Origin of the sequence: Demequina aurantiaca (genome assembly GCF_050598105.1) — a bacterium.
Lineage (GTDB): Bacteria > Actinomycetota > Actinomycetes > Actinomycetales > Demequinaceae > Demequina > Demequina aurantiaca_A.
The window spans coordinates 230,687-285,892 of sequence record NZ_CP192436.1 but is presented as its reverse complement, the minus strand read 5'-3'; the positions used below and the strand labels follow the sequence as shown (position 1 = coordinate 285,892).

Below are 55,206 nucleotides of genomic sequence, written 5' to 3'. Positions count from 1 at the left end.
AGACGGACGCCTTCCAGACTTCGCTGCAGAACAACACCACGACCCTTGGCGCAATCTTTGGCAAGGAAGCGGAGGCCAGCGCGGCGCTCACCGACGTTGCCGAGCAGTCAGCGGCCATCAACGCCGCTGCGGCCGATGCGGGCAAGGGCCTGGTCGTCATGACCTCCGCCGGAGAGGTGTCCGCCTACGGACCCGGCTCGCGTTTCGACTTCGTCTACAACCTGCTCGGCATCGAGCCGGCCGCAGACCAGGTCGCTATCGATGACCATGGAGATGCGATCTCGTTCGAGTTCATCGCGCAGACTGATCCCGACGTGCTGATCGTGCTCGACCGCGACGCAGCCATCGGCGAGGAGGGCGACAGCGCTCAGGCAGTGCTCGACAACGACCTAGTCAACGGCACCGCTGCGGTCACCAACGACAAGGTCGCCTACGTCGACACCGAAAAGTGGTACCTGAGCTTTGGCGGCCTGACCGCGCTGCAGGGGATCTTCGACGACATGAACACCGTCGTCAGCTAGATTGCCACCAGCCTCATTTCAATGACTCGAAGCCCCAAGATTGCGGCCGTCGCCCCCTGGGCGGCGGCCGCTCTCGTGCTCGTCCTAGCAGCGGCTTCGCTGTTCATCGGGGTCGTCGACATCTCTCTGCACGACGTACTCACCGACCCAGAAGCGCGCGCTGTCTTTGCCGTCAGCCGCGTGCCGCGGACCGTCGCGCTCTTGCTGGCGGGCGCGTCCATGGCCGTCGCCGGGCTGATCATGCAACACCTCGCGCGAAATCGGTTTGTGTCCCCCACCACCGCGGGCACCATCGACGCCGCCGCGCTGGGGCTCCTGACCGCAACCCTGCTCTTCGCCGGCGCATCGGTCATGGGCAAGATCATGATCGCGATGCTGTTCGCGCTAGCCGGGTCGCTGCTGTTCATCGTCCTCATCCAGCGCATTCAGTTCAAAGACCTGATCCTGGTGCCGCTCGTCGGACTCCTGCTGGGCGGGGTCTTCCGGGCGATCGCCGAGTTCTTCGCCTATCGCAACAACCTGACGCAGACACTCGACGTGTGGCTCAACGGCGACTTCTCCGGAGTCATCCAGGGCAGGTACGAGACCCTCTACTTTGCCGGCGTCGTGACAATCGCCGCGTACGTCTTCGCCAACTGGTTCACCGTGGCGGGCATGGGGCGGGACTTCGCCACGAACGTTGGGGTCAACTACCGCGTGGTGCTGGGCACCGGGCTCACCATCGCCGCTCTCGCCACGGCCACCGTCGTGGTGACCGTTGGCGCCATCCCGTTCCTGGGGCTGATCGTGCCCAACATCGTGACCCTCATGCTGGGGGACAACATGCGGCGCGTGCTGCCGACGACGGCACTCGCGGGAGCCGCCCTAGTGATCGCCTGCGACATGCTGGGCCGCGTGATCATCTTCCCCTACGAGATTGCCGTCGGCACCATCGTTGGGGTCGTCGGGTCCGCGGTCTTCCTGGTGCTCGTGCTGAAGAGGAACCGCTATGCGCAGGCCTAGCGTCCTCATTGCAGCGCTGACGCTGCTCGCCATTGGCGCCGCGGCGGTGTTCCTCACCTGGGGCGTCGACGGCCACTGGGACTTCGCGTTGCCGCGCCGAGCGCAGCAGGTCGCGGCGCTGGTGATAGTCGGCGCAGCGATCGCCGTGAGCACCGTCATCTTCCAAACCATCACGCGCAACCGCATCCTCACCCCGTCGATCATGGGATTCGATGCGCTCTACGTGCTGCTCGCGACGTCGTTGGTGTTCTTCCTGGGCTCCGCCACCGCCGCGTCAATTCCGCCGCTCACCATGTTCCTGATCCGAGCAGGCCTGCTCATGGTCTCGGCGACGCTGCTGTACCGGGCGGTGCTCGGCAACGGCAAGCGCGGGCTGTACACCCTGGTGCTGGTGGGAGTAATCGCGGGCACGCTTTTCAGCTCCCTCACGTCGTTCATGTTCCGGGTGATGGACCCCAACGCCTACGACGCCCTACTGGCCGATCTGTTCGCGAGTTTCAACGCCATCGACACCACCTTGCTGGGCATCAGTTCCGTGCTGCTGGCGGCGGGCATCGGCGCCGCGTACTGGCTGGGCCCGCAGCTGGACGTCCTGACCCTGGGCCGCGAGCGGGCCATCACCCTTGGGGTGAACTACCAGCGTGCGCTCACCCAGATCCTGCTTGTGATCGGCCTGCTGGTGTCCGTCTCAACCGCACTGATCGGACCAATCAGCTTCCTGGGGCTGCTGGTGGCAAACCTCGCGTACCAACTCACCCGCACCTACAAGCACGCGGTGAACCTCACCGTTGCCGCGCTCATCGCAATCGTCGCGCTGCTGGCCGGACAGGCGCTCCTGCAACACGTACTGCACTTCAACGGAACGCTCAGCTCCATCATCAATCTGGTGGGCGGCATCTACTTCATCCTCTTGCTCGTGAAGGAGTCGCAAAAATGATCAAAGTGACAGACCTGACCAAGGCCTACGACAAGACGGTGGTCGTCGACCAAGTCTCCGTCTCGATTCCCGATGCGGGAGTCACCTCGATCATCGGGGCGAACGGTGCGGGCAAGTCCACGCTGCTATCGATGGTCAGCCGCATCCTCGACGCGGACGCGGGATCGGTTGAGGTGGACGGGATTGACGTCTTCAACGCGCCCTCACGCGAGATCGCTACGCGGCTGTCGATCCTTCGCCAGGAGACCCACATGACCGCCCGCATTACCGTGAGGGAAGTGGTCGAGTTTGGCCGATACCCGCACTCGCGCGGTCGGCTCACTGCCGAGTGCAAGAGCAAGGTCGATGACGCGATCGAGTACTGCGACCTGGGCGAGTTCTCGAGCCGCGGCATTCACGAGCTCTCCGGCGGCCAGCGCCAGCGCGCGTTCATCGCGATGGTGCTCGCTCAGGACACACGGTACGTACTGCTGGACGAGCCCCTCAACAACCTGGACATGCCGCACGCGACCAGCGTGATGAAGCTGCTGCGAAAGCTGGCGGACGACCACGGCAAGTCCATCGTGCTGGTCCTGCACGACATCAACTACGCGAGCGTCTACTCGGATCGGATCGTGGCCATGAGGGACGGGGTGATCGTGGCCGATGGCGCACCGGAAGCCGTCATGAACCCCGGCACCCTGGAGAGCATCTACGGCATGCCCTTCTCCGTCCTCGACCTCGACGGCGACCTCATCGCCGCCTACTTCCGCTGACCCGCCGCGCTGCTGACCGTTCACTGCCACCCACCCTCAGGGAAAACCATGACCATCGCCATGGCGGGGTGCGCCTAGCGCGCCGGTCACGGTAGCGGCCTCAGCCGCGACGCAGAAAAGCGGTGCCGACCCGCATTGCGCGAGCCGACACCGCCGTCGGATTATTCTGCGAGACCGGCTTCGATCTCAGCAGCCGACCAGTATCCCGAGTCGACGAGCAACTCGTTGATGTTGTTCTGATAGACGATGTCCGACTCGAGTAGGTAGGCCGGAACAATCTTGGTGCCGTTGTCGTACGTCTCCGTGTCGTTGGGCACGGGGGTTTCGCCGGACAGGAACGCGACCGATGCCGTCACGGCCTCTGCGGCGAGCTTGCGAGTGTCCTTGAAGATGCTTGAGAACTGAACGTCATCCTGGATCAACTTCACCGACGCGATCTCCGCGTCCTGACCGGAGACGATGGGCATGCCATCGGCAATGGTCGGACCGTAGCCGGCGTTTGCAAGTGCGGTCAGGATTCCGCGTGCAACACCATCGTTCGGCGCCAGTACTCCGTCGAGCGAGTCGTCGGGGTAGTTCGCGGTGATCAGGTCTTCCATGCGCTTCTGAGCGGTTTCCTGGGCCCAGTTGCGAGTGGCGACCTGAGCGATGTCAACCTGTCCCGAGGGAACAACGAGCACACCGGAGTCAATGTACGGCTGCAGCGTGTCCAACCCGCCGCCGTAGAAGAAGTGGGCGTTGTTGTCGTCCAGCGAACCGGCGAACAACTCGATGTTGAATGGTCCAGTTTCGCCGGTCTCAGTGCCGTCCTCGTTGAGGATGCCGAGGCCCACGAGCAGCGAGGTAGCCTGCTGTACGCCCACCTGGTAGTTGTCGAACGTCACGTAGAAGTCGACGTTCTCGCTGTCACGAATCAGGCGGTCATACGAGATCACGGGGATGCCCGCCTCCGCAGCGGCCTCAAGCTGGCCGGACAGCGCCGTGCCGTCGATGGCCGCGATGATCAGCAGCTGGTCACCGTTGGTGATCATCCCGTCAATCTGCTGGGACTGGGTGGGGATGTCGTCGGCCGCGTACTGCAGGTCGACGGTGTAACCCTGCTCCTCGAGTCCGGCCTTGACTGCGTCGCCGTCAGCAATCCAGCGTTCGATGGTCTGGTTGGGCATCGCGACACCGATGGTGCCCTTTTCCATGGCCGCGCCACTTGTAGTCGCGTCTGGGGCTGCCGACGTCGAGCCGTCGTCTCCCGCTCCGCTTCCGCTGCACGCTGCGAGCGTGAATACCATTGCAGCTCCAGCTGCCGCGGCAAAGAACTTCTTACCCATTTCTTCTCCTCTTTGAGAACACCACCCGCCACTTTGCGAGCTTGAGTGCAAGCCACCGCACCCACCATTGGTTGTGGACGACAGCAAATCCGCTTGTATTCAAGACTCTAACTCAGGGTGGACGGAACACGCCCGGACAGCCTGTCTCGTTTCAGTAACGATGACAAATCTTTGGCGAGACAACATATTCGCTGGTTTTGAGCGTAAAAATGGCGTCAGTCCGCGGTCACCGCGCCGCCCTAAGCAGCCGGGCTCGCGCGGCGATCGGGCCGTCCCCTGCGGGCCACTCCGCCGTCGCTTTCTCTCGAGCGTGGGTTCAACTCTTGATATCTACCTCGCCCAAAGACGGCATCGGCTGAGCGGAGGCTGGTGCAGAGGCGAGCCCCTCGCGACGGCGCGCACACACGCAAATGGCCCGCCCCCTCGAGAGGGGACGGGCCAGAAGCTTGGCTGCGCTACCTATCTAGCGGGCACCTGCGCGGCGCTTGTTGTAGACGTCGAAGGCGACTGCGAGGAGCAGCACTAGGCCCTTGACGACAGCCTGGATCGACTGGTCGATGCCCATGAGCTGCATGCCGTTGGACATGACGGCCATGATCAAACCACCGACAATGGCGCCGGTCACGCGACCCACACCACCGGTCACTGCGGCACCACCGATGAAACAGGCGGCGATCGCGTCGAGCTCGAACATGTTTCCGGCCGCTGGTTGAGCGCCGTTAGAACGAGACGAGTAGACCACGCCGGCCACACCGGCAAGGAGGCCCATGTTGAGCATGATGCCGAAGTTGACCCAGCGCACCTTGACGCCGGACAGCATCGCTGCGGAGAGGTTTCCACCGATGGCGTAGACGTGGCGGCCGAACACCGAGCGGGTCGTGACCAAGGTGTAGACAATGATCAGGAACGCGAGGAGGATCAGCACGTTCGGCAGGCCGCGGGCCTGCGACAGCTGCCAACCGAACCACATGACGACAGCCGCAATAACGGCCAGGCGCAGGATGAACAGTGCGGTTGCCTCTACGGGCTGGTTGTAAGAGAGTCGGTTACGACGGCTGCGGTAAGCGGAGAAGGCGTATCCCACGACCGCGAAAGCGAAGATCACGAGGGTGAAGACGTCGAAGCCCTGCCCACCTAGCAAACCGTCCTGGAATCCAGCAGCGATTTCCGTGTATGCGGCGGGGAACGGCGAGAGCGAGATGTTGCCGAGCACCAAGAGCGTAAGCCCGCGGAACAGCAGCATGCCCGCCAGCGTGGTGATGAATGCCGGGATACCGACGAAAGCCACCCAGAAGCCCTGCCATGCGCCAACCAGAGCGCCGGTGATGAGGGCCGCGATCACGCCAACCCACCACGGCACTCCCTGCTTGATGACGAGGACTGCGGAGACCGCGCCGGTCAGGGCGACCACGGAGCCGACCGAGAGGTCGATGTGCCCCGCGATGATCACGATCACCATGCCGATCGCGAGGATCAGGATGTAGGAGTACTGCAGGATGATGTTCGTGACGTTCGTCGCGCTGAGCAGGGTGCCACCCGTTAAGAATGCGAACAGAGCGACGATGAGGACGAATGCGATGTAGATGCCGCTCGTGCGGATGTTGCGAGTTGCGAGCTCGCGAAGGTTCGCGGTACCGGCCATCATGACAGGACCTCCTTGTCCTCGGTCATCTTGGTTTGCTCCCTTTCTTGCGTCATAAGTTCCATGAGGCGCTCAGGTGTCGCTTCCGCGACGGGCATCTCTCCGGTCATCCGCCCAAAGGCGAGTGTGTAAATGCGATCACACGTGCCGAGCAGTTCTGGAAGCTCGGACGAGATGATGACGACGGCTTTACCCGCAGCCACCAAGCGGTTGATGATCGTGTAAATCTCGTACTTCGCCCCGACGTCGATTCCACGGGTGGGTTCATCGAGGATCAGCACATCGGCATCGGAGTAGATCCACTTGCTGAGCACAACCTTCTGCTGGTTACCACCAGAGAGGTTGCCCACGACCTGCATGACCGACGGTGACTTGATGTTCATGCTTTCGCGGTACTCTTCCGCGATCTTCATCTCTTCGTTGCCGTTAACCCAGCCGTTCGACGACAGCTTGCCGAGCGCTGCGGAAGAGATGTTGGTACGGATGTCCTGAATCAGGTTGAGCCCGTACTTCTTGCGGTCTTCGGTGGCGTAAGCGAGTCCGTTGTCGATGGCCTCGGCGACGTCGCGAATGCGAATGAGCTCGCCGCGCTTGTAGATCTCGCCCGAGATGTCACTTCCGTAACTGCGTCCGAACACGCTCATCGCGAGCTCGGTGCGACCCGCACCCATGACGCCAGCGATTCCGACGACCTCGCCCGCGTGAACATTGAAGTTCGCGCGGTCGACGACGATGCGGCCGGACTGGGTGGGGTGATGCACCGTCCAGTTCTCCACACGGAGCATCTCTTCGCCAACCTCGTGCGCACGCGAGGGGTAGCGGTTTTCGAGCTCGCGTCCCACCATGCCCTTGATGATGCGGTCCTGAGTGGACTCGGGCTCGCTCATATCGATGGTCTCGATGGTGAGCCCGTCGCGCAGGATGGTCGTGCGGTCGGCGATCTCGACGATCTCGTTGAGCTTGTGAGAAATCATGATCGAGCCGATGCCGCGCTCCTGAAGCTTGCGCAGGAGTCCCAGCAGGTGCTCGGAGTCGGAATCGTTGAGTGCGGACGTGGGCTCGTCCAGGATGAGAAGCTGCACTTCCTTTGAAAGCGCCTTCGCGATCTCGATGAGCTGCTGCTTTCCCACACCGAGCTGGCCCACCGGGGTCAGCGGGTTCTCGTCGAGTCCAACCTCAGCCATGAGAGCCATTGCCTCGTGGTTGGTGCGGTTCCAGTCGATCAGTCCGCTACTGCCGCGACGCTCGTTGCCAAGAAAGATGTTCTCGGCCACGGAGAGGTAGGGCACCAGAGCAAGCTCCTGGTGGATGATGACGATGCCTTTTGCTTCACTGTCGTTAATGCTGTGAAACTCGACGGTCTCGCCCTTGAAAACTATGTCGCCCGTATAGGAGCCGTGGGGATAAACACCGGACAGCACCTTCATGAGCGTTGACTTGCCTGCACCGTTCTCGCCGCAGATGGCGTGTATCTCGCCATCGACTACGTCGAGCTCGACGTCCTCCAGGGCCTTGACCCCGGGAAAAGTCTTGGTGATCTTACGCATCTCAAGGATGTTCTTGGACATGACTCACCTCCATTGGTGAAAGATCGGACGAGAGTGGTGTCGGCCCGCGCAAGGCGGGCCGACACCACCGTCTGATTACTCGGCTACGCCGGACTCGATCTCTGCAGCGGTCCAGTACTCGGACTGGACGAGGAGCTCGTCGATGTTGTCCTTGTAGACGATGTCCGACTCGAGGAGGTAGGACGGAACAACAAACACACCGTTGTCGTACGTGGTGGTGTCGTTGGCGACAGGCTCGCCACCCGAGAGGAACGCGTCGGCTGCGGTCACTGCTTCTGCAGCGAGCTTACGAGTGTCCTTGAAGATGGTCGCGAACTGAATGTCGTCGGCGATGAGCTTGACCGACGCGATTTCTGCGTCCTGACCGGTGACGATGGGCATGCCATCGGCGATGGTCGGGCCGTAGCCAGCGTTAGCAAGTGCGGTCAAGATGCCGCGCGAGATGCCGTCGTACGGTGACAGCACGCCGTCAAGCGAGCCGTCGGGGTAGTTGGCGGTGATCAGGTCTTCCATACGCTTCTGAGCGGTTTCCTGTGCCCAGCGAAGCGTCGCGACCTGCTCGATCTCGGTCTGACCCGACGGGACAACCAGCACACCGGAGTCGATGTAAGGCTGCAGCGTGTCAGCAGCGCCACCGAAGAAGAAGTGAGCGTTGTTGTCGTCCAGCGAACCAGCGAACAGCTCGACATTGAACGGACCCGTAGCGTCACCCTCTGAACCATCCTGGTTGAGGATGCCGAGGCCCACGAGCAGCGAGGTAGCTTGCTGCACGCCGACGGTGTAGTTGTCGAACGTCACGTAGAAGTCGACGTTCTCGCTGTCACGGATAAGGCGGTCGTATGCAATCACGGGGATGCCCGCGGCGGCGGCAGCGTCAAGCTGGCCCGACAACGCAGTTCCATCGATCGAGGCGATGATGAGAAGCTCATCACCGTTGGTGATCATCGAGTCAATCTGCTGTGCCTGGGTGGGGATGTCGTCGCCCGCGAACTGCAGGTCAACGGTGTAGCCCTGCTCCTCGAGGCCGGCCTTGACTGCGTCGCCATCGGCGATCCAGCGCTCGGACGTCTGAGTGGGCATTGCGACACCGACGGTGCCCTTTTCGCCTGCTGCTGCGCTAGTCGAAGCATCGGGCGCTGCCGACGTGGCTCCGTCGTCGCTTGCTCCGCTTCCGCTGCACGCGGCGAGCGTGAATACCATTGCAGCTCCAGCTGCTGCGGCAAAGAACTTCTTACCCATCATTTTCTCCTCCTTGAGAACACAACCCGCCGCTTTGCGGGTTTGAGTGCATGCCATTATGTTCACGTTCACATTCACATGTCAATGCGAGTTGATCACGGTTGCATTACGGTTGCGTTCAAGACTCTAACTCAATTATTCGGCCGCCACAAACCGTTTGGTGTCTCGATTTGGTAACGAGGGCCGCATCGGCATGTTGGACTAAAATACCTGGTAAAACCGTTGCTCGTGGGGCGTGAGAGACTAGCGCGGTGAACCTCTCCCCTGAACCCGGCGTACCGCGCGGAGCCCGCGCGGGCCCGCGCATCGGCCGTGAGCAGCGTGTTGACTTCGCCGCCGGAGCCCGCGCCATCGCCCCGCTGGATCCGGGTTCCTTCGTGTTCGGCATGGCGTTCGGCGCGCTGGTGCAGGTCAGCGGCTTCAGCGCCTGGGTGGGGATGTCCGGGTCGGTCCTGGTGATGGCGGGAGCAAGCCAGATCGCCATCGTCGAGGCGCTGAGGATCGGCGCCCCGCTAGTGATCGCGGTCCTCACTGCACTAGTTATCAACGCGCGCTTCGCCCTCTACTCGGCAGCGGTCGCGCCGGTGTATTCCGCGTTCCCCAAACGCTGGAAGCTTTCCCTGGCCTACCTGATGACCGACCAGGCAGTCGCCATCACAATTCAATACCAGGACCGATACCCGGACCCGGTGCGGCGCAGGTGGTTCGTGCTGGGAGCCTCGCTGACCTACGCTGCGGCCTGGTACGCCGGCACCGCGGCGGGCATCGTGCTCGGGCCTGTCATCCCCGCCGCCTGGCAAATCGGCTTCATCGTCCCCTTGATGTTCATCGCCCTCGTGGTGCCCAACCTGCGTCACAGGAACGAGGTCGTCGCCGCCTGCGTCGCCATCGTGGCCGCACTCGCGCTCAAGGACCTGCCGCTTGGCCTCAACGTCATCGTCGCCGCCCTGGCTGGCATCGGCGCAGGAAGGCTCGTCAGATGATGCTTTTTCTAGCGTTCCTGCTGGCCGGGATCGGGACATACCTGATCCGGATTTCCGGAGTCACGCTGCTGGGTGGCGACCGCGAATTGCCGGAGTCGGTCAACAAGACGCTGAAACTAATCGCCCCAGCTGCCCTCGCCGCGATCGTGGCTAACGCTCTCATCTTGAACGGCGGCGAGTGGAGGGGATTCGGGGCGTGGCACCTCGCGGCGATCGTGGCGATTGGCGTCGCGCTGTGGACCCGGTCCATGGGCTGGACGCTGGTGGTCGGCGCCATCTCCTTCGCGGCATTGTTGGCACTCGGCCTCTAGCGTCGCGCGCACGAACACGAGGCACCCCGTGCTCCCCGGTACGATGTTTGGCGGGCCTCTAGCTCAGTTGGTAGAGCAACGGACTTTTAATCCGTGGGTCGTGGGTTCGAGCCCCACGGGGCCCACCCATTGCACGGAGGGGAGTCGGACCGCATTTGACGTAGCGGCCCGACCCCCGTCCCGACCTAGAGTTGCGCGAGCAACTCCTCCATTACGGCGATCTCCGCCGTCTGGTCATCGATTACCTGCTGCGCGAGTGCCTGCACTTCGGGACTCTTCGCGTCCTGAAGTGCAATCTCCGCCATGTCGACGGCGCCCTCGTGGTGCACCACCATTTGCTCGAGGAAGATCGCGCCGGCGTCTTCGCCCGTAGCCTCCTCGAGCACAGCCATATCCTCTGAACTCATCATGCCGTCGCCTGCGTCCTGGTCCATACCCGCGTGACCTGCAGTGCTGGTGGGGTCGAACTCAACGCCCCACGCGTCAAGCCACCCGAGCATGAGCTCGATCTCCGGAGCCTGCGCGTCCTTGATCTGTACGGCTAGATCTGTGACGCGCTCGTCGACTCCATCCTTCGCCAACACCACATCGGCCATTTCGACTGCCTGTTGGTGGTGAGGAATCATCATCGTGACGAACATCTCGTCCGCGTCGTTGAACGAGTCTGCGGACGCTGCGGTGAGTGACGGTGACGGATCGCTTGGATTGGAGTCAGTGGTTGCGCCGCACCCGGCGAGCGCTAGCGTCAGTCCGAGCGCGCCCGTCAGCAGTAAAAGGGGAAGCTTATTCATGGTTTTTGGTCTCTTCTTTTAGGTCGAATGGGTGGTTCAAAATGGCGCGGTCACGCGCCACCAGGAAGGTCGCCCCGCCGAGGCGGCAGGGTGGGACCCCTCACGTCCGACTAATGGAAAGCGCAATCAGAGAAGGTCCGCGAGGAATCAACCGCGAGACCATCGGCAAGTAGACCACCGGCGCGTATGCGCGCAACCTCACTGAGATTGACTGCCGACGTCGCGGAAGGAACAACGCGAGTCCCGCTACGAGGGCGAGCACACAGATCGCAAGCATTTCCATGTGCGACGTGCCGTGTGGGGCGGGGTGTTCGCAACCATCCGCACAGCCAGACTCAGTGTCCGCGCTGGAGTCTAGTATCGCGGCGGATGGCGAATGCACGACCGACGCAGCGACACCGTGCTGATTGCCGGGATACTCACCGTTGGAGGCGCTGAAATCCCCGCTAAAGGTGTGCATGGCGATGATCCCGGCACCGACGGCCGCGGAGACTAACGCGATGAAGAGGAAGTTTCCAAAAGGCAAGCGCCAGCGCGTCAAAGTGCGATCAAGGACCATGCTCACCTCCCGCTCGTCTGGATCACTTTACCTCCGGGACCCCCGCACGCCACCGTCTGTAGGCGCGAGTGTCCAAGCGCACTCGCAGGTCACTCTCAGGAACATCACAGCATCCGTTGGTTCTCTAGGAACATGAGAAAAAACCCACGCTTTCTAGCCAGCGTCGCCGCCTTCGGGCTCGGCGGCATCGTCCTCGCGGGCTGCAGCCCCGCTGCACCTGCCACCGAATCCGCGAGCAACGCCGCAATCGTGACCGACTCCGCCGCCCCCGCCGTGTGGGACAGCAGCGAGCTGCACACCATCGAGATCGACTACGACGAGGCCGACTACGACTCCCTCATCAGCACCTACATGACCTCCAGCGAGAAGGTGTGGATCTCCGCGACCGTCACCATCGACGGCGAGACGTTCGAGGACGTGGGCCTCAAGCTCAAGGGCAACTCCTCGTTGCGCGGACTCACCGAGGACGCCGACGCAACCGTCAGCGCTGCCAACCCGGAGGACCTCCCCTGGATCATCCGCCTAGACAAGTACGTGGACGACCAGAATCTGGACGGCGCGACCGAGTTCGTGGTGCGCGGCAACTCCTCCGAGACGTCCCTTAACGAGGCGGTCGCGCTCGACCTGCTGTCAGACGCGGGCCTCGCGGCCGAGGAGGCCATCGCGGTCAGCTTCTCCGCGAACGACTCCGAGTCAGCGTTGCGACTGGTGATCGAGAACCCCAACGACGAGTGGATGGAGCGCGAGCTGGGAGACGGCTACCTCTGGAAGGCCGAGTCCCCCGGCACCTGGGACTACGTGGGCGACGAGCCCGAGTCCTACATGGAGGCCTTCGATCAGGAGGGCGGCGAGGACAACTACGAGCCGCTCATCGACTTCCTGCAGTTCATCAACGAGTCGGACGATGCGACCTTCGGGTCCGACCTGGACCAGTGGCTCGACGTGGACTCCTTCGCCACCTACCTCGCGTACCAAAACGTGATCGACAACTTCGACGACATCGACGGCCCCGGCAACAACTCGTACCTCTACTGGGACACCGACGACGAGCAAATGACGGTGGTCAACTGGGACCTCAACCTCGCGTTCGGCCAGGAGAACATCGACGCTGGCGGCGGAAACACCGCTGAGGCGGGTCGCGGCGCAGCCGTGCCAGGTGCCGATGCTGCGGCGGGGGCCGATGCTGAGGCAGGCGCGCTTCCAGGCGCCGATGCGCAGGCTGGACAGGCGGGCGGGCGCCCCGATCGCGGCGCGCTGCCTGACGGCGCAGAACTCCCGGACGGCGCGGCACTGCCCGACGCCGGCGAACTGCCGGAAGGCGCACTTCCTCCCCAGGGAGCCGAGCTTCCCGACGACGCCGCCCTTGCTGAAGGTGCCGATGCTCAGGCTGGACTAGGCAACCGCAATGCCGGTGGTGGCGGCGGTGCGGGGGGTAGCAACATCCTCTCCGAGCGCTTCCTCGCCAACGCAGACTTCAAGGCGATGTACGACGCGGCGGTCGAAGAGCTCACCGCCTCGCTGTTCGAATCCGGCACCGCTCAGGCGTCGCTGGACACCTGGACCTCGCTGCTCAACTCAAGCGCCGCGGACCTGGTTGATCCCGAAGTGGTCGCCACCGAGTCCCAGATACTCGCGGAGAAGTTCACCTCCTAGCTAGCAAAGCACCAATGGCCGGACCGCATTCTCGCGGCCCGGCCATTGGTGCTCCCCACCAGCGAAGTGGGCAATAAAACCCCAGATAAACCGCTCATGACCCCGATGATCCGCGATAGTATTCTGGCGTCGCACTCGGTTGCGATTGCCGACGGGGCCATAAGCGTGGCGCCGCGTTAAGACTTGAGGGAATCGATGCGTCGACTTATTGCTGTCCTGGCCACCACCGCGCTTGTGTCGGGAGTCTCCCTCCCAGTCGCGCAAGCTGCCCAGTTGGAGCCGACGACGTTCGCCGAGCTGAAGGCGGCGGCAGCGGTCTGCGCCGACGGCGACACCCTCGTCGTTCCCAGTGACCTGTCGGGCGACACCATCACCGTCAACTGCGACCTCACCATTGACTTGGCCGGCCACACCCTCGACACCGACGGCGTGATCGTCAGCCCCACCAACACCCTGACGATCGACGACACCGCCGGCGGCGGCACGCTCATCGCCGACGGCAGTTCAAAGGAAGAAGCCGCAGGCATCGGCGTAACCGTGGGGGCGACCCTCATCGTCATCAACGGAAACATCGACGCGACCGGCAACGAAATCGGTGCTGGCATCGGAGGGTACGGCTTGTACCCCGGCGGCGGGACCGTCACCGTTGACGGTGGCACCGTCACCGCGACCGGCGGCAGCAAGGCTGCCGGGATAGGCAGCAGCCAGTTCGCATCTGGCGGGACCGTCACCATTGGCGGTGGCACCGTCACCGCGACCGGTGGCAGCCAGGCTGCTGGGATCGGCGGCGGCGTGTACGCAGATGGCGGGACCGTCACCATTGACGGCGGCACCGTCACCGCGACCGGTGGCAGCCAGGCTGCTGGCATCGGTGGCGGAAACTTCGGCGCCGGTGGAGCCGTCACCATCGCGAGCGGAGCTGTCGTCACAGCCTCAGCCGGGGCACAGGTGAATGGAAATCAGGCCCCGTCTGCTGTGGGCACCGGGGAATATAACGGTGTATCCGGCCTGGGGTTCGGTTCGCTGAGCGTCGCCGGCGACCTCTACCTACCCTCAAGCCAACTTGCCATTCCGGACTCGATGCTGGGCGACGAGGTCACCGTGACCCCCACCGGGCGCATCCTCGGCACCGTCGGCGACGAAACCATCGGTGCCACCATCAGTGGAGCGGGCCAGATCCGCAATGGCGGCGTCATCGCCCTCGACGCCTCCAACGTCACGGTGACTGAGCACAACTACCTCGTCACCTTCGACACCCTGGGCGGCACCAACCCGGCCGATGTGCGCGTGTTCGCCACCAGTTTTGCCACCGGGTTCCGCACCTTCCCGGCGCCTCCCACAGGTGCCGTGTGGGCTTCCGCGTCGGATGGCAGCGGCACCCCCGTCTCCGCGAGCACCGAATTGACCGGCGACACAACCTTCTACGCGGTATCCGGGTTCGAAGCGATCGCCACGATGGCGGCTCACTGCACCGACGGCGACACCATCACTATCCCCGGCGACCTGTCGGGCGGCACCATCACCGTCGACTGCGACCTGACCATTGACTTGGCCGGCCACACCCTCGACACCACCGGAGTAGATGTCGAGGGCACCAACACCCTGACGATCGACGACACCGTCGGCGGCGGCACGCTCATCGCCGACAGCAGTTCAAGGCTAAATGCGGCGGGCATCCGCGTGCCAGTGGGGGCGACCCTCATCGTCAACAACGGAATCATCGACGCCACCAGCGGCGACGACGGTGCTGGAATCGGCGGCATCAACGGCTTCGGTGGCAACGATGAGGGCGACGCCGGGACCGTCACTATCAACGGTGGAACCGTCACCGCAACCAGCCGTATCGCTGCTGGAATCGGCGGCGGGTGGGGCGGGGCCGGCGGGCCAATCAACATCAACGGCGGCCAAGTCACCGCGACCAGTGGCGGCCCAAGTGCTGGACTCGGCGGCAGCTTTGACGGTGCTGGCGGGCCGGTCATCATCGGCGAAGGTGCCGTAGTCTCTGCATCCGGGGGTTACGCATACGACGGTTCTGGGAAGGCTTACCGAACGTCGGCGGTGGGTTCTGGCAGCGAAGTCACTGACTCATTCGGTTCCCTCAGTGTTGCGGGTGACCTCTACCTAGGCCTTGACGGCGACCAACTCGGCGGAATGCTACGGATACCGGCCGGCACGGTGGTGGACGTGAAGCCCACCGGTCGCATCCTGGGCCTCGTCGACGATCCCTACCAAGGTGCTGGTATCAGTGGGGACGGCGAGATCGCCAACGGCGGCGTCATCGCGCCGCTCACTTATGCAGTGACGGTTACCGTGACCGGAAATAATTACCTCGTCTCCTTTCACCATGATTTCACCACCGCACCCAGCCCGTACCTTGTGCGCGTCTTCGCCACCAGTTTCGATGCGGGGTTCCGCACCTTCCCGACCCCACCAGGGCTAGACGGTTGGAACACCGCGGCCGATGGCACTGGGGACTGGTACTACGGCTCCACCACGCTGACCGGGGACACCGATCTCTTCATGGTGCCCGACGCGAACCTCACCATCATCCCGTCGGCAACGAGCGTGGACCAGGGCGGCAGCCTGACGTTCGACGTCACCGGCGTGAACAACAACGGCGACCCCCTGGACACGACCGATGTGGTCCTCACCAGCTCGGTCGCGACCGACGAGGTCGACGGGCTTACCGTGACGTTCCCGCACGCGAGCCCTCACACCATCACCGCGACCCTCGGTGGGGTCACTACGTCCGTGACAGTCGAGGTCAATCCCGCCGCATCCGAACTTGCGCAGACTGGAATATTCGAAGATGTGAACGCGACACTCGCCTGGGCAGCGGCGCTCCTGTTTGCTGGGCTTGGAATCACCTTGGTGAGAGGTCGACGCCGCGCGTGAGGGCTAAATAGCCGGCGCTGTCGATCTGGGCGGGCCGGTGCGTCATGAGGGTACGCGGCGCCCGCCGCGACGCTTCCTCAAGGAGACCTCATGAACTTCGCACTGCTCGCCCTCGCCGCCTTTCTCGCGACGCTCAGCTCAATTGTGGTGGGGACGCTCTGGTACCGGCCACGCGTCTTCGGAAACCGTTGGCAGGCGCTTACGGGCATCGATCCCAACAAGCCAGTGAACCCGGCGGTGACGTACGGCGGCACCTTTGCGGCGACGGCCGTGACAGCCGTGGTGCTCGCCATTGCCGCGCACGTGACTGGCTCCTACTTCGCTCTCGACAGCCTGCCTGCTGCATTGCTCGCCTCGTTGGTTCTCTGGGCGGGTCTCACCGCCAGCCGGATGCTGGTTCATGACCTGTTTGCGAGCAAGGACTTAACGATTTGGCTGATCGACGCGGGATACGAGTTGGTCACCCTGCTAGTCATGGGGGCGATCATCGGTCTCATCGGCGGCTGAGTTGGCTTAGGCCAGAAACCCGGGCCCGTTTGCTTAACTCCCGACAGACACAAAGAACGCCCGATGCCGGGGGGTAGTCCCCCCAGCATCGGGCGCCTCCGTCGGGGCTATCCCTCACCTAGATCTCAGCCAAAGGTGAAGGAGTAAGCCTCGACTCCCTTGCCGACCACCACGTCGAGTACGTGCTGGCCTTCGCTTACCTCCGCGGCCATCTGATAGGACCGCGGGGTGCCGTCCACCTCGATCACCCTGGAGCTGCCGTTGTCCAGGGTCACCGTGACCTGACCGGAACCGGCGAGCACCATGCGCACCTCGGTGGCGTGGAAGTTCAAACGGACCGCAGCATCGGCCGCCGTGGGCGTCGCGTACTGAGTCTCGAGCGTCCAGGCGCCCTCTAGCGCGAAGGTGTCGTCGGGCTGGTCTGCGGCGAACGCGTACTCGCCCTCACCCGGCTTGTAGCGATCCGTGCCGGCGTAGTTCTCATCCTTGGACGTGCCAAGGAAGGTCTCCTGAGTGGTCGAACCGAGGTCAGGGGTGTCATCCGTGGTCTCGGTCGCCGCGGGCAGCTCGACACCAGGATTGGCGTCCTCGAGGAGCTCGCGGATCAGCTTCTCCGTTGTCGCATAGTTGCCCTCGCCAAAGGCGATGTGGCGGACCGTACCCTCGGCATCGATCAGGTAGTGCGCGGGCCAGTAACGGTTCCGGTAATTAGTCCAGGTCGACAGGTTGTTATCGAGGGCGACCGGGTACGTGATGCCAAAGTCCTCGGCGCCGGCCCGTACGTTGCCCTCGTTTTTCTCGAAGGCGTACTCGGGAGAGTGGATGCCGATGACGTTGAGCCCCGCGTCGCGGTAGGCGTCGTCCCAACCCACCACATGGGGGATGGAGCGCTGGCAGTTGATGCAGGAGTACGCCCAGAAGTCCACGAGTACTACCTCTCCGCGTAGGTCCTCCAGGTCGATGGCCGCGTCTCCGGGGGTGTTGAACCAGGATTCGATTCCCTTGATGCTGGGCGCGGTGCCGCAGGACTCGAGCTCAGGCGCACCGTCGGAGCACTGGTCGAGGTCCTTGTTCTCGTCGTTCACCAGGCCGCCAAGGGCCAGTGCCTCGCGGGCACTCTCGTTGTCGGTGAGCTGCTCCTGGACTCCAGCGGTGTAATCGGGCAGCAGGGTCTGGAGCTTCTGCGGCACGTTGAAGGCAAGCCCGACGGCGAGCAGGATCAGCGCGAGGCCGGCGGCGATGCGCAGCCCGCGTTCGCGCCGGCGGAAGGCCTTGACGCGCTCGGCGAGGCCGCGGCCCGCGAGGGCGAAGAACAACAGCGGGATGGCGACGCCGATGGCGAACGACACTGTCAGCAAGACGGTTCCGGCGCCTATCTGCCCGGTCGAGCCGGCGACGATGATGGCGGCGAGGACCGGACCTGCGCAGGGCACAAACACTGCACCCAGCGCGAGGCCGACGCCAAAGCCGTTCTTCTTGGAGTCGACGTTGCGCTTGGGAAGGAACGCGAAGGGCTTCTCGAGGATGTACTCGAACTTGGGGACAATCAGGCCGATGCCGATCAGGATCAGCACCACCATGGCCACCCAACGGATGATGTCCTGCGGCAGGTTGAGCACGCTCAACAGCACCGAGCCGATCAGCGTCACCAGCGTGAAGCTGGTGACCAGGCCGGCGATGACGAGGTACGGGCGCCAGCGGGAGACCTCCTGTTGTGGGGCGAGGGGAACTGCGTCCGCATCGGCGCCGCTCCTGATCACGCCCGCCGAGCCGGCGCGGATCGACGCGCCTGCTCCTACTTGCCCGCTGATGCCCGCTCCTACCTTTTGGCGCGGGGCAGATGCCTTTCCGGTGCGAGCCGACTGCGCTCCTCCGGTAAGGAAGATGACCGGCAGCACCGGCAATATGCAGGGCGAGATGCCCGTGATCAGACCGCCGAGCAGTCCGATGATGATGAGTTCCATGTCCGTGCCTCCGTTGAGTTACGGGAGGTTCGCTCGGGGTGCCTCGTTGGATTGCTCGGAGTGCTTCTTCGCTGTATTTACCTGCCGTTTTGGGGGGATACGAAAACTTTCCGCATTGCGACCAATCCGTGCCACCGCATCGGGCGAACCCCTCCTGAAGTCGCAATCAAGCGGCGGGCAACCCACCAGGGAAGCCACGGACCAAGGCCCGTTCAGGCGGGCCGAACACTATGGAGGAAATCATGGCTACACGTACTAAGAAGCTCACTCAGGGATTCGCACTCGTCTTCGCCGGAGCCCTGGCGCTGTCCGCATGTTCCTCGTCCGGCTCGGACGATGCGACCGAGACCGCCGACTCGACGCCCGCAATGACGCAGGAAGCAACCCCCGCCCCCGCCATGTCGGAGAGCGCCATGGCCGAGGGCACGATGGACCCGGCCGCCAACCTCGTCGGTGGCGCGTGTGCCGCTTATGCGGAGGCAGTGCCTGACGGAGCCGGCTCGGTGCAGGGCATGTCGCAGGACCCCGTCGCTGTCGCCGCGTCCAACAACCCGCTACTGACTACCCTCGTGGCCGCGGTCAGCGGACAGCTCAACCCCGATGTGGACCTGGTCGACACCCTCAACGGCGACGAATTCACCGTGTTCGCACCGGTAGACGACGCGTTCGCCAAGATCGACGCGGACACCATCGAGGTCCTCAAGACGGACAGCGACCTGCTGAGCTCGATCCTCACCTACCACGTGATCCCCGGCCAGATCGAGCCCGCGGACATCGACGGCACCTTCACCACCGTGAACGGCGCGGACCTGACGGTGACCGGCAGTGGCGACGACATCATGGTCAACGGCGAGTCCACCGTGGTCTGCGGCGGCGTCCAGACCGCGAACGCGACCGTGTACCTGGTCGACACCGTGCTCATGCCCCCGGCTAACTAATAGCCGGTAGTTCACCCAACGGCAGGCGGCCGATGCTCACTCCAGTGAGCATCGGCCGCCTGTTTTCGCGTTCGCCGGGCGCGACGGTATTGATGGCATAGGATCCGATTTCCGACACCAGCTGGTGGGCCGTGATCCAAGACCCCGACGGCAACAGCATCGGCCTGTACGAAGGTGTCACGGATACGGGCGCGTAGCTAATATCGAGCATTCGGCTGGCGGGTTTGCGGGTCGCGGTTGGCGGTCCCGTTGCTGAGCCGCCGTGGCAAGACGTAGCCTGTTGGAATGACTGAAACTCCGACGCACACGCTCAATGATGGCCACTCGATCCCCGCTATTGGATTCGGCACCTACCCGCTGAAGGGCCACGAAGGGCGCGATGCCGTTCACTCCGCGCTCGACAACGGGTACCGGCTCCTGGACTCCGCGACTAACTACGAGAACGAGGGGGTCGTGGGACGCGCGCTGCGCGACTTCCTGACCGAATCGGGAGTCTCGCGCGACGCGATTACAGTCCAGAGCAAGTTGGCCGGGCGCCACCATGGCTACGAGAGTGCACTGCAGGCGGGATACGAGTCAGTTACCCGACTAGGCCTGGATCGACTCGACGTTTTGCTGATCCACTGGCCCAACCCGATCGAGGACAAGTACCGCGAGGCATGGCGCGCGCTTGTGGAACTCCAGCAGCGCGGACTGGTGCGCAGCATCGGCGTCTCCAACTTCACTGCTGAGCACCTCGCGAACATCATCGAGGACTCGGGAGTGACTCCCGCGATCAACCAGATTGAGTTGCACCCGTACTTCAATCAGGCCTCCATGCGGGCCGAGCACCAGCGGCTCGGGATTCTGACGGAGTCCTGGAGCCCGTTGGGTAAGCGGAGCGCTCCGTTCGACGAGCCCCCCGTTGCCGATGCCGCGGCAGCTCACGGCGTCACTCCCGCCCAGACGATCCTCCGGTGGCAGGTGCAGATCGGCTCAACCCCCCTGCCGAAGTCGTCGACTCCGTCGCGCCAAGCGGAGAACCTGGACGTGTTCGGATTTGAGTTGACCGATGCCGAGGTCGCCGCCATCTCCTCACTTACCAAGGCGGACGGTCGCCTGTTCAACGGGGATCCCGACACGCACCAGGAGATGTAGCGCGCTTTAGTTGGCGCGGTCCTCGAGTTGGGGCGAGTGGCCGGTGCCGAGCCGAGCCCAGGCCAGGCCGAGCCCAGGCCAGGCCTCGGCGCCTACGCCTGCGGTCAGGGAGCGTACGGGCGGGTAGCCGAGGGGTCGCGGGGCGGGGTTCGCAACACGAGGCACCCCCGAACCGGTGCCGGTGCGGGTGAGCTGGTGATGTGCACAGGTGCCGGGTTGCTCGAGTAGTCCACAGATGTGGGCTGTTCGGGGCTGAATGTCAGTCCCTTATGGTCGAATTGTCCTATGAGCACGACCGCCGGCACTGAAGCCGTAACTGAGACCCCCGCCAGGGACGATGCTGCCCGCGGTGCTGCTTTCGATGCGATCGAGCGGGTGCGTGCGGGGGTGGTCTCGGGATCCGGTTGGCAGGGCATTGACGTCGATGCGTTGCCGCAACCCGAGCTCCTCGCCTCACATGGCGAGATGGCGCGGATGCGCCGCGTCCTTGAGGGGATGATGGCCATCTCCGGCGCGGCCATCGCACGGCAATCCAAGCCAGAGAACGGTCAGGCCGGGCTGGCGAAACGTCAGGGATACAGGACGCCGGAGGAGCTTCTCGCAAGCATCTCGGGCGGCAGCACGGGGGATGCTCACCGACTCATTGAGGTGGGAGAGATGTTGGCCGCCGATGAGCAGGTCGCACACTCCGGCAACGGCGCCGATGCTGGCGCTCACGATGGCGCTGGTGATGGTCTTGGCGAGACGGATGGCAAGGATGGTCGTCCCGAGGCCGCGGTGGTGCCGCTGTCACCGCGTTTCGCGATCGCCAGTGACCGGGTCCGATCCGGCAGGCTCAGCCTCGAGGCCGCCAACCTCATCAAGCGCATGCTGACCCGAATTTGGGACCGCCGTGACGTGTTGGGTGTGGAACTCAGCGACATCGAGCGGATCGAACGGGTGCTGGTGGAGCGTGCCCATGGGTTGTCGGCGAACCGGTTCGCGCGGATCGTGCGCCAACTGGAGGCGCAACTGGATTCGGGGCGTCACGCGCTGACGGAGGAACTGCAGCGTCAGGAACGTTCGGTGTCGATGTACGAGGACTCCGAGGGGATGTTTGTGTTGCGTGCCCGTCTGGACGCGGAGACGGCGGCTCCGGTGCGTGCCGCTCTTGACGCGCTAGTGGGGAACGCCCTGCGCAAGCGACGCGACAGGGACCCGCTGGCCGAGGACGACCGCAGCGTGCCACAGGTTCGAGCCGACGCGTTGGCGGCCTTGGCCCGTCACTGCCTCGGATGTGAAAGCGACGACCTGCCGTTGGCCTCCACCACCGTGGTGGTGCGGTTAACGCTCGCTGACCTGCAGGACGGCACCGGTGTCGCAGACATTGACGGTGGCGGGCAGCCGGTATGCATTGGGACGGCGCGTCGTATGGCCGCCAGCGGTGAAGTCATCCCGGTGCTGCTGGGCGGCAAGAGCGAGATTCTAGATTTAGGTCGCGGCAGCAGGATCTACAACCGGGCGCAAAGGATCGCGTTGATCGAACGCGACGGCGGGTGCGCGTTCTGCGGGGCTCCTCCCGGTTACACCGAAGCTCACCACATCAAATGGTGGACCAGAGACCGTGGCCCAACCGATCTCAACAATGGAGCAACTCGTTAATACACCCTCTAGTAGAGTGCTGATTAACATCGCATATACATGGGGGAATTGTGATCACAGCGAGCACGGACGCCACGGCGGACGCTCTAGTAAATGCAACCTACGGACTTGTCATCGCGACTGCGCTGTTGGTCATCGCGACCGGCGTGCCGATCTTCCAGCGCATTCGTGAAGGGGTCCGGCGCAAGCGGTCCGTGGCCGCCGAGGTCGTTCCAGACCTAAACATGTTGCTTTCGCGCGTCCGTGGCACTGTCGATCTATTGCTGACCAAGAAGAGCGCGCCCCTAAGTGCTGCCGATCACCTGATCTCGGACGGGCGAACAGACCAGCGCATCGCGTCCGACCTCAAGGACCGCGCGGCGTCACAGAGCTTGGAATTCTCAAACGAGATCTATATCGCAGTGCACTTCCTAACTATGGCGCTTGGAGACATGTACATCCTGGCTCGCACCGCAGCAAACGTGGAGGGCAAGGCATCGATCCATGATCTTGACAAGAACCCGCCGCATCACCACTCCTCTGGAAATATGTCAGTTGAGGCTCGTGTCGCTGCGGTGTGCGCACACTACAAGGCAGTTGAGTTATCTCTCGTAGCGGCGGAGGCATTGTTGCCAAAGTCGGCGCGAACGATACAGGGCGGCACGTTCTGGGACAGGTATTCCACGCAGGTGGACGCACGCCAGCAGAAGGCAGAGCAGGACCTCGTTTCACAGCGCGCTCAGGCACGCAAGGCGAAGTAGCGCGTGCTCCTTTACTTGAAATAGCAACATAACTCGTTTGGGTTTTTGGGCCTGAAGTCGAGGTCACGAGTGCGCGCCAGGAAATTACAGGCTTGTGATTTGAGCCCGGTTGCGGTAGAACTTGTGGTGCGGACGTCGATACCGGCGACGAGACAAATTTACAAAAATGATGTCCCTGGCCCGGGGCAGGATGAGCGCTAAGTTACGCGCAGGGTAGCGGGAATGACTCGTGTTGCGGTCCGCAGCACAGCACGAGGCCCGTTAAAAAATTACTGACAACGAACCGGTTGAGCATTTGCTCTCGGTCGTTGTCGCACCTAGAAACTGATCGCTGGGCATGTGCCGTCTTCCTGTCGGCTCGTCAAAAGGTTTCCTACCGTGCGTACCCCTGTTGCTGCCCAACATTCTGGTTGGCGTCTGTCCCTGTATCCGCAAGCCCTCGAGGGTGGGGGCTGCTTCGTCCCTACTTTCAAGCCGGAGCGCTCCTACGTGGCCCCTGGTGCGGCTGCCGATCCTCAACGCTCCGCGCATGAGGCTGGGCGTCGAGCTCGAGCCCGTCTACGCCGCTACTGCGCTGCAAACCGACTCAACCGTTTCGGGACACTGACGTATCGCGGTGAGGGTTGCCACGATGTTGACCAACTCAAGCGTGACGTGGGGGTGTTCTTCCGTAACCTGCGCACCGGGCTAGGTGGCGCTCCGCTGCCCTACGTGTGGGTGCCTGAGTGGCACAAGACCGGCCACGGGCTGCACGTGCACTTCGCGGTAGCGAAGTTCGTGCGCCGCTCCCTTGTTGACCAGTCCTGGGGGCATGGGTTCGTCCACATCAAACTCATCGGGGATCTCGGAGTGGGCTCGGGCGCACTCGAGGAATCACGCAAGGCTGCCGGCTACCTCTCCAAGTACGTTGCGAAGACTTTCACCGACGTGAACGCGCGCATCCTTGGACGCCACCGGTACGAAGTCGCACAAGGCTTCCAGCCCACCAAAATCTGGGTGTGGGGAGAGTCCCCGCATTCCCTGATCGAACAAGCATCGAAGATGCTTGATTCGCCCCTAACCAACTCGTGGAACTCAGAGAGTGACCCTGAATGGGTAGGTGCCCCAGCAATCTGGGCGCAGTGGGGCGACAAGTGAATGCTATGGCTGCCTCACGAGGCTTCACTACAGACGACGTGCGCGCTTGGGTCCAACGCACGTGCGCAGCGCAGGGCATTCAGGTTGCGGTGACTGACCCGAACGTGGTCGCGACAGTAGGCGTGCTGCTAGGCGTCCCGCGCCGCAAGGCGGCAGCCGGGCGCGGGGCACCTACAGCCGCCACGTCGGAACCACCCGGTCAATATCCAAACCCTTAAACCCTCGCTTCTTCGCAGGGGTGATGGTCGCGTACTCGAGAACCGCTTTAATGATCGGCACCTGCTGCGATAGAGCCAAGGTGTCCCACTTCGCCCTGAGCGTGTGACCGTGGCCGATGTAGTCCTCAATAGCGTCATGCTGGGTAAGTCTCGCCAACATCCGGCGATTGGCCTCGAGGCGCGACTCAACGCGGTCTCGAGCGGCCTTCCACTCCTCGCGGGAGATCTCCCCATCGGCCCACATGTCGGCAAGGTCCTTCATCCGCTGAGTATCAGTCGCGATCTGGTCGCCAACTTCTGGCACCCGGCCATCCTCGGGGCTTCTGGTTAAGGTCTCGAGCATCACTGGCGAATCCAAGCGCACCAGTACGGCTTCTGCAATAAACGCTTCGAGCGATGGTGCCGAAATGTAAACACCTGAGCAGGGGACATTCGCGGTGGTGAGCATCCCGCAGGCATACCGGCGATCCTGACCGCGCGGACGCGAAGCGAGTTTCGCCCCACACTTGCCACACCGCAGCATCCCCGACAGCAGATACCTTCGTGCCGTGCGATTGGTGCGCCTCGCAGGATCGGTCAGCAGCAAGCGCAGCCGCTCGGCAGTCTCTGGCGCGATGATCGGCTCCCAGGTGCCCTTGGCGATTGGCTGCCCGTCGTGCACTCGCATCCCGTGATTGCGGGGCCGCAGCAGCAGCGTCCGCAGCCCGGACCCAGTAAATCGGCTGCCTTTCGAGCCGGTGAAACCACGTTCATCAATTGATCGAGCAACCGCGTTCAACGACTCACCTGAAAGGACACGTTCCGCCGCGTCGCGTAAAACTTCGGCTTCGGCCTCGAAATGCGTCACACGGTCCTCGTTGAACCCGAAGGGGCGGTGTCCACCTCCCATGTACGGTGCGCCAGTCTCAGCCACCTGGAGGAACTTGCGCTTGATGCGCTCGGACTTCACCTGCGACTCATGTGCGGCGACATTGGCCATGAGCCGGGCTAGGAAAAGACCGTCACTCTTGCCCATATCAAACTCGCCTTGCAGCGACACCACGTCCGCGAGGCCTGCGTCCTTGCAAGTGGTTGCGAAACGCTCGAGTTCAATCGGCTGGCGGTGCAAGCGGTCCATTCGATACACAATCACTGCGTCGACACGGCCGCTCGTGATGTCTTGCAGTAGGCGCTCGTAGGCAGCACGCTTCTTGCCTGAGTAGGCCGACGTGTCGTCGTCCACGTACTCCTCGAGCACGGTCCAGCCCCGGCGCTCGGCCTCGGCCCGACAATCCTCGAGCTGCCGCGTCACGCCCAACATGTCGCCGTTGGGGTCCCTAGAGATACGTGCGTAAAGAGCAACTGCATGCCGGTTCGTCATGGGGATACATTAGCGAGTTATAGCCAACGGTGTTCTTTTATGCGTGACCTGTCACCATCGAATCCACCGCGACCACTGGGACATCTCCGTCAAAAACAACCAAGTGTGGTTCACCCCACCCAGCACAGTCGACCACAAACGCGTACCCCGACTCGGCGGACGAGCACGCTTCGACGCACCCCAAGTGAACGCACACCAAGTCGACGCGCACGAAGCCGACGCACACCAGGACACAGCTGCCTAGTCCTCGGCCTCCATGGCCGCGTTGAACTCGAACTTGCTCGACTGCCAACCGTCCTCATCCATCCCGGTACGCCAGTAACCAGAGATCGAAACTCGCTCGCGCGGAACCCCCGCCTGCTTGAACAGGTAGCGCCTCAGCGGCTTGACCATGTCCGCGTTGCCGTGAACGAAGGCCTCCACCCGGTCTGCCCGCACTCCCACAGGGAGGCCCGCTCGCATCACTGCCAGCGTGAGCGCCTCACCGTAGCCGAGCCTTTTCCCGTCGGCCGTAACGTGTTCGTCGCGATGCACCCACGTGACCTCGGTGCGCGAGGTCTCGCGCAGCGGCTGATGGTGATCAGCGGAGGCCACCTCGAGAAAGACCCTCACCGCCGCATCGTCCGGGAGCGAGTCGAGCGCCGCCGCAATCGCGGGGATCGCCGCCTCGTCGCCAACGAGTAAGTGCAAGTCCGCGTCGGTGGACGGGCGCCACTTGCCGCCAGGTCCGGCGAAACTGATCTCATCGCCGGGCTGAGCCCGCGCGGCCCAAGGCCCCGCCAGACCCGTATCGCCGTGGATCACAAAGTCGATAGCCATCTGATTGGCCTCGCGGTCAAACCAGCGAACCGTATACGTGCGGGTGACTTCGCCGAACTTGAACTTCACGTAATGGTCGGTGTGCGTGAGCTCCGGCAGCGCACGGAGCCCGTCGCCACCGAGAATCACCCGAATCATGTCGGGCGCGATCATCTCCGTCCCAACAACCGTCGCGGAGTGAACCGGACGAGGGGGCTTCTTGGGCTTACTCATTAAGGTGCACCGCTCACTGTGTCGCTTTTGTTCATATGCGTTCAGGCTAAATCATGCCGTCGTCCCGGTCAGCCACAGTCCCCTTAGAGCGGACACCTGAGGCAGAGGTCCGCGGCACGCGACGAGGGGCGGAGCGTCGCAACTCACGAAAGCCGAGCGGGAAGTAGATACAGGTAGCGAACTACACCCCACTTGCGCCCAGCCTGAAACGGATATGAGTGGAGATACGCAACTCACAAGCCCCGGGCGTGAACCGGAGACGGGTAATGAGCAACGTCGACAACAGACTTGCCCAACGCCAAGCCACCCTCGCCGCGGGCCAAGCGGATCGCACTAGTGCGCCGCGCCGGACCGGCTATTCAGCGTGCGTGTACCGGTTACGACCAGCCAGGAGCGCGAAGATTCCCTGACCCACGGACAGCGTGGCCGCGAGAACGAGCGCCGGAACCCAACTGCCGGTCCACTCGAACAGGAGTCCCGCCGTAATGGGGCCCAGCGAAGCGATCAGGTAGCCGACCGACTGAGCCATGCCCGAGAGCCGGCTCGAATCCTGCGGGGTTCGAGCCCGCACGGACATCAGGGTGAGGGACACGACGAGCGACGCGCCCGAGCTGACTCCCGCGAGCGCCGCCCAGAGCACTACGAGGCTTGGCGCGAAGATGAGCCCCAGCATCGCGACCACCATGACGCCGGCCACAGCCGCGCCAACCGTGCGCTGGTCCTTGGCCCGGTGCAGGATCGGCCCGGTGGCGAAACCGGCGAACATCCCGACCATCTGGAAGATAAACAGGTGCCAGCCCGCGAGGGACTCCCCCACGCCATGCGACCCCTCGATGGTCGGCAGCCACGTGATCAGCATGTAGAACACGGACGACTGCAGCGTCATCACGAACGCGACCTGCCACGCGACAGGCGACTTCCACATGGACGAACCCGGCCGGGGCGCCTCGGACGTGCGCACCGGGCGCTCCGCCTGCAACCCGTTCAATCGCAGCGCCCACACGCCCGCGGCGATGGCAGCAGGAATCGCCCAGATGCCCAAGGCGAGCTCCCAATTGACCGCATCGGCTATGGGAACGGCAATTCCCGAGGCAAGCGCCGCGACGCCGGTCAGGCACGCGGAGTAGATGCCCGTCATGAGCGGCACCTTGTGCGGGAAGTCGCGCTTGACGATCGCGGGCATGAGCACGTTGCCAACGGCGATCGCAGCCGCCAGCAGGATGGTGCCGACCCAGAGGAACCCCTCGAACCCCGACAACGAACGCACCACGGTGCCGATCGCGAGCAGGATGAGGGCGCCAAGAATCGCGCGGTCGGTGCCGATGCGACTCGAGAGCCGGTGCACCAGAGGCGACACGATGCCGAAAGTGAGGAGCGGCAGCGCGCCCAGCACGCCAAGGGAAGCGGCCGAAAGACCGGTGTCGTCCCCCACGCGCTCGATGATTGGGCCGAGGGCAGTAATGGCGGGGCGCAGGTTAGCCGCCACCACGATCACGGTGATGGCGAGGAGCAGGTGCGAGAGTCCGCGGCGCGACGTTGAGCCGGGGGTCACTACTGGATTAGGCGCATTCATTTGCTCAAGTGTGACCGACTTTTGTCGATTGACGCACCAAATGCCGGCACGCCGTAATATCAGGCCATGCTTACTCTCGTAAGGTCCGCACGGATCGCGGCCGTCCTGCTCATTGTCGCCGCGATCGCGGGCGACGCGTGGCCCCCCATCTCCGAGGGCACATTCAGGTTCTACAACTTCTTCGGCTACTTCACCATGCAGAGCAACGTGATCGCCGTGGTCGCGCTCAGCATCGCCGCGTACTACACCGGAAAGGCTCGCCCCCAATGGGTGGAGTACCTGCGCGCAGCCTCCGTCGTCTACCTGGTCATCGTGACGACCGTCTATTGGGTCCTGCTCGCGCCCACCCTGATTCCTGAGGTGCCTTGGGCAAACTACGTCGTCCACCTGGCGAGCGGCATCATCGTGCTCATTGACTGGCTGGTCGAGGGACCGCGTCGAACGCTCCCGACCTCGAGATTCTGGATAGTGCTCATCTTCCCGCTGGTGTGGCTCACCGTCGTGCTCATCCGCGGCGCGACCGATGGCTGGGTCCCCTACCCGTTCCTCGAGCCGGACAACGGCTACGCCTCGGTCGCCGTCGTCGTGGTGGGCATAGTGGTGATGGGCACGCTGCTCTCAATAGCCGTTTTCAACGCGACCAGGTGGCGCATCGTAAGGCCGTAGGCTGGCTGACATGCTTATTGCGAGTGGTGTCATTGCGGGACTCGGCATTGTCTATCTGATCGGCTGGCTGGTGTTCTACGCGCCCCGCCCAGCCGTGCCGAAGGTGGATGCGACCGTCACGCCGCTGTCGATCAAGGTCGGCGACGTCAGCCGCGACTACATCGAGGTGGTCCCCGCAAACCTCAAAAAGGGCGCCCCCCTGTGGGTAGTGCTGCACGGCGCAAGCTCGAAGGCCTCAGACATGCGCTTCATCACCGGCTACCAGTTCGAGGAGGTAGCGGCCCGCGAAGGCTTCGTCGTCGTGTACGCCGAGGGATACAAGCGCAGCTGGCACGACGGCCGCATCGCTACCAAGTACCCCGCGCGCACCGAGGGCGTCGACGACGTGCGATTCCTCGAGACGCTGGTGACCGCAGTGTCGAAGAAGCACGGCCTCGACACCTCGCGCGTCTACGGCTTCGGCTACTCGAACGGTGGCCACATGCTCTTCAAGATGGCGGCCCAGAGCCCCCGGACATTCACCGCCATAGTCGCGGCCGCCGCGAATATGTCCGAACCGGAGAGCTCAGACAACATCAACCTCACCACCCCGATTCCCGTGATGCTGGTTGAGGGCACCAAAGATCCCCTCAACCCCTACCAGGGTGGCAGCTCCGGCAACCGCCGCAGCTCCCTCGGTAAGGTCAAGTCCGCCATCGAATCCGCCGAGGCGTTCGCGCGGGTCAACGGCGTTTCCGGGCCATCGGCGAACCTGCAGGTCAACAGCGTCGAGGGCGCGCCAGCGCGCGAACTGGTCGCGGGTAAGGAAGGTCGCCGCAAATCGGTGGTCCTCAAGGAGTTTGGCGCCGGCAGCGCGACCCCCGTTCGCCTGTACACCGTCAAGGGCGGTGGGCACGTGGTCCCCAACTCCAACTACCGCGCCCCCCGCATCATGGGCCGCAGCTCGAAGATCTTCGACGCCCCCGTCGAGGCCTGCGCGTTCACCGCCGCAGTAGAGAAGGCAAAGAACTAGCTCTTCCCCAAGGCGTATCCCCCGTGAACGTTCGCCGCGTAGCCTGATGAGATGAGCGCAGGACACAGCCACACGGGGCATGCGGGAGGTCGTCATCGCTGGCGCCTCGCGGTTTCTTTTGGCCTCATCCTCGCGTTCTTCGTCGTCGAACTCGCGAGCGCGATCAGCTCCGGCTCGCTCGCCCTCCTGACCGATGCCGGCCACATGGCCGCCGATGTCGTGGCTCTCGGTGCCGCCCTGGTAGCCACCCGCGTCGCCACCCGGCCTGACCACACGGGAAGCCGCTCCTTCGGGAGCTACCGCGCCGAGGTGTTCGCATCCGGCCTCGCGGTACTGCTGATGTGGGGCGTGAGCATCTACGTGGTCGTAGAGGCCATCGGTCGCATCGGCGACGAGCCCGAGCTCGCGTCGGGAACCATGCTTGTAGTGGGAGTCATCGGCCTCATCGTGAACCTCGTCGCGCTGCTCTTGCTGCGCGGCGGCGCGAGCGAGTCCCTCAACGTCAAGGGCGCGTACCTCGAGGTCTTCGCGGACGCGCTCGGCTCAATCGGGGTGATCGTCGCCGGCCTGCTCGTGCGCGCCACCGGTGACGGAGTCTGGGACACGGTGATAGCGCTCGGAATCGGGGTCTTCGTGGCGGTGCGCGCGACCATGCTCGGCCGCGAGGTGCTGCGAGTCCTCGGGCAGCGCTCGCCAATCGACACCGATCCCCGTGAGATTGACCGCGACCTGCTGGCCATAGCCGGCGTCGAGGGCGTCCACGATCTTCACGTCTGGACACTCACCTCTGGAATGGACGTCGCTACCGCGCACCTCGTCGCGAGCAGGGACGCCGACCCCACCGCGGTGCTGAACGCCGCGCGCGCACTGCTGAGGGAGACGTACTCTCTAGCCCACGCGACCATTCAGGTGGAGTACGCGAAGGACGCGAGCTGCCACGAGGCGGACTGGTGACGCTCCAAGCACGGGCCTCACACCCGCGTACGCGAAGCGCGCTAGCGTGGGAATCCCACACCACGCCGCGCAAGATCACACTTCACGGAGAACCATGGCAACCGAACCGGCCGTCCACCACGCGATGACTAAGTCCACGTTGAGCAAATCCGTTTTCTGGCCTGCCGCAGTCTTGATCATGGGGTTCGTCCTATACGCGGTTATCTGGCCAGAGTCCGCGGAGGAGTCGTTCGCCCAAGTTCAATCCGGAATCATCTCCGGCTTCGGGTGGTATTACGTCCTCATCGCAGCGGTCTTCGTGGGGTTCACGCTTTTCATCGGCTTCAGCCGCTTTGGCAATATTCGACTAGGCAAGGACGACGACAGGCCAAGATTTTCGCTCTTCTCCTGGTTCTCTCTGCTATTTGCCGCCGGCATGGGAATCGGCCTCGTGTTCTACGGAGTTGCGGAGCCACTCGCGCATTATGCGGACCCACGGCCTGGCATTAGCGGAACGCCCGAGTACCTCGCGCAGGCCTCGATGACCCAGACTTTCCTCCACTGGGGCATACACGCGTGGTCCATTTACATCGTGGTGGGTGTCGCCATCGCGTACGCGGTGCACCGGCGAGGCCGCCCCGTGTCAATCCGGTGGGCCCTCGAACCGCTGATGGGTGACCGCGTCAAAGGCCGGTGGGGAGATGTCATAGACATCACCGCAGTCGTAGGGACCATGTTTGGCGTGGCAACGTCATTGGGACTCGGCGTACTTCAGATGTCGGCTGGGCTTGACTCCGCTGGCATCGCCGAGCCCACGACCACGACACAGATCGCACTCATCGGCATCATCACGGTATTTACCATCTTCTCGCTCGTCACTGGACTCCAAAAGGGCATGAAGTGGTTGTCAAACATCAACTTGGCTCTGGCGGGGTCGATTCTGCTCTACGTGCTCTTCGCCGGGCCCACCCTCTTCATCCTGCGGGAGTTCGTGCAAGACGTAGGTTCCTACGTCCAAAACTTTGTCGGCCTTAGCTTCAACGTCTCCGCATATGGGGGCGAGGCCGGCGAGCAGTGGCAGGCGGCTTGGACCACGTTTTACTGGGGCTGGTGGATCTCTTGGGCGCCGTTTGTCGGCATCTTCATCGCACGAGTGTCGAAGGGCCGTACCGTAAGGGAGTTCGTCTGGGGAGTCCTTCTGGTGCCGACATCGATCGCGTTCCTGTGGTTCGCGACGCTGGGAGGTACGGCCATCTATCGCGAGCTCTACGGTGATGGCGGGATGATCGGGCCTGACGGTGAAGTTGACTACGACGGCTCGTTGTTCCAAATGCTTGACGGCCTACCGGGGGGGAGCGTGGCGGCCTATGGCGCTATTTTGCTCATTGGCCTCTTCTTCATCACTTCCTCCGACTCCGGGTCCCTCGTGCTAGGCATGCTGACGTCCGGCGGCTCGGAGAACCCCAAGCGCTGGCTTCGCGTGTTCTGGGCGGTCACCACCGCACTGGTCGCGATCGCGCTCCTCCTGAGCGGCGGCCTCACGGCACTCCAGACTGCCGCCATCATCACCGCGCTGCCATTCTCGGTGGTCATGATCGGCATGATGATCTCGACAATTCGGGCGTTCCAAGGCGAGCATCAGGTTTACCTCAGCGGGAACCGTCAGGACTTTGTTGAGCACATTACGGAACGTATTGGTGACGAGTACGGCCTCGATTCGTCCAACCCCGGCGCGGTCGCGGTCAAACCTAAGACCTCGTGGCTCCAGAAACTGGGAAGGGCACCCGAATCTGAGCCGATGCCCACCTATTTGAGAGCCAGCACCACAACACCCCCTGTCAGCGATGAGTCCCCTGACTCGTACGCGGGATCGCACTCCGACGAAATCATCGTGCCGATCGACCGAGAAAAGGAGGACTAGTTACGCGTCAATATGCAGACCTCGACAGCACCCTCAAGACCGTCGACACCCACCCGGGGGTCATCGAGGTAGAGCTCGACGCGTGAGACCCACTCGCCCCCGCCTGCCGCCACGTCGAGGGCGAGATCAGTCAGGTCTGCCCACATCATTACCTCCGCGGAGACATCATCGAGAGCCGAATACGGCCCCGTGTACGCGGCGACTGCGTAGCGCCCAGCTGGCAAAAGTTCCGCGACATAGGGCAGGTCTATCCATGTGTTCTCCGGGATCACCCAGCCCACTTCGACGGCGAAGGCGCCCCGTTGGTCGGTCCCGCGGTAGCGCACCACCCCCGGGCCGGAAGGGTTGATTCCGCGCGATGCGAGGTATAACTCAATCTGCCTGTACGCGGCGGCGACGCGTTCACCCATGTCTGTAATCGTCACGGTGACGGGCAAGGCCACATAAGTCAAGGGCTCGCGGTGTTCGGCGCGAAAGGTCGCGTTCGACACGGAAATCACCGACCGCAACGGTGGATGCAGAATCGCTGGCCATCCCCGATGAGGGTTGCCAAGTGCCCAAACCGAGGGCACGCTAAAGCGAGTTTGCTCATACGGGCGACGCTACGCGAGGCGCGGCCCCAACGCCACCCGCGCCACCCGAGTGCGGATCGAGTCCGTCGACGGGTTGTTACTCTGACCCTTGTGAATAGAGCGATCGCCATAGCGCGGATAACCATGATGGCGCTCATCATGTCCGCCCTGATCGCCACGCTGACGGACACCTCGGGCCGAGTGCCCTCGTCCCTCGCGGAGACCGCGACCTACTTCACATTTCAAGCCAACCTGATCGCGTTGATCGCGTGGGGGGCCCTGGTCTTTTACGCGCGACGTGGAGGGCCTCGGCCGCGGTGGCTCGAGTACGGGCGCGCGTTCACCGCTGCGAACTTGGTGGCAATCGGCGCAATCTACTGGATCGCGATCGCGCCGCTTGGAATGGAAGACGGCCCGCAGCTCGTCTACGTCATGATCATTTCGCATTGCGTCACGCCGATATACGCGGCGGTCGAACAATTACTGGTGGGCCCCCGCACCCCGCTCCCGTGGCGCCACCTGTGGATAATCGCGGGCTACGCATCCGTGTGGGTGTCGATCGCCGTGGTGCGCTCGCTGTTCGGTGTCACTCCCGTCTACGACTACCTCGACCCGGCACTCGGAGGCTTGGCGGTGGGCACGGGCCTCTTGTGGAACTTCGCCGTACTCGCGATAGCAGGCGCGGGCGCGATGCGCATCCGGCGCTGGCGCCGGTGGCCGGACACGGGAAATTGGTCCGCTCACCACTCAGCGGAAGCGCACGTGGCCGTGGACGACGAGTTGGAACCCGTGGTGACTGCCGGAGTCTTGCGCACCCCGCGTTGACTGTGCGGTTAGCCTGCGCTCGCTGAGCTACGCCACGGTGCGTGGCCCGCTTTGACATTACGCTTTGACAGGGCGCTTTACCCACGCTCGTGGACGGCTCGCGTTGAACCCGCCAACTGGACCCCCCGGCTGAGCGCGCGACTTGAGCCCTCCAGTTGAAGGCGCGAGTTGAACGCGCCGGCTGAGCGCGCGAGTCGAACGCTCAGGTTGAACGCTCCGGCTGAGCGCGCGACTTGCACCCGCTCGTTGATCCCGGGTGTAGACGGCGAGATTAGCGTCCGTACACCGGCTCCGCGTCAATGATGATTCCGTCGGGAGCGACGTGCGCTTCCCACTTCTGCTTCTCGCGAGTGACCAGTGTCAGCATGATGGCCCAAAGGCCCAGGTCGTCGGCCAGCCCAAAGGGACCCAGGATCAGTTCCGGGATCAAGTCCACGGGGGAGAGCGTGTAGAGCACCGCGGCGCCTAGCGACAGCCACGCCATCGGCGAGACCTTGTGTTGGCCGGTACGTACTGCCGTAAAGAACTTCCACCACATGGTGACTCCTCAGGGCTCGATCATGAACACGATTCGCGGCACGATGCCGCAAATCCCAAGTGCCCAGATTACGCCCGGCAACCATTTATCACCAGGGGGAGCGTTACTCGGCGGGCGAGAATACCTCGCGCAGCTCGCCCGAAGCGACGTCGAAGACGAACCCGCGAACCTGCGATTTGTCGACCAGGAAGGGGTTGCGGCGTACCCGTTCGATCGACTGGCGGAGGTCCGCGTCAAGGTCGCGGAAGCTCTCGGGACTCCAGGTGGGCTTGAGCCCCGTCTCGTCGAGAAGCTCGTTGCGCAGCTCGTCATCGGTGAACGTCAACGCGCCACAGTCCGTGTGGTGAACGAGCACAATCTCGCGGGTGCCGAGCTTGCGCTGGGAGATCACGAGCGAGCGGATCACGTCATCCGTCACTACGCCACCGGCGTTGCGGATGATGTGCGCATCGCCCAGTTCCAGGCCGAGCATCGCGAACGTGTCGAGGCGGGAGTCCATGCACGAGACCACGGCCAGCTTGAGTCGCGGCGGAAGCGGGAGGTCCGGAATATAGGCGGCCGCATACTCGTGATTGTTGGTCAGCAGCTGATCGGTAACGGCCATGAGTGCCTCCATCGTTCTGGCGCGCGGACTCCGATGCCCTGCGCACGTCTGCCGTCAGCCTAGGGCAACCTTTGAGGTGGCCCGCCACTGGCGCGGATGCGCACGCAGCAAGCACGATGAGCTCGGTCACACTGGCCGGGCGAAAGCTGTTCACAACAGTCCCGCAACAATTGCCCCGCGACCCCCTGATCGCGTATTGTTCACGTTAACATCGTTGATTAGCAGTTGGCGGTGAACAATGTGGCCCTTGCACGTGCGCAATGCGCTCGCACTGGCCCCGAAGAGAGGCAACGATGAGCAGCGGGTCCGAGGCAATGAAGCCAAACGAAGTATCCGAAACCCGGGATAGGTCGATCCGCGTAAGCCGCGACCATCTCGCGGACGGCCGCGAGATCATCTACTTCGACGACCGCGACACGTCCCTGACGGCCAATCGCAAAGCGGACGCCCGCAGCCTCGATCCGCGCCCCGCGACGGCCACCGCGCGACAGGACCCCCTGACCGGAGAGTGGATATCCGTGGCGGCGGCGCGCCAGAACCGCGTCATGCTTCCACCCGCGCACCTTGACCCCCTCGCGCCCCAGACCCCAGAGAACCCCTCCGAGATCCCGGACAACTACGACGTCGCGGTGTTCGAGAACAAGTCGCCCTCCTTTGGCCCGCAAGCCACCGTCGACGGCGACGGCTTCTCCGATGACATCGGGCTCGAACGCACCGCGTCCTCCGCCGGCCGCTGCGAAGTAGTCTGCTTCTCCCCCGCACACGACGGCTCGTTCGCCTCGCTGGGAGAGAACCGCGCACGCACCGTGATCGAGGCCTGGGCCCACCGCACCGCGGAATTGTCGAAGGTACCCGCCGTCAAGCAGGTGTTCCCCTTCGAGAACCGCGGCGAGGCCATCGGCGTCACGCTGCACCACCCGCACGGCCAGATCTACTCCTACCCGTATGTCACCCCCCGCACGCAGCGCCTGCAAGCGAGCGTCGCCAACTACGGTTCCTCGCTCATGTCGGACATCCTCGACCGCGAGCGCGGCGGATCCCGGGTCCTCATCGCCGGCGAGCACTGGACCGCCTTCGTCCCGTTCGCGGCGCGCTGGCCAGTCGAGATCCACGTGCTTCCGCACCGCGACATCCCGGACTTCGCCCACACGTCGCTGGCCGAGCGCGACGAGCTGGCGAGCCTGTACCCGCGCGTGCTCCGCGGCGTCGACGCCCTCTACGACACCCCCACCCCGTACATCGGCGCGTGGCACCAGGCCCCCCTCGAGCGCGGCGACGGGATCCGCCTCATGGCGCAGATCACCAGCCCCCGCCGAGCGGCCGACAAGCTCAAGTTCCTCGCGGGGTCAGAGGCCGCCATGGGCGCCTGGATCGCGGACGTCTCCCCCGAGACCGCCGCCGGTAACCTCCGCGAAGCCATCGCGAGGGCCGACGCCTCAGCCACAGCATCGTCCCCCGCCACGCCAGACCTGAAGGACGCCTCATGACCACCGCCGATTCGACCCCCTCCCACCCCGCGGACGCACGAGAACTGGCCGGCTGGGGCGTCTGGTCGGCGCCGGGGCGCGTCAACCTGATCGGCGAGCACACCGACTACAACGGCGGCCTGGTGCTTCCGCTCGCGATAGACCGTCGCACCACCTGCACCGTCTCGCCGCGCGCGGACCGCATCCTGCGGGTCACCTCCACGGCGGGTGACGGCCAGGCGGTCGAACTCGCCATCGATGACCTCGCTCCCGACGCCATGGCCGGCTGGTCCGCCTACGTGCTCGGCGTCGCGTGGGCGCTGGGGGAGATGGGCGCAAACCTTTCCGGCGTCACCGGGTTCGACTTCGAGCTCGACTCCGACGTGCCCATCGGCGCGGGCCTGTCCTCGTCTGCCGCGATCGAATGCGCGGTTGCCGTGGCCCTCAACGACCTTTGGAACCTGGGCCTATCCCCGATGGAGCTTGCGCGCGCGGGCCGACTCGCGGAGAACAGCGCCGTGGGTGCCCCCACCGGAATCATGGACCAGTCCGCCTCGATGCTTGGCGAGGCTGACCACGCAGTCTTCCTCGACTGCACAACCGAGGTCGCGCAGAGCGTGCCCCTGCACCTCGAGGAGAACAACCTCGCGCTGCTGATTGTCGACACCCGCGTGGAGCACGCTCACGCCACTGGCGGCTACGCCTCACGCCGAGCCTCGTGCGAGAAGGGCGCGGAGGCCATGGGGGTGAAACTACTGAGTGAACTATCGGTGCACGACCTGCCCACGCTGAGCGAGCGCGTCGACGACGAGACGTACCGCAGGGTGCGTCACGTCCTCACAGAGAACCAGCGCGTCGCGGACACCGTCGAAGTCCTGCGCGACAAGGGCCCCCTGGCGATAGGCGAGCTGCTTTGCGCCTCACACGCCTCGATGCGCGACGACTTCGAGATCTCGGTTCCGGAGATGGATCTGGCCGTAGACACCGCGATGGCGACCGGCGCAGTGGGCGCGCGCCTCACGGGCGGCGGCTTCGGTGGGTCCATGGTTGCCCTGGTTCACCAGGAGGACGTCGACCCAATCTCCGCCGCTATCGCCTCCGCATTCGCGGCGGCTGGCTACGCCGCACCGCAGGCCTTCACTGTTCATGCAGCGGCCGGCGCCCACCGCGACTCGGTCACCGCTAGCAAGTAGCGCACCTCACCTCACCGCACGGCACGGCACGGCACGGCACGAGGATTCATCGGGTGGTTGAATATCACCAACCGATGCGCACAAGATTCATCAGGCGGTTGACTGCCTCGCGGTATCCGGCGCCGGACTAGAAGCTAAGGACGTTAGACATGACTTGGATGGTGACCGGCGGAGCCGGCTATATCGGCTCACACGTCGTCAGGGCGCTCACGGGCGCCGGCATGAGCGCCGTGGCCCTGGACGACCTGTCGTCGGGCTTCGAGGACTTTGTCGAAGACGGCGTGCCTCTGGTGCGCACCAGCATCCTGGAGGGAGAGGCTGTGACCGCCGCCATGCGCGAGCACGGAGTCACTGGCGTCATCCACTGCGCGGGATACAAGTACGCGGGCGAGTCAGTCAAGCGCCCCGTCCACACCTACCGCCAGAACGTCGAGGGCCTGGGCGTGCTGCTCGACTCGATGGCCGCGGCGGGCGCAGGTCGCCTCGTGTTCTCATCCTCCGCCGGCGTCTACGGGACCCCCTCAGTTGACCTCGTCACCGAGGACACCCCTACGACTCCGGAGTCGCCCTACGGCGAGTCGAAGTTGATCGGCGAGTGGCTGATCCGAGACCAGGTGCGCGCCCTCGCCGGTTCCGACGCGCCTCTCACGGCGACCAGCCTGCGTTACTTCAACGTAGTGGGATCAGGGTTCGCGGACATCTACGACGCGTCGCCTTACAACCTCTTTCCCCTGGTATTCGCAAAGCTCGCGGCCGGTCAGACGCCGGCGATCTTTGGCGACGACTACGCGACGGAGGACGGCACCTGCGTGCGCGACTACGTCCACGTCAGCGACCTGGCCCACTCTCACGTGGCCGCCGCCCGCATGATGGAAGCCGGCCGCGAGTTGGCGCCGGTCTACAACCTGGGCTCCGGTGCCGGCACCTCGGTGCGCGAGATCATGGACGCAGTGCGCACCGTCACCGAGATCGACTTTCAGCCACGCATCGAGCCGCGTCGCGCCGGGGACCCCGCGCGCATCGTCGCGACCGGCGAGTTGGCGGGAGACGACATCGAGTGGAAGAACAGCCACGACGTGCGCGAGATGGTCGCCACCGCGTGGGCCTCTCACCCCAAGGGCGCCTAACCTGCGCCAGGTTCGCGCAGGGGGCCGGTTTCCCGTCGAGCCGCTGGGCACCTACCGGTAGCCCGACTCGGGCCGACTCGAACCTCCCCGGTTCACATGGCGGTGAGGTTTCCACCGTCTCCCGTCCCAGCGTTCAACTGGTGGTTGAGACTGGTCTGGTCTGCCACCCAGCGTTCAGACGGTGGTTGAGTCTGGCGTGGTCTGCGTCCCAGCGTTCAGCCGGCGGTCGAGACTGGTCTGGTCTGCGTCCCAGCGTTCAGCCGGCGGTCGAGACTGGTCTGGCCTGCCACCCAGCCCTCAGCTCACGGTCGATTTGCTCCCCTGCACCACCGCGTCGACCTGCATCTCGACCCTGTAGCGCGGGTCGGCGAGCGCGCTCACCTCAACCAGGGTCGCCGCCGGCAATACGTCTGCGAAGGCCTCACGGTGCGCCCGCGCGACCAATGGCATATCCGCGATGTCGGTGACGTGGGTGAGTGTGCGCACCACATCACCCAGCGACGCCCCCGCCTCGGCGAGGGCTGCGGCGATGACCCGCAGCGCATCGGCCGCTTGGACGTAGGCATCTCCATCGACGGCGTCGCCGCGGGCACAGGATCCAGAGACCCAGACCTGGTCGCCCACCCGCACCGCGCGCGAGTACCCGTAGTCCCGCTCGAAGGGTCCGCCCGAAGCGAAGTTCTGTCTCATGCGGTCATCGTATGGGCAGGTGCGCCGTCGCTCGGCGGGCGCACCCGGCGCGCCCACGCGAGCCCGCCAACGCAATTCGTGCCCCAGCAGCCCGGCTACCCTCAGACTATGACTGACCCCATCCTTATCACCGGCTGCTCAAGCGGCATGGGCCGCGCGGCCGCCCTCGCACTCCTCGAGCGCGGGCACACCGTGTACGCCACCGCCCGACGCCCCGAGACCCTCGCGGACCTAGAGGCAGCGGGCGCTCACGTGCTGGCACTCGACGTCACCGACATCGAGTCGATGCGCGCCGCCGTCAGCGCCGTCGAGTCCGAGCATGGCGCCGTGGGCACGCTCATTAACAACGCCGGCTACGCTCACCCCGGCCCCATCGAGACCGTCCCCGTGGAGGACGCTCGCGCGCAGTACGAGACCAACGTCTTTGGACTCACCCAGATGTGCCAGCTGGTGCTGCCCGCCATGCGCGCCGCCGGCAAGGGGCGCATCATTAACGTCAGCTCGATGGGCGGACGCATGACGCTCCCCGTGGGCGGCTGGTATCACTCGACCAAGTACGCCGTCGAGTCGCTTTCCGACGCGCTGCGTATGGAGACGCGACCCTTCGGGATCAAGGTCGTACTGATCGAGCCCGGCGCCATCAAGACGGAGTTCGACTCCACGGCGGGGATGGGCACGAACATCGACTTGCAATCCCCCTACTCTCGGCTCCAGATCGAGAATGCGAGGGTCTTCGAGGGCGCCTACGGTGCCGCAGCGAGGAGCGCCGAGTACGGCGCCAAGAGCTACGTGAAGGCGGTCGAGGCCCGCAGGCCGCGTCATCGCTACCTGAACACCGCCGCAGGGCGTTTTGTGGTCTACACGCGCCACTTCCTGGGCTCGCGATTCTGGGACGCCTCGGTCAGCCGCGCTTTTCACTGGCGTTAGCCTGAAGTCATGGAACCATTCAGCATGATCAAGGGCACCGAGGTGAAGGTCTTCAGCCTCGAGGACAACGACACCACGCTGGTGGTCGCCAATTCCGATACCGCGCGACCCGAGGTGCCCGCACGCCTGCAGTACGAGGTGTGCGAGAACGATGCGGAGTCTCAGGCCGTGGTGCAGAAGTTCGTCTTCGACCTGCAGCGCCAGGGTTGGGCCGTGGCGGACGAGCCGGTGGTCTAACTCGTCGGACGGAACGTTGGGCGACTGGAGACCCGCGATCGCTCATCGCCGCTAGGCACTCGGCACTATCAGGCGCTGCCAGTCGCTACCAGCCGCCGCATCGGCCGCCCGTGCGCGCCTAGCCCCACCCGAGCTCGTGGAGCCGATCGTCGTCAATACCGAAGTGGTGCGCGATCTCGTGGACCACGGTGACCGTGACCTCTTCGCGCACGTGGTCGGCGTCCTCGCAGAACCGCAGGGTGGGGTTCATGTAGATAAAGATGCGGTCGGGCAGCTCGCCCATGCCCCAGTCGGAGCCGCGCTCGGTCAGCGCCACCCCGTCGTACAGGCCCAGCAGGTCGGGCTCCCCCTCGGGCGACTCGTCCTCGATAAGGATCACGACGTTGTCCACCAGGTCCAGCAGGTCCTCGGGAATCGCGTCCAGCGCGTCGTCCACCGCGGACTCAAAGTCCGCGCGCGTCATCTCAACGGTCACGCCGCTCAGTAGCCCAACTCGTGCAGGCGCGCGTCGTTGATCCCGAAGTGGTGACCCACCTCGTGCACGACGGTCTTGGCCACCCGCTTGTGCACCTGCTCAGGGGTGGTGCAAATGCGCTGAATGGAGCTGCGGTAGATGGTGATGCGGTCGGGCACCTGGCCCATGCCCCAGTCGTTGCCCCTACGGGTGCGTGAGACTCCCTGATACAGGCCTAGCAGGTTGGGCCGGCCCGGCGGGGTCTTGTCCTCCACCAGAATCACCACATTGTCGATCAGCGCCGTGAGGTCATCCGGGATCAGATCCAGGCCCTCGCGCACCGCATCCTCGAACTCCTCGCGTGACATTTCGACCATGCCCCCATTGTCTCGCACTTGGGTGCCAACGATGCCGCCCTGTACCCGAATTGAAGTTTGCCCACGCTTACCCGTATCATTTGGAGGTCCACGGTGGCCTCGCAAGAGATCGCTGTGAACGGGCCCCCATCGTTTAGTGGCCTAGGACGCCGCCCTTTCACGGCGGTAGCACGGGTTCGAATCCCGTTGGGGGTACGACGTTGGGCCATTCATGGTCTAAACTTCATACGTTCCACTTGGTAACAAGGGGAATGCAAGGCCCTGTAGCGCAGTTGGTTAGCGCGCCGCCCTGTCACGGCGGAGGTCGCGGGTTCAAGTCCCGTCAGGGTCGCGGGTTGAATGCCCCTTCTTAGGAAGGGGCATTTGTCTCAGTGGGGTACGGCTTCTCGCCGACGCCGTATTCCACGCCTGGCTCTGTAGCTCAGTTGGTAGAGCGCACGACTGAAAATCGTGAGGTCACGGGATCGACGCCCGTCGGAGCCACCAAAGTCGAAACACCCACCAGCCCCGCCCACGCATCCGATGCGCCGAGCGGGGCTGTTTCGTTTTCCCCGGGGCCACGCCCGGCCATGCCCGCGCGATCGCGCCGGAGCTGTCATAAACTTTGGCACCGGCACGCGCGAGAAGACCTACGCAACCCTTTGGAGAGCACCGTGAGCGAAGTAGATGGCAAGCCCCCTGTCCCCGCAGCGACCGTGACGCCCCCCGCATCGGCAACTGGGGCCGCCCTCGGACCCAAGGTGAGCCCGCTTCCCGACGACTTCCAGGAGCGCGTCTTCAAGGCCATCGCGGTCCAGCGCCCCGCCGCGACCGCGTACATCAAGGAGATCCGCCGCAAGGACCCCTCCGCGACCCCCGCCCAGGTGATGAAGACCATCGAGTCGCAGTACGTCGCGACCACCACGATCGCGAGCGCCGCGGTCGGGGCCTCGGCCACCATCCCCGCGGTCGGGATCCCCGTGGCCATCGGCCTGGGATTCGCCGACCTGCTGTTCTTCTACGAGACCACCGCGCTATTCGCCATCTGCATGGCGGAACTGCGCGGCATCCCGATCGACGATCCCGAGCGCGCCAAGGCGGTCGTGCTGGGGGCGGTGCTCGGCGAGAAGCGCAAGAGTAGGGTCACCGAGATGATCATGGCGGCGCTGCCCGCCGGAACCACCATCGCCGGGGCGAGGGGCGTGGCTGGCGCCGCCATCTCCGGCGCCGCACCCAAGTGGGGCGACCTGCTGGCTCAGCAGATTCCGGACTCCGCCCTCGTCCCCGTCACCATGGTGCTCGCGCGGGGCGCGATCGCCCAGGGCGCCGTCATGGGCTCCGTCAAGATCAGCTCGAAGGCCATCCCCGTGATCGGCGCGGCCGCAGGCGGCGTCACCAGTTACTACTTTGGCAGCGCAGTGGTGAAGTCCTGTCGCGCCGGCTTCTCCGCCCCCGCTCCGGCCTGGCCCGACTGGCTCGAGCTCACGGACAGCGACGGCGACGGCGTTCCCGACCCCTCCAAGGCCGTGCTCGCGATGCGTGCGGCCTCCGGCTCCGCAAAGGATTTTGGCGAGGGCATGTGGTCGCGCATCGTCGATGCGACCGAAGCGTTCCGCAGTGGCGCGTCGGGTGACGGCAGCACGACGGAACCGCCAAGGGCGCTGACCGCGGCCAAGGGCGCGGCCACGACTGTCGGGCGCGCTGGGGGCGAGGCGGCTAGGGCCATTGGCCGGGCAGGCGGCGGGGCAGCGAAGGCCGTAGGACGGGCCAGCAGCGGCGCTGCAGGGACCGTGGGCCGCGTCGGGGGTGACGCGGCCAAGGCCGCCGCACGCGCCGGCAGCGGCGCCGCCAAGTCCGTCGGAGGAGCAGCCGGCACCACTGCGGCGAAGGTGGCCGGCGCCGTCAAGCGCGACAAGAAGTCGGGCGACGACGGCGTCAGCTGAGACGCCTGCGCAGCACAACCGCCTCGACCACCTGCGCCACCGCGTGCAGCATCACGGTGACCACCACGAGGACAGCGACCGATGCCCAGACCTCGGAGTTTCTGGCGGCCCCCAGCGCCGTCACGATCGACGACCCGAGGCCCTGCCCGGTAGCCAGCCACTCCACGAGTAGCGCGCCCGTAAAGGCCGCTGGGATGGATACCTTGAGGGCCGTGAGGAACGCCGGCACCGCGTTCGGCATCCGGATCAACCTCAGGGTGGTCGACTTTGACGCGCCGAACACGTCGGCGACGTCCGTTAGGCGCGCGTTCGCGGTGCCCAGTGCCACCGTGAGCGTCACAAGGGCCGGCAGCAGCACCACCAGGCCGCCGATGGCGACCACCACTCCCCAGCCGCGTCCCAGGATGAGGACCAGGATCGGCACGATGGCCACGATCGGCACGGAGCGCATGAACATCGACATCGGCACGAAGGCCTGCGCCGCCCCTGGCCGCAGCGTAAAGATGATCGCGAGCGCCAGCGCGGTGCCTAGCCCGGCGACCAGCGCCAGCGTCGCGTCCACGAGCGTCACCTGCAGGTTCGCGGCGACCTCGGCCAGGTTGCCGCTCTCCGTCAGCCAGCGCGCGACGTCGACCGGGCCCTTCGCGACGTAGGTCGGGACGTCGAACGCGACGAGCGCGACCTGCCACAGGACCGTGATGATGGCCAGGCTAGCCAGCACGGACAGCAGCGTACGAGTGCGCCACCCGCGACGCCTGGTGTCCAGCACGCCGGCACCCACGGGCGCCACGTCCGACCCCGCGGCGCTCCCGTAGAGCCAGCGCACAATGACCGTGCGCGAGGACCCCAGCGCAATGTAGAGGATGGCGGACACCGCGGTCGCGAGCGCCGCGGCCGCCCAGACCCGTTCGGGCTGGCCGGTGGAGCCCGCGACAAGCAGCACCACGCCCAGGCCCTGCGCCCCGCCGAAGTACTCGCCGAGGATCGCCCCGAGCAGTGCCGCGGGCGCGCCGATCTGGAGTGCGGAGAGCGCGTTGGGGATCGCGTTGGGGGCTCGCAGGTGCACCAGGCTAAAGCGGCGCGGCGCCCCGTAGACGGCCGCGAGCTCGAGCGCGTTGCGATCCACGCTGTGCAACCCCGCGACGAGCAACTCTGTGGAGACGTAGAAGACGGACAGCGCCGCGAGCAGCACCGCCGTGCCAGACACTCCCCCGCCCGCCGAGGACCCGATCAGCACGATGCCGATGGGGCCGATCGCGACCACGGGCACGCAGAACGTCACGAGCGCGACGCGCATCGCGCTGGCCTCGATCGCCGGAACGAGGGCGATGATCGCGGCCACCACCAGGGCCGCGCCCATGCCGATCAGGAAGCCCCAGCCCGCCTCCATCAGCGTGGCGCTCACGTGGGGAAGGAAGAATCCGCCGCCATCGGTGGCGATGCTCGCCCCCACGGCCAGCGGATCCGGCATCGAGGGGATGGACTGCGACATCAGTACCCACACCACGCCGATCACGGCTAGGCCGAGGGCGTAGGGAGCAAAAGAACGGGCAACGCGTCTCATGCGTTCTGCTCCTCGGTAGGCGTCGGTTGGGCGTCAAAGATGAGAGAGCTCGCGTGGTCCTCGAGCTCGTGGAACTCGGGCCACCGCATCATCTCCGCGGTTCGCGGCCTGGGCAGGTCGACGGGGATGACTTCCTGCACCCGTCCGGGGCGCGCGGACATCACCGCGATCTGGTCCGACAGCAGCACCGCCTCGGAGACCCCGTGGGTCACCATCAGGGTGGAGGCCGGCGACTCCCCAAGAATGCGCTGGAGTTCCAGATTGAGTCGCAGCCGCGTCATATCGTCGAGGGCGCCAAAGGGCTCGTCGAGCAGGAGCACCTCCGGGCGCAACACCAGCGCCCGCGCGATCGACACGCGCTGCCTCATTCCACCGGACAGCTGGCCCGGCTTGGACTTCGCGAAGGCGCTCAGTCCCACCAGTTCGATCAACTCCCGGACCGCCTCGCGGTCCACTGGTTGTCCCGTGGCCTTGAACGGCAGCGCGATGTTGGACTCGACGGAACGCCAGGGCAGCAGCGCCGCCTCCTGAAAAGCAATACCAATCGCCGATGCGTGGCGGAGCTCCTCCGGGGAACTCCCGTGGACGGTCGCAGTCCCCCCGGAAGGCTCCTCCAGCCCGGCGAGGATGCGCAGCACCGTCGACTTCCCGCACCCCGACGGCCCGATCAGTGACAGGAAGTCGCCCGGCGCGCTGGTGAGGTCCACGGATTCAAGCGCGCGGACCTCACCGTCCTGGGTGGCGAAACTCTTACTCAGGCCGCTGAGATTGATGCCAGACCCGTCGGACTGCAACGCTGCGTTCATGGGGTTAGAGCGCCTCCTCGGCACTCGTCGCGGCTGGGGTGCGCTCGGCCACCCAGGCCTCGAGTTCCGCCACGTAGCTGTCCCGCAGGTGAGTGGGCAGCCACGAGGACAGGAAGGAGTTGCGGGCGATCTTGACCACCTGGTCTCGGTCCAGCCCGGCGTACTCCTGCAGCGCCACGTAGTTGTCCCCCACGTAGCCGCCAAAGTAGGGCGGGTCGTCGGAGTTCACGCTGATCAGCGCGCCGCGGTCGAGCATGGCGACGATCTCGCCCGCCTTCATCCCCGGGTTCACCTGCGAGTTAGACAACGGGCAGGTCGTGAAGCCGATGCCGCGGGAGATGGCGATCTCCAGCAACTCGTCGTCCTCGACGATGTTGGTGCCGTGGTCGATCCGGTCGACCTCCAGCTCCATCAGCGCCTGCCGGATGTGCTCGATCGAGTTCACCTGGTCGATGTCGCAGTGGACGGTGACCATGTAGCCCTCCGCGCGGGCCCGGGCCATGACGTCCTTGAAGTCGATGGGCGGGTGGTCCTGCTCGTTGGAGTCCAGGCCGACGCCCAGGATCCACTCCTTGTACGGGAGCGACTCCATGAGCGTCGCCATCGCGTACTTCACCCCGTGGTCCCGCAGGAAGCACATCACCAGAGCGGCGTGGATTCCGAACTCGCGCTCGGCCGTGATGATGGCGCGGCGGTATCCGCTGACGAACGTGGAGAACGGGACGCCGCGCGAGGTGTGCAGCTGGGGGTCGAAGAAGATCTCGACGTGCCGCACGCCCTGCGCCGCCGCCCTGCGCAGGTACGCGGAGCACAGGTCGAAGTAGTCCTGCTCGGTCCACAGGACGTCCATGTTCGGGTAGTGGACGTTCAGGAACGACTCGAGGTCGTGGAACTTGTACGTCTCCCGGATCTCGTCGGCCGTGGTCTGCTCCAGCTTGATGCCGTTGCGCTCCGCGATGACGAGCTTGAGCTCGGGCTCCAGGGTGCCGTCGATGTGCAGGTGAAGCTCGGCCTTGGGGATCTCCCTGGCGAACGTCGCGTCGTCGATGATGAGTGGCTGCATGAGGTGTGTCCGTTCCGCTTAGTTGAGGAGCTCAGGGTGGGCCGCGTAGACGGCGTCGATGAGAGTCGTGTCGAAGATCTGCTCCGCGGTGACGTCATAGCCGATGAGCGCCAGCGAGGCGATGGAGCGCGCCTTGGTCTCGTCGGAGATGGTGAGGAGGCCATTGGCTGCGGTCTCGTCGGAAACGAGGAGGTCGGCGTTCTGGATTCCGACCAGGCGAGCCTCCGTGTCTACATCGAGGCCCAGGTCGGCTCCGTAGACGTCGGTCGCGAGGCGCACCGTCTCGTCGGGATCCGCGATCGAGTCCCTCCAGCCCATCGCGAGCGCGGTCAGGAACGCCGTCAACTCTTCCGGGCGTTCCGCGATCGACTCGTCGGTGGCGATGTAGGACTTGGTCACGTACGGAAGCCCAAAGTCCTCGTACTTCATGAGTGATACGTCGTAGCCCGCGTCGGCAAGGACCAACGGCTCATTGGTGACGTAGCCGGGCATGGCGTCCACGCCGCCGTTGACGAGGTCCATCGGGTCATACGTCACGGGCACCTTGGTCACCTGCGAGGGGTCAATGCCGTTGGCCTCGAGGAAGCCGTCCACGATTAGCTCGGTGTTTCCCGGCTGCACGCCGATGGTCTTGCCAATGAGGTCTGCGGGCTCGTTGATGCCCGAGTCGGCCAGCGACATCATCGCGGACGGGTTGGCCTGGTATTCGGTGGCGATGATCTTGAGGGGGGCGCCCTCCTCTACCACCACGGGGGCCAGGGCCGCGGGAGTGGAGATGCCGAGGTCCGCCTGCCCGGAGAGGACTAGCGACTCGGTGGCCGACGGGCCGGGCAGGAACGTGACTGACTCGAAGCCAGCATCGGCGAAGTACCCGCGGTCGTCGGCCATGAACTCGCCGCCGAACTCCGCGTCGGGAACCCAGGAGAGCTGGACGGTGATGTCACCGTAGGCGGCAGCCTCAGAGGATGCGCTGGAGGAGGACTCGGGCGCCTCCTCGGACGAGCTGCAGCCGGCTAGCAGGGCGGAGGCGAGGAGGAGGGCGCCGCCAGCGCGCATGGTGTTGTTGAATCGCATTCTTGAATCCTGTTCTGAGATGGGACTTAAGGGGAACTACGGGCAAAATGGGCGCGAAGGGACGCGCTGTAGTGCTGGATTGGACGTTCTGAGGGCGCGCTACCGGGGAGCGTCTACCGTGTCGATGATGAGTTCCATGACCCAACCGACGACGTCGGCGACCTCGTCACCGTCCATGTCGAAGGCATCCTTGAGGACCACCCACGGCAGGAAACTGTTGAGGTAGTGAAGCGCGGCGAGTACGCGGCGCCGGGAGACGGGGTCGAGGGTCGGGTTCGCCTCGTCGAGGCACTGGGTGAGCTGCGCGAGGAAGTCCTCCGTGTAGCCCTTCATGACCTCCTGGCCGACGCTCGACTGCGCGAGCGCCCGCGAGAGGTTGGGGTTGCGGTCCAGGTAGGCGCTCGCCTGGGCGATAACCCCAGGAAGGTCGGAGAGCTTCTCGAGCGGGATGACGGGGAGCAGGTTCACGCGGCACCAGTCTCCGAAGGCCGCGACCAGGTCGCTGCGCGCGGGAAAGTGGCGGTGCACGGTGCGCGCCGTGACTCCGGCGCGTGTCGCGATCTGGCCCATGGTGATCTCGTCGTTGAGATTGTCTTCGAGCAGCGAGGCAAACGAAGCCAGGATCTGGTCCCGGGTCTGCGCGATGCGCTCGTCGGCCCTAGCGCGGCGTCCGTCTGTGTTCATGTCAGAACTCTGACATCAATATATTTCCGTGCTGTGTCGTCGTAGTAACACTTGCGTGGCTAGCGGCTGGGAGCGCCTCGCCTTGCCCGGATGCGGCATTAAAGGTGGAAACCGCCCTTGTGGGTTTGCTATTGAGTGCCGATGACCTGTTGACTAGAGGTACGCCATCAAGGAGGAACCATGTCAGACAGCATCGGCAAGACGTTCGTGAACACCGTCGTGTCCGCGATCTTCGGCAACTGGATCTCCACGGTGAAGACCGAGATCGAGATCGCCAAGATCGAGTTCGGCTACAAGGCCAAGGAGCTCGGCAAGGGCGTCGGCATGCTGGTCGCCGCCTCCGTCTTTAGCTTCTTCCTGGTCCTGCTGCTGCTGACGTCCGCGGTCGCCGGGCTCGCCGAGGGAATGCCCGTCTGGGCCGCCGCGCTGATCGTCGCCGGCGGGATTCTCGTGATCGTCCTGATCCTTGGCCTCTGGGGTGCTCACAAGATCAAGCGGAACAAGGACATCAAGCCCGAGCGCGCCATCAACAACATCAAGAACTCGATGCCGTTCTAGTCTGAGACTAGGACTCCGGCGTGCTCCGCGGAGCATGAGTGTGATCACGATCGGCCCGCTCGGCTACCTCTGAGGCCCCCGCAATCGCAGGTTGCGCGGCCAGACCCTCCTCAGCGACGATGACGGGCTTCTTCTTGCGCCCGGCCATGGCTACCCCGAGGAACACGATCGCGGCGCCCGCCAGCTCGTACCAAGGCAGCTGGTCGCCGAGCACCACCACGCCCAGGAACGTCGCGACCACAGGCACCACGTAGGTCACGGAGGCGGCGGTCGTCGCCCCGGCCACCTTGACCACGCGCCAGAACAGCACGTAGGCGAACGACGTCCCTAGTACGCCAAGCGCGAGCAGCGACCACATCGCGGTCGAGCTCAGCTCGAACGCGGTGGGGGCGGGGCGCGGACTCGCCAACACGAACGGCGCCAGCATGAACGCGGACAGGACGATCTGCGTCGCGGCCAGCGCGACATTGGACTCCTTGACCTTGCTGAGGAGCACCCTCGACAGCGTCCCGCCGATGCCGTAGCAGGCCGTGGCGCCAAGCATCAGCGCGGCGCCTAGCAGCGGGAACGAGTCCACGTTCCACGCGCCCAGCAGCACCGCGATCCCGAGCGCTCCCACGACGAGCCCCATCAGCTGGGCGCGGTTGACCTTCTCCGCGGGGATCAGCAGCGCCACGAAGAGGGCGGTCCACAGCGGCGTGCTCGCATTCAGCAGGCTCGCGAGCGTGGAAGTGATCTGCTGCTCCGCCATGGGGATCAACACGAGCGGTATGCCGGACATGAACACGGCGACCACGGCAATCGAGCCCACCTTGCGCCACGTCAGCTTGGGCCAGTTCCTGGACCAGGCGACCATGCCCACCAGAACGACCGCGCCGATGGCGACCCGGCCGAACCCCACCTGCACGGGGGTGAACTCGCGCAGCGCGATCGCGATGAAGAGGAACGAGGACCCCCACGCCAGCGAGACGATGAGGAAGGCGGGCAACCAGGCCCGCAGCGGCGCGTCTCCCACGCCGGTCACCGCCGTGCCCCCGCTGATGCTCCCGGCAAGGAAGCATCGTCCGTACGTACTGTCTTTTTCTGTTCCAACGCAATCATCGCTGCCTTCATCTCCACTCCGCCGAAACCGTAACTGCCTAGCGCGCCGCCGGACTTGACCACCCGGTGGCAGGGAACAAAGGGCGCGATGTTGTTGCGCGCGCACGCGGTGCCAGCGGCCCGCATCGCTCGCGGGCGACCCGCCGCCTCCGCGAGTTCCTGATACGAAATCGTCTCGCCGCTGGGGACGTCGCGCAGGGTCTCCCACACCTCCTGGAAGAAGGGGCCGCCGTCCTGCTCGACCGGGATGCCGCGAAGCAGGAAGCCGTCGCCGGCCAGCCAGGCCTCGACCGCCTCGTCGATCCGCGGAAGTTCGCCCGGTTCCCAGCCGCGCGCGCGTTGCCGGGGGCTGACGCGAAGCGCCATGTCGGCGGCCGAGTGGAACCCGGACGCCCGCACCACCTCGTCCTCGGGGGACACCAGCACCGCGAGGTCACCGAACGGAGTGTCGTACTGCACGGCCACTAGAGGGATGGTCATGGCGCTAGCGTACGCCCGGGCGTGAGGCACCACCGGCGGTTTTGAGCCGCCGCATTGGCACCAACTGGCACCTCAATTCCTACGCCAGTCTCTGGCGGGCCGGTCGCCTTGGCCGGCCGTCGCATCGGCCGCAGGAACGGTCCGAACGCAAAGCGACCCCCGTCCGGTGAGGGACGGGGGCCGCGACTAATGGTCGTGCGTGATGAAAACTTAGATCAGTTGGCGCTATTCCTGAGCGGCTGCGAGCAGCGACTGGACCTCGGCCTCGCGGAAGCGGCGGTGGCCACCCAGCGTGCGGATCGAGGAAAGCTTGCCAACCTTGGCCCATCGAGTAACGGTCTTGGGGTCGACGCGGAAGATCGCGGCCACCTCGCTAGGCGTCAGCAGCTTCTCGGGCTCCTGAATCGTTCCTGCCATCATTTTGTCCCTCAAATCGTCCGTATCCGATGCGGCCTTTACGTATATTGAGACGGGTCACCCGGTGCACTATGACGCGGTTTCGGCAAGATTTCCCAAATTGCCGTTTTGCCGGGAGTCGCATCGCACCTCCGAAGCGTTGTAAAGTACAGGTTCAGGGTTTATACCGAAGGGCGAGCGCGCACGCGCAGCCCGCGAAGGTGGAAGGGACGGCGACATGGGGCGCGGTCGTCAGAAGGCCAAGGACGCAAAGATCGCACGCGAGCTTAAGTACACGCCGCACGGTGCTGACTTGCGCGAACTCGAGCGCGAGCTGATTCACAGCGAATCGGTGAGGCCAGCCGCGGCCAAGGTCGAGGTTGAAGAGGATCCAGATCCCTACGCCCGCTGGGCCGACGCCGAGGACTAACTCTCCTCACGTGGAGCCGCGCCAGCGCGGCTCTTATTGCTGTGAGGCGACGCCAGCGAGAAGCTGCGGCGTCGGATCGAGCGCGGCTCCCGCTTCGAGATAGTCAAGGTCGAGCGGGCATAAGCGCGGTGGTCCCGTCGCAGGCATCCATCGCGTAGGAGCCGCCGCTACGCCCGGTACGCGCCGCTCAGGTAGACCGCGCCGCCGACGACGCCCTTGGCGCCGCGGACCACGTCGCCCGACACGGCACGGGAGTCATCCGCCGATACCTCGCCGAGCACCCAAGCTGGGACTCCTGCCGCTGCTGACTGCGCGATCAGCGCGTCCGCATCGGCGGCCGACACGACGGCAACCATGCCGATGCCCATGTTGAGGGTGGATTCCAGGTCGTTCCACGGCACCTTGCCTGCGGACTGCACCAGCGCAAAGATCGCGGGCAGGTCCCAGGCGTCGCGGGCAACCGTCGCCGCGAGACCCCGCGGGATGATGCGGGCCACGTTCGCGGCCAGCCCCCCGCCGGTGACGTGGCTGAACGCGTGCAGGCCATCGGTGGACGCCGCGATGTCGACGCACAGTTGCGCGTAAATACGGGTGGGCTCAAGGAGCTCGGCGCCCAGGGTGCGCCCCAGTTCCGGGACGTCCGTGTCGAGCGACCAGCCGGCGTGCTTCACGACTGAGCGCACCAGCGAGTAGCCGTTCGAGTGCAGGCCGGACGATGCCATGGCAACGACCACGTCGCCGGTCACGACCTTCTCCGGGCCCAGCAACGCAGAAGCCTCGACCACGCCGATGGCGGCTCCGGCCACGTCGTAGTCGTCCGCGCCCATCACGCCGGGATGCTCCGCGGTCTCTCCGCCCACCAGCGCGGTGCCGGCCATCTCGCAGCCCTCGGCGATGCCCCGCACAATGTCGGCAATGCGCTCCGGCACCACCTTGCCGCACGCGATGTAGTCGGTCATGACGAGCGGCTTCGCGCCGCACACCACGATGTCGTCCACGACCATGGCGACCAGGTCCTGGCCAATGGTGTCGTGGATGTCCATCTGCTGCGCGATGACAATCTTGGTTCCCACGCCATCGGTCGACGAGGCCAGCAGCGGTCGCTTGTAGCTCTTCAGCGCCGATGCGTCGAACAGCCCGGCGAACCCGCCCACTCCCCCGAGTACCTCGGGGCCGTGGGTCTTGGCCACGGCGGCCTTCATCAGTTCGACGGCGCGGTCACCCGCGTGGGTGTCGACGCCGGCATCGGCGTAAGTGATTCCATCGGCGGTCATTGGGACACCTCTCCGGTTTGGCTCATCAACAGGTGGCGCGCATCGACCGGCGGCTCGATCGGGTAGTCACCCGTGAAGCAGGCCGTGCACAGTCGGTCTTGGGACTGCTGCGTCGCCGCGATCATCCCCTCCGTCGAGATGTATCCCAGCGTGTCCGCGCCAAGATCCAGACGGATCTCCTCGAGGGTCTTGTTCACCGCCGCCAACTCGGATCGCGTCGCGAAGTCGATGCCGTAGAAGCACGGCCACTGCACGGGCGGGCTGGAGATGCGCACGTGGATCTCCGCCGCTCCCGCGTCGCGGAGCATCTTCACGATGGCCCGCTGAGTGTTGCCGCGCACGATCGAGTCGTCGACGACGATCAGCCGCTTGCCCTCGATCACCTCGCGCAGGGGGTTCAGCTTGAGCCGGATTCCCAGCTTGCGCAGCGTCTGCGACGGCTGAATGAAGGTCCGACCCACGTACGAGTTCTTGGTCAGGCCCTGCCCAAAGGGAATGCCCGAGGCCTGCGCGTAGCCGATGGCGGCGGGCGTGCCCGACTCCGGCGTCGGCATGACCAGGTCCGCCTCGACGGGGTGCTCTCGCGCCAGCGTGCGTCCCATCTCGAGCCGCGCGGCGTTCACCGAGCGCCCGTTCATGGTGGTGTCGGGGCGAGCCAGGTACACGTATTCGAAGACGCAGTTCTTGGGGTCGGCGGGCGCGAAGCGCGAGGAGTGGACGCCGTCCTCGTCGATCACGACGAACTCGCCGGGCTCGATCTCGCGCACGAACTCGGCGCCAACGATGTCGAGCGCGGGGTTCTCCGACGCGACGACCCAGCCGCCCGAGGGCAGCTTGCCGAGCATCAGCGGTCGCACGCCCTGGGGGTCGCGCGCCGCGTACAGCTTGGTCTCGTCCATGAACGCGAGCGAGAAGGCGCCGCGCACGTGGGGCAGGAGCTCCATGGCGACCTCGGCGAGGGTGTCCTCGCGGTCCGAGCCGAGCAGCGCGGTCAGCACGGCGGTGTCGGTGCACTTGCCGCCCTTGAGGTCGAGCCGCCTGGCCGCTCCCTCGCGCTCGATCAGGAGGTCGATCAGCTCCTGCGTGTTGGTCAGGTTGCCGTTGTGCCCGAGCGCGACGGTGCCGTGCGCGGTGGGTCCGAGGGTGGGCTGGGCGTTGGCCCAGACCGAGGCCCCGGTGGTCGAGTAGCGCGCGTGACCCAGCGCGATGTGCCCGGTGAGCGCCTCCAGCGCGCCCTCGTCGAATACCTGAGAGACCAGGCCCATGTCCTTGAAGACCAGGATCTTGTCGCCGTTAGACGTGGCGATGCCGGCCGACTCCTGGCCGCGGTGCTGAAGCGCGTAGAGCCCGAAGTACGTGAGCTTGGACACTTCCTCGCCCGGCGCGTAGATGCCGAACACTCCACACGCGTCCTGCGGGCCCTTCTCGTCGGGCATCAGGTCGTGGTTCAGGCGTCCATCACCGCGTGGCATCAGGTGGTGTCTCCATTCGGGCGTGCTGTTGGTGTCGAAGGGGGAAGGGAGTTCACAGTGTCGACGGGCGCATCGGCCGCGTCATCGGCGGGTGAAGACTGCGCGGGCGCATCGGCCGCGTCCTGGGGGAACAGCGGCGCGTCCGACTGGTTCTTCAGCGGCTTGTCGAGGCGAGTCGCGATCACTCCGGCGATCAGGCCTCCGATGAGCGCGAAACCTAGGCTCAACAGGATGACGACGATGCCTCTGCCGGCCACGGTCGAGTTGGGCAGCGCAATACCGAGCACCACGCCCAGCGCGATGCCGATCCACACACCGGTGCCGATCATGCGGCCCACCCGGGGTGCGTGTCGTATAGCCGCTGGTACGGCGGTCCGCTGCAATTCTTCTACAGACGGAACTGCCTCGGCCT

General features: G+C 65.0%; 54 protein-coding genes and 4 tRNA genes (2 of these 58 only partly in view). 31 read left to right on the top strand and 27 right to left on the bottom strand.

Translation table 11 applies throughout. From position 1 onward, the window contains the following. The 4 genes in view from ACQU6B_RS01300 to ACQU6B_RS01285 are tightly spaced (at most 21 nt apart) and all read left to right on the top strand, a layout consistent with a single transcriptional unit that may run on beyond the window. Window positions 1-521, top strand: partial view of a siderophore ABC transporter substrate-binding protein gene (locus ACQU6B_RS01300; protein ID WP_430868239.1) — the 3' portion only. It extends 484 nt beyond the left edge of the window; only the last 521 of its 1,005 coding nucleotides appear in the window; its start codon lies beyond the left edge, outside the window; the stop codon is at window positions 519-521. Between the two features lie 21 nt (window positions 522-542). Beyond that, on the top strand, window positions 543-1,523 hold the full coding sequence (locus ACQU6B_RS01295; protein WP_430868238.1) for an ABC transporter permease: 981 nt from the start codon (window positions 543-545) through the stop codon (window positions 1,521-1,523). Beyond that, window positions 1,510-2,460: an iron chelate uptake ABC transporter family permease subunit gene (locus tag ACQU6B_RS01290; protein ID WP_430868237.1), complete on the top strand. Its 951-nt coding sequence runs from the start codon at window positions 1,510-1,512 to the stop codon at window positions 2,458-2,460. The genes ACQU6B_RS01295 and ACQU6B_RS01290 overlap by 14 nt, the downstream gene beginning before the upstream one ends. Further along, window positions 2,457-3,215, top strand: coding sequence for an ABC transporter ATP-binding protein (locus tag ACQU6B_RS01285; RefSeq protein ID WP_430868236.1), 759 nt, complete (start codon window positions 2,457-2,459; stop codon window positions 3,213-3,215). The genes ACQU6B_RS01290 and ACQU6B_RS01285 overlap by 4 nt, the downstream gene beginning before the upstream one ends. Before the next feature lie 161 nt (window positions 3,216-3,376). Here the strand turns inward: ACQU6B_RS01285 and chvE (ACQU6B_RS01280) are convergent, their stop codons facing one another. From chvE (ACQU6B_RS01280) to chvE (ACQU6B_RS01265), 4 genes are all read right to left on the bottom strand, one after another. After that, the gene (chvE, locus tag ACQU6B_RS01280) at window positions 3,377-4,540 is read right to left on the bottom strand and encodes a multiple monosaccharide ABC transporter substrate-binding protein (RefSeq protein ID WP_430868235.1); all 1,164 of its coding nucleotides are present in this window, start codon (window positions 4,538-4,540) and stop codon (window positions 3,377-3,379) included. A 463-nt stretch (window positions 4,541-5,003) separates the two neighbouring features. Further along, window positions 5,004-6,182 carry a multiple monosaccharide ABC transporter permease gene (mmsB, locus tag ACQU6B_RS01275; protein WP_430869261.1) on the bottom strand — a complete coding sequence of 393 codons (1,179 nt, stop codon included), beginning with the start codon at window positions 6,180-6,182 and terminating at the stop codon, window positions 5,004-5,006. Continuing rightward, complete coding sequence (gene mmsA / locus ACQU6B_RS01270) at window positions 6,182-7,750, bottom strand: multiple monosaccharide ABC transporter ATP-binding protein (protein ID WP_430868234.1); 1,569 nt, start codon at window positions 7,748-7,750, stop codon at window positions 6,182-6,184. Before mmsA ends, mmsB begins: the two co-directional genes overlap by 1 nt. A 75-nt stretch (window positions 7,751-7,825) precedes the next feature. Next, on the bottom strand, window positions 7,826-8,989 hold the full coding sequence (gene chvE / locus ACQU6B_RS01265; protein ID WP_430869260.1) for a multiple monosaccharide ABC transporter substrate-binding protein: 1,164 nt from the start codon (window positions 8,987-8,989) through the stop codon (window positions 7,826-7,828). A gap of 251 nt (window positions 8,990-9,240) precedes the next feature. On the opposite strand from chvE (ACQU6B_RS01265), the gene ACQU6B_RS01260 reads away from it, so the two are divergent. From ACQU6B_RS01260 to ACQU6B_RS01250, 3 genes are all read left to right on the top strand, one after another. Beyond that, the gene (locus ACQU6B_RS01260) at window positions 9,241-9,972 is read left to right on the top strand and encodes an AzlC family ABC transporter permease (RefSeq protein WP_430868233.1); all 732 of its coding nucleotides are present in this window, start codon (window positions 9,241-9,243) and stop codon (window positions 9,970-9,972) included. Continuing rightward, window positions 9,969-10,283 carry an AzlD domain-containing protein gene (locus ACQU6B_RS01255; RefSeq protein WP_430868232.1) on the top strand — a complete coding sequence of 105 codons (315 nt, stop codon included), beginning with the start codon at window positions 9,969-9,971 and terminating at the stop codon, window positions 10,281-10,283. Before ACQU6B_RS01260 ends, ACQU6B_RS01255 begins: the two co-directional genes overlap by 4 nt. A gap of 52 nt (window positions 10,284-10,335) precedes the next feature. Further along, window positions 10,336-10,408 (top strand) — tRNA-Lys (locus tag ACQU6B_RS01250). A 60-nt stretch (window positions 10,409-10,468) separates the two neighbouring features. On the opposite strand, the gene ACQU6B_RS01245 is transcribed toward ACQU6B_RS01250, so the two are convergent. Next, complete coding sequence (locus tag ACQU6B_RS01245; RefSeq protein ID WP_430868231.1) at window positions 10,469-11,074, bottom strand: DUF305 domain-containing protein; 606 nt, start codon at window positions 11,072-11,074, stop codon at window positions 10,469-10,471. Window positions 11,075-11,174: 100 nt separating this feature from the next. Continuing rightward, entirely contained in the window at window positions 11,175-11,534 is a 360-nt protein-coding gene (locus tag ACQU6B_RS01240; protein ID WP_430869259.1) for a hypothetical protein, read from the bottom strand. A gap of 231 nt (window positions 11,535-11,765) precedes the next feature. Here ACQU6B_RS01240 and ACQU6B_RS01235 point away from each other — a divergent pair, with 231 nt between their 5' ends. The 3 genes from ACQU6B_RS01235 to ACQU6B_RS01225 all read left to right on the top strand — a co-directional run bounded on the left by ACQU6B_RS01235 (window position 11,766) and on the right by ACQU6B_RS01225 (window position 16,688). Next, complete coding sequence (locus ACQU6B_RS01235) at window positions 11,766-13,286, top strand: CotH kinase family protein (RefSeq protein WP_430868230.1); 1,521 nt, start codon at window positions 11,766-11,768, stop codon at window positions 13,284-13,286. A gap of 195 nt (window positions 13,287-13,481) precedes the next feature. Beyond that, a complete protein-coding gene (locus tag ACQU6B_RS01230) occupies window positions 13,482-16,181 on the top strand; it encodes a beta strand repeat-containing protein (RefSeq protein WP_430868229.1) in 2,700 nt (899 codons plus the stop codon). Window positions 16,182-16,271: 90 nt separating this feature from the next. Continuing rightward, the gene (locus ACQU6B_RS01225) at window positions 16,272-16,688 is read left to right on the top strand and encodes a DUF1761 domain-containing protein (protein ID WP_430868228.1); all 417 of its coding nucleotides are present in this window, start codon (window positions 16,272-16,274) and stop codon (window positions 16,686-16,688) included. Between the two features lie 125 nt (window positions 16,689-16,813). Here ACQU6B_RS01225 and ACQU6B_RS01220 read toward each other — a convergent pair whose 3' ends face one another. Continuing rightward, window positions 16,814-18,652 (bottom strand): cytochrome c biogenesis protein DipZ, encoded by a 1,839-nt coding sequence (locus ACQU6B_RS01220; RefSeq protein ID WP_430868227.1) that lies wholly within the window; start codon window positions 18,650-18,652, stop codon window positions 16,814-16,816. A 242-nt stretch (window positions 18,653-18,894) separates the two neighbouring features. Between ACQU6B_RS01220 and ACQU6B_RS01215 the strand changes: the two genes are divergently transcribed. From ACQU6B_RS01215 to ACQU6B_RS01195, 5 genes are all read left to right on the top strand, one after another. Then, window positions 18,895-19,590 (top strand): fasciclin domain-containing protein, encoded by a 696-nt coding sequence (locus ACQU6B_RS01215; protein WP_430868226.1) that lies wholly within the window; start codon window positions 18,895-18,897, stop codon window positions 19,588-19,590. A 285-nt stretch (window positions 19,591-19,875) separates the two neighbouring features. Beyond that, window positions 19,876-20,727: an aldo/keto reductase gene (locus ACQU6B_RS01210; RefSeq protein WP_430868225.1), complete on the top strand. Its 852-nt coding sequence runs from the start codon at window positions 19,876-19,878 to the stop codon at window positions 20,725-20,727. 285 nt (window positions 20,728-21,012) lie between these two features. Further along, entirely contained in the window at window positions 21,013-22,368 is a 1,356-nt protein-coding gene (locus ACQU6B_RS01205; RefSeq protein ID WP_430868224.1) for a DUF222 domain-containing protein, read from the top strand. A gap of 50 nt (window positions 22,369-22,418) precedes the next feature. After that, on the top strand, window positions 22,419-23,108 hold the full coding sequence (locus ACQU6B_RS01200; protein WP_430868223.1) for a hypothetical protein: 690 nt from the start codon (window positions 22,419-22,421) through the stop codon (window positions 23,106-23,108). A gap of 339 nt (window positions 23,109-23,447) precedes the next feature. After that, window positions 23,448-24,245, top strand: coding sequence for a rolling circle replication-associated protein (locus ACQU6B_RS01195; RefSeq protein WP_430868222.1), 798 nt, complete (start codon window positions 23,448-23,450; stop codon window positions 24,243-24,245). A 171-nt stretch (window positions 24,246-24,416) separates the two neighbouring features. Here ACQU6B_RS01195 and ACQU6B_RS01190 read toward each other — a convergent pair whose 3' ends face one another. The 3 genes from ACQU6B_RS01190 to ACQU6B_RS01180 form a co-directional block, all read right to left on the bottom strand. Next, window positions 24,417-25,823, bottom strand: coding sequence for a recombinase family protein (locus ACQU6B_RS01190; protein ID WP_430868221.1), 1,407 nt, complete (start codon window positions 25,821-25,823; stop codon window positions 24,417-24,419). Between the two features lie 240 nt (window positions 25,824-26,063). After that, window positions 26,064-26,855: a siderophore-interacting protein gene (locus ACQU6B_RS01185; protein WP_430868220.1), complete on the bottom strand. Its 792-nt coding sequence runs from the start codon at window positions 26,853-26,855 to the stop codon at window positions 26,064-26,066. A gap of 355 nt (window positions 26,856-27,210) precedes the next feature. After that, entirely contained in the window at window positions 27,211-28,428 is a 1,218-nt protein-coding gene (locus ACQU6B_RS01180) for a CynX/NimT family MFS transporter (RefSeq protein ID WP_430868219.1), read from the bottom strand. Between the two features lie 66 nt (window positions 28,429-28,494). Here ACQU6B_RS01180 and ACQU6B_RS01175 point away from each other — a divergent pair, with 66 nt between their 5' ends. The 4 genes from ACQU6B_RS01175 to ACQU6B_RS01160 all read left to right on the top strand — a co-directional run bounded on the left by ACQU6B_RS01175 (window position 28,495) and on the right by ACQU6B_RS01160 (window position 32,960). Continuing rightward, a complete protein-coding gene (locus ACQU6B_RS01175) occupies window positions 28,495-29,094 on the top strand; it encodes a Pr6Pr family membrane protein (protein WP_430868218.1) in 600 nt (199 codons plus the stop codon). A 10-nt stretch (window positions 29,095-29,104) separates the two neighbouring features. Next, a complete protein-coding gene (locus tag ACQU6B_RS01170) occupies window positions 29,105-30,106 on the top strand; it encodes an alpha/beta hydrolase family esterase (RefSeq protein WP_430868217.1) in 1,002 nt (333 codons plus the stop codon). 51 nt (window positions 30,107-30,157) lie between these two features. Beyond that, window positions 30,158-31,060: a cation diffusion facilitator family transporter gene (locus tag ACQU6B_RS01165; RefSeq protein ID WP_430868216.1), complete on the top strand. Its 903-nt coding sequence runs from the start codon at window positions 30,158-30,160 to the stop codon at window positions 31,058-31,060. Window positions 31,061-31,154: 94 nt separating this feature from the next. Continuing rightward, window positions 31,155-32,960 (top strand): BCCT family transporter, encoded by a 1,806-nt coding sequence (locus tag ACQU6B_RS01160; protein ID WP_430868215.1) that lies wholly within the window; start codon window positions 31,155-31,157, stop codon window positions 32,958-32,960. Here ACQU6B_RS01160 and ACQU6B_RS01155 read toward each other — a convergent pair. Beyond that, complete coding sequence (locus ACQU6B_RS01155; RefSeq protein ID WP_430868214.1) at window positions 32,957-33,451, bottom strand: GyrI-like domain-containing protein; 495 nt, start codon at window positions 33,449-33,451, stop codon at window positions 32,957-32,959. The genes ACQU6B_RS01160 and ACQU6B_RS01155 overlap by 4 nt on opposite strands. Before the next feature lie 192 nt (window positions 33,452-33,643). On the opposite strand from ACQU6B_RS01155, the gene ACQU6B_RS01150 reads away from it, so the two are divergent. Beyond that, window positions 33,644-34,357, top strand: coding sequence for a hypothetical protein (locus tag ACQU6B_RS01150; RefSeq protein WP_430868213.1), 714 nt, complete (start codon window positions 33,644-33,646; stop codon window positions 34,355-34,357). 271 nt (window positions 34,358-34,628) lie between these two features. Here ACQU6B_RS01150 and ACQU6B_RS01145 read toward each other — a convergent pair whose 3' ends face one another. Continuing rightward, a complete protein-coding gene (locus ACQU6B_RS01145) occupies window positions 34,629-34,895 on the bottom strand; it encodes a YkvA family protein (protein ID WP_430868212.1) in 267 nt (88 codons plus the stop codon). 103 nt (window positions 34,896-34,998) lie between these two features. Continuing rightward, on the bottom strand, window positions 34,999-35,499 hold the full coding sequence (locus ACQU6B_RS01140; RefSeq protein ID WP_430868211.1) for a beta-class carbonic anhydrase: 501 nt from the start codon (window positions 35,497-35,499) through the stop codon (window positions 34,999-35,001). A 314-nt stretch (window positions 35,500-35,813) separates the two neighbouring features. Between ACQU6B_RS01140 and galT the strand changes: the two genes are divergently transcribed. The 3 genes from galT (at window position 35,814) to galE (ending at window position 39,285) form a co-directional block, all read left to right on the top strand. After that, a complete protein-coding gene (gene galT, locus ACQU6B_RS01135; RefSeq protein ID WP_430869258.1) occupies window positions 35,814-36,986 on the top strand; it encodes a galactose-1-phosphate uridylyltransferase in 1,173 nt (390 codons plus the stop codon). Next, window positions 36,983-38,158 carry a galactokinase gene (gene galK / locus ACQU6B_RS01130; RefSeq protein WP_430868210.1) on the top strand — a complete coding sequence of 392 codons (1,176 nt, stop codon included), beginning with the start codon at window positions 36,983-36,985 and terminating at the stop codon, window positions 38,156-38,158. Before galT ends, galK begins: the two co-directional genes overlap by 4 nt. Window positions 38,159-38,307: 149 nt before the next feature. After that, on the top strand, window positions 38,308-39,285 hold the full coding sequence (gene galE / locus ACQU6B_RS01125) for a UDP-glucose 4-epimerase GalE (protein ID WP_430868209.1): 978 nt from the start codon (window positions 38,308-38,310) through the stop codon (window positions 39,283-39,285). Window positions 39,286-39,582: 297 nt separating this feature from the next. Here the strand turns inward: galE and ACQU6B_RS01120 are convergent, their stop codons facing one another. After that, complete coding sequence (locus tag ACQU6B_RS01120) at window positions 39,583-39,975, bottom strand: Rid family hydrolase (protein WP_430868208.1); 393 nt, start codon at window positions 39,973-39,975, stop codon at window positions 39,583-39,585. Between the two features lie 108 nt (window positions 39,976-40,083). On the opposite strand from ACQU6B_RS01120, the gene ACQU6B_RS01115 reads away from it, so the two are divergent. Both ACQU6B_RS01115 and ACQU6B_RS01110 read left to right on the top strand, forming a co-directional pair. Next, window positions 40,084-40,902 (top strand): SDR family NAD(P)-dependent oxidoreductase, encoded by an 819-nt coding sequence (locus ACQU6B_RS01115; protein WP_430868207.1) that lies wholly within the window; start codon window positions 40,084-40,086, stop codon window positions 40,900-40,902. A gap of 9 nt (window positions 40,903-40,911) precedes the next feature. Continuing rightward, window positions 40,912-41,139: a hypothetical protein gene (locus tag ACQU6B_RS01110; RefSeq protein ID WP_430868206.1), complete on the top strand. Its 228-nt coding sequence runs from the start codon at window positions 40,912-40,914 to the stop codon at window positions 41,137-41,139. A 118-nt stretch (window positions 41,140-41,257) separates the two neighbouring features. On the opposite strand, the gene ACQU6B_RS01105 is transcribed toward ACQU6B_RS01110, so the two are convergent. Both ACQU6B_RS01105 and ACQU6B_RS01100 read right to left on the bottom strand, forming a co-directional pair. Next, the gene (locus ACQU6B_RS01105; protein WP_430869257.1) at window positions 41,258-41,602 is read right to left on the bottom strand and encodes a metallopeptidase family protein; all 345 of its coding nucleotides are present in this window, start codon (window positions 41,600-41,602) and stop codon (window positions 41,258-41,260) included. Window positions 41,603-41,619: 17 nt separating this feature from the next. Beyond that, window positions 41,620-41,970: a metallopeptidase family protein gene (locus ACQU6B_RS01100; RefSeq protein WP_430868205.1), complete on the bottom strand. Its 351-nt coding sequence runs from the start codon at window positions 41,968-41,970 to the stop codon at window positions 41,620-41,622. Between the two features lie 122 nt (window positions 41,971-42,092). Here ACQU6B_RS01100 and ACQU6B_RS01095 point away from each other — a divergent pair. From ACQU6B_RS01095 to ACQU6B_RS01080, 4 genes are all read left to right on the top strand, one after another. Next, window positions 42,093-42,165, top strand: a tRNA-Glu gene (locus ACQU6B_RS01095). Window positions 42,166-42,227: 62 nt separating this feature from the next. Continuing rightward, window positions 42,228-42,301 (top strand) — tRNA-Asp (locus ACQU6B_RS01090). Window positions 42,302-42,380: 79 nt separating this feature from the next. Beyond that, window positions 42,381-42,456 (top strand) — tRNA-Phe (locus tag ACQU6B_RS01085). A 167-nt stretch (window positions 42,457-42,623) separates the two neighbouring features. Then, window positions 42,624-43,892, top strand: a complete 1,269-nt coding sequence (locus tag ACQU6B_RS01080; RefSeq protein WP_430868204.1) for a hypothetical protein — start codon at window positions 42,624-42,626, stop codon at window positions 43,890-43,892. On the opposite strand, the gene ACQU6B_RS01075 is transcribed toward ACQU6B_RS01080, so the two are convergent. The 5 genes from ACQU6B_RS01075 to ACQU6B_RS01055 form a co-directional block, all read right to left on the bottom strand. Next, window positions 43,885-45,456 (bottom strand): ABC transporter permease, encoded by a 1,572-nt coding sequence (locus tag ACQU6B_RS01075; protein WP_430868203.1) that lies wholly within the window; start codon window positions 45,454-45,456, stop codon window positions 43,885-43,887. The genes ACQU6B_RS01080 and ACQU6B_RS01075 overlap by 8 nt on opposite strands. Beyond that, a complete protein-coding gene (locus ACQU6B_RS01070) occupies window positions 45,453-46,262 on the bottom strand; it encodes an ABC transporter ATP-binding protein (protein WP_430868202.1) in 810 nt (269 codons plus the stop codon). Before ACQU6B_RS01070 ends, ACQU6B_RS01075 begins: the two co-directional genes overlap by 4 nt. Before the next feature lie 4 nt (window positions 46,263-46,266). Then, the gene (add, locus tag ACQU6B_RS01065) at window positions 46,267-47,325 is read right to left on the bottom strand and encodes an adenosine deaminase (protein ID WP_430868201.1); all 1,059 of its coding nucleotides are present in this window, start codon (window positions 47,323-47,325) and stop codon (window positions 46,267-46,269) included. Window positions 47,326-47,343: 18 nt separating this feature from the next. Continuing rightward, entirely contained in the window at window positions 47,344-48,399 is a 1,056-nt protein-coding gene (locus ACQU6B_RS01060; RefSeq protein ID WP_430868200.1) for an ABC transporter substrate-binding protein, read from the bottom strand. A gap of 99 nt (window positions 48,400-48,498) precedes the next feature. Continuing rightward, on the bottom strand, window positions 48,499-49,083 hold the full coding sequence (locus ACQU6B_RS01055; protein ID WP_430868199.1) for a TetR/AcrR family transcriptional regulator: 585 nt from the start codon (window positions 49,081-49,083) through the stop codon (window positions 48,499-48,501). Between the two features lie 180 nt (window positions 49,084-49,263). Here ACQU6B_RS01055 and ACQU6B_RS01050 point away from each other — a divergent pair, with 180 nt between their 5' ends. Then, the gene (locus ACQU6B_RS01050; RefSeq protein ID WP_430868198.1) at window positions 49,264-49,641 is read left to right on the top strand and encodes a phage holin family protein; all 378 of its coding nucleotides are present in this window, start codon (window positions 49,264-49,266) and stop codon (window positions 49,639-49,641) included. A gap of 7 nt (window positions 49,642-49,648) precedes the next feature. Here the strand turns inward: ACQU6B_RS01050 and ACQU6B_RS01045 are convergent, their stop codons facing one another. The 3 genes from ACQU6B_RS01045 to ACQU6B_RS01035 all read right to left on the bottom strand — a co-directional run bounded on the left by ACQU6B_RS01045 (window position 49,649) and on the right by ACQU6B_RS01035 (window position 51,639). Then, window positions 49,649-50,665, bottom strand: coding sequence for a DMT family transporter (locus tag ACQU6B_RS01045; protein ID WP_430868197.1), 1,017 nt, complete (start codon window positions 50,663-50,665; stop codon window positions 49,649-49,651). Then, window positions 50,662-51,222, bottom strand: a complete 561-nt coding sequence (locus ACQU6B_RS01040) for a methylated-DNA--[protein]-cysteine S-methyltransferase (RefSeq protein WP_430868196.1) — start codon at window positions 51,220-51,222, stop codon at window positions 50,662-50,664. The genes ACQU6B_RS01045 and ACQU6B_RS01040 overlap by 4 nt, the downstream gene beginning before the upstream one ends. A gap of 225 nt (window positions 51,223-51,447) precedes the next feature. Next, window positions 51,448-51,639: a BldC family transcriptional regulator gene (locus tag ACQU6B_RS01035; RefSeq protein ID WP_430868195.1), complete on the bottom strand. Its 192-nt coding sequence runs from the start codon at window positions 51,637-51,639 to the stop codon at window positions 51,448-51,450. Between the two features lie 217 nt (window positions 51,640-51,856). Between ACQU6B_RS01035 and ACQU6B_RS01030 the strand changes: the two genes are divergently transcribed. Beyond that, window positions 51,857-52,048: a DUF3073 domain-containing protein gene (locus tag ACQU6B_RS01030; protein WP_430868194.1), complete on the top strand. Its 192-nt coding sequence runs from the start codon at window positions 51,857-51,859 to the stop codon at window positions 52,046-52,048. A 167-nt stretch (window positions 52,049-52,215) separates the two neighbouring features. Here ACQU6B_RS01030 and purM read toward each other — a convergent pair whose 3' ends face one another. The 3 genes in view from purM to ACQU6B_RS01015 are tightly spaced (each overlapping or abutting the next) and all read right to left on the bottom strand, a layout consistent with a single transcriptional unit that may run on beyond the window. After that, window positions 52,216-53,322: a phosphoribosylformylglycinamidine cyclo-ligase gene (gene purM / locus ACQU6B_RS01025; RefSeq protein WP_430868193.1), complete on the bottom strand. Its 1,107-nt coding sequence runs from the start codon at window positions 53,320-53,322 to the stop codon at window positions 52,216-52,218. Next, complete coding sequence (purF, locus tag ACQU6B_RS01020; RefSeq protein ID WP_430868192.1) at window positions 53,319-54,794, bottom strand: amidophosphoribosyltransferase; 1,476 nt, start codon at window positions 54,792-54,794, stop codon at window positions 53,319-53,321. Before purF ends, purM begins: the two co-directional genes overlap by 4 nt. After that, window positions 54,794-55,206: the 3' portion of a hypothetical protein gene (locus ACQU6B_RS01015; protein WP_430868191.1), read on the bottom strand. 25 nt of this gene lie beyond the right edge of the window; 413 of the gene's 438 nt are visible here — the last part of the coding sequence; its start codon lies off the right edge, out of view; it ends in the stop codon at window positions 54,794-54,796. Before ACQU6B_RS01015 ends, purF begins: the two co-directional genes overlap by 1 nt.

What these genes read in the sequence shown, in the direction of transcription:
- ACQU6B_RS01230 (WP_430868229.1), top strand. Translation starts at nt 13,482, where the DNA reads ATGCGTCGACTTATTGCTGTCCTGGCCACCACCGCGCTTGTGTCGGGA.
- ACQU6B_RS01060 (WP_430868200.1), bottom strand. Translation starts at nt 48,399, where the DNA reads ATGCGATTCAACAACACCATGCGCGCTGGCGGCGCCCTCCTCCTCGCC.
- ACQU6B_RS01105 (WP_430869257.1), bottom strand. Translation starts at nt 41,602, where the DNA reads ATGACGCGCGCGGACTTTGAGTCCGCGGTGGACGACGCGCTGGACGCG.
- ACQU6B_RS01165 (WP_430868216.1), top strand. Translation starts at nt 30,158, where the DNA reads ATGAGCGCAGGACACAGCCACACGGGGCATGCGGGAGGTCGTCATCGC.
- ACQU6B_RS01255 (WP_430868232.1), top strand. Translation starts at nt 9,969, where the DNA reads ATGATGCTTTTTCTAGCGTTCCTGCTGGCCGGGATCGGGACATACCTG.
- ACQU6B_RS01040 (WP_430868196.1), bottom strand. Translation starts at nt 51,222, where the DNA reads ATGACCATCCCTCTAGTGGCCGTGCAGTACGACACTCCGTTCGGTGAC.
- ACQU6B_RS01215 (WP_430868226.1), top strand. Translation starts at nt 18,895, where the DNA reads ATGGCTACACGTACTAAGAAGCTCACTCAGGGATTCGCACTCGTCTTC.
- ACQU6B_RS01115 (WP_430868207.1), top strand. Translation starts at nt 40,084, where the DNA reads ATGACTGACCCCATCCTTATCACCGGCTGCTCAAGCGGCATGGGCCGC.
- ACQU6B_RS01245 (WP_430868231.1), bottom strand. Translation starts at nt 11,074, where the DNA reads ATGAATAAGCTTCCCCTTTTACTGCTGACGGGCGCGCTCGGACTGACG.
- ACQU6B_RS01295 (WP_430868238.1), top strand. Translation starts at nt 543, where the DNA reads ATGACTCGAAGCCCCAAGATTGCGGCCGTCGCCCCCTGGGCGGCGGCC.
- ACQU6B_RS01285 (WP_430868236.1), top strand. Translation starts at nt 2,457, where the DNA reads ATGATCAAAGTGACAGACCTGACCAAGGCCTACGACAAGACGGTGGTC.
- galT (WP_430869258.1), top strand. Translation starts at nt 35,814, where the DNA reads ATGAAGCCAAACGAAGTATCCGAAACCCGGGATAGGTCGATCCGCGTA.
- purF (WP_430868192.1), bottom strand. Translation starts at nt 54,794, where the DNA reads ATGCCACGCGGTGATGGACGCCTGAACCACGACCTGATGCCCGACGAG.
- ACQU6B_RS01075 (WP_430868203.1), bottom strand. Translation starts at nt 45,456, where the DNA reads ATGAGACGCGTTGCCCGTTCTTTTGCTCCCTACGCCCTCGGCCTAGCC.
- ACQU6B_RS01145 (WP_430868212.1), bottom strand. Translation starts at nt 34,895, where the DNA reads ATGTGGTGGAAGTTCTTTACGGCAGTACGTACCGGCCAACACAAGGTC.
- ACQU6B_RS01050 (WP_430868198.1), top strand. Translation starts at nt 49,264, where the DNA reads ATGTCAGACAGCATCGGCAAGACGTTCGTGAACACCGTCGTGTCCGCG.
- mmsB (WP_430869261.1), bottom strand. Translation starts at nt 6,182, where the DNA reads ATGGCCGGTACCGCGAACCTTCGCGAGCTCGCAACTCGCAACATCCGC.
- ACQU6B_RS01030 (WP_430868194.1), top strand. Translation starts at nt 51,857, where the DNA reads ATGGGGCGCGGTCGTCAGAAGGCCAAGGACGCAAAGATCGCACGCGAG.
- galK (WP_430868210.1), top strand. Translation starts at nt 36,983, where the DNA reads ATGACCACCGCCGATTCGACCCCCTCCCACCCCGCGGACGCACGAGAA.
- ACQU6B_RS01110 (WP_430868206.1), top strand. Translation starts at nt 40,912, where the DNA reads ATGGAACCATTCAGCATGATCAAGGGCACCGAGGTGAAGGTCTTCAGC.
- ACQU6B_RS01210 (WP_430868225.1), top strand. Translation starts at nt 19,876, where the DNA reads ATGACTGAAACTCCGACGCACACGCTCAATGATGGCCACTCGATCCCC.
- ACQU6B_RS01235 (WP_430868230.1), top strand. Translation starts at nt 11,766, where the DNA reads ATGAGAAAAAACCCACGCTTTCTAGCCAGCGTCGCCGCCTTCGGGCTC.
- ACQU6B_RS01140 (WP_430868211.1), bottom strand. Translation starts at nt 35,499, where the DNA reads ATGGCCGTTACCGATCAGCTGCTGACCAACAATCACGAGTATGCGGCC.
- ACQU6B_RS01170 (WP_430868217.1), top strand. Translation starts at nt 29,105, where the DNA reads ATGCTTATTGCGAGTGGTGTCATTGCGGGACTCGGCATTGTCTATCTG.
- ACQU6B_RS01190 (WP_430868221.1), bottom strand. Translation starts at nt 25,823, where the DNA reads ATGACGAACCGGCATGCAGTTGCTCTTTACGCACGTATCTCTAGGGAC.
- ACQU6B_RS01120 (WP_430868208.1), bottom strand. Translation starts at nt 39,975, where the DNA reads ATGAGACAGAACTTCGCTTCGGGCGGACCCTTCGAGCGGGACTACGGG.
- ACQU6B_RS01185 (WP_430868220.1), bottom strand. Translation starts at nt 26,855, where the DNA reads ATGAGTAAGCCCAAGAAGCCCCCTCGTCCGGTTCACTCCGCGACGGTT.
- ACQU6B_RS01070 (WP_430868202.1), bottom strand. Translation starts at nt 46,262, where the DNA reads ATGAACGCAGCGTTGCAGTCCGACGGGTCTGGCATCAATCTCAGCGGC.
- ACQU6B_RS01220 (WP_430868227.1), bottom strand. Translation starts at nt 18,652, where the DNA reads ATGGAACTCATCATCATCGGACTGCTCGGCGGTCTGATCACGGGCATC.
- ACQU6B_RS01225 (WP_430868228.1), top strand. Translation starts at nt 16,272, where the DNA reads ATGAACTTCGCACTGCTCGCCCTCGCCGCCTTTCTCGCGACGCTCAGC.
- ACQU6B_RS01160 (WP_430868215.1), top strand. Translation starts at nt 31,155, where the DNA reads ATGGCAACCGAACCGGCCGTCCACCACGCGATGACTAAGTCCACGTTG.
- ACQU6B_RS01175 (WP_430868218.1), top strand. Translation starts at nt 28,495, where the DNA reads ATGCTTACTCTCGTAAGGTCCGCACGGATCGCGGCCGTCCTGCTCATT.
- ACQU6B_RS01240 (WP_430869259.1), bottom strand. Translation starts at nt 11,534, where the DNA reads ATGCACACCTTTAGCGGGGATTTCAGCGCCTCCAACGGTGAGTATCCC.
- ACQU6B_RS01180 (WP_430868219.1), bottom strand. Translation starts at nt 28,428, where the DNA reads ATGAATGCGCCTAATCCAGTAGTGACCCCCGGCTCAACGTCGCGCCGC.
- chvE (WP_430868235.1), bottom strand. Translation starts at nt 4,540, where the DNA reads ATGGGTAAGAAGTTCTTTGCCGCGGCAGCTGGAGCTGCAATGGTATTC.
- ACQU6B_RS01290 (WP_430868237.1), top strand. Translation starts at nt 1,510, where the DNA reads ATGCGCAGGCCTAGCGTCCTCATTGCAGCGCTGACGCTGCTCGCCATT.
- ACQU6B_RS01055 (WP_430868199.1), bottom strand. Translation starts at nt 49,083, where the DNA reads ATGAACACAGACGGACGCCGCGCTAGGGCCGACGAGCGCATCGCGCAG.
- mmsA (WP_430868234.1), bottom strand. Translation starts at nt 7,750, where the DNA reads ATGTCCAAGAACATCCTTGAGATGCGTAAGATCACCAAGACTTTTCCC.
- chvE (WP_430869260.1), bottom strand. Translation starts at nt 8,989, where the DNA reads ATGGGTAAGAAGTTCTTTGCCGCAGCAGCTGGAGCTGCAATGGTATTC.
- purM (WP_430868193.1), bottom strand. Translation starts at nt 53,322, where the DNA reads ATGACCGCCGATGGAATCACTTACGCCGATGCCGGCGTCGACACCCAC.
- ACQU6B_RS01035 (WP_430868195.1), bottom strand. Translation starts at nt 51,639, where the DNA reads ATGGCAGGAACGATTCAGGAGCCCGAGAAGCTGCTGACGCCTAGCGAG.
- ACQU6B_RS01205 (WP_430868224.1), top strand. Translation starts at nt 21,013, where the DNA reads ATGAGCACGACCGCCGGCACTGAAGCCGTAACTGAGACCCCCGCCAGG.
- galE (WP_430868209.1), top strand. Translation starts at nt 38,308, where the DNA reads ATGACTTGGATGGTGACCGGCGGAGCCGGCTATATCGGCTCACACGTC.
- add (WP_430868201.1), bottom strand. Translation starts at nt 47,325, where the DNA reads ATGCAGCCACTCATCATCGACGACGCGACGTTCGCCAGGGAGATCCCC.
- ACQU6B_RS01100 (WP_430868205.1), bottom strand. Translation starts at nt 41,970, where the DNA reads ATGGTCGAAATGTCACGCGAGGAGTTCGAGGATGCGGTGCGCGAGGGC.